This window comes from Pseudoalteromonas sp. PS1M3, assembly GCF_016865405.1.
Classification (GTDB): domain Bacteria; phylum Pseudomonadota; class Gammaproteobacteria; order Enterobacterales; family Alteromonadaceae; genus Pseudoalteromonas; species Pseudoalteromonas marina.
The window spans coordinates 230686-288356 of sequence record NZ_AP022625.1 but is presented as its reverse complement, the minus strand read 5'-3'; the positions used below and the strand labels follow the sequence as shown (position 1 = coordinate 288356).

At 40.6% G+C, this 57671-nt stretch carries 52 protein-coding genes and 2 pseudogenes (2 of these 54 only partly in view); 29 read left to right on the top strand and 25 right to left on the bottom strand.

Annotated elements, in window-relative coordinates; genetic code table 11:
* A protein-coding gene (locus tag PS1M3_RS18055; protein WP_203987973.1) for a TonB-dependent receptor crosses the window boundary here: on the top strand, positions 1-1682 show its 3' portion. It extends 1312 nt beyond the left edge of the window; the window shows 1682 of its 2994 coding nt (coding positions 1313-2994); its start codon lies beyond the left edge, outside the window; the stop codon is at positions 1680-1682.
* A gap of 54 nt (positions 1683-1736) precedes the next feature.
* Here the strand turns inward: PS1M3_RS18055 and PS1M3_RS18050 are convergent.
* A pseudogene (locus PS1M3_RS18050) lies at positions 1737-2198 on the bottom strand (peptidase); the annotation flags it as partial.
* 53 nt (positions 2199-2251) lie between these two features.
* Positions 2252-2551, bottom strand: coding sequence for a hypothetical protein (locus tag PS1M3_RS18045; RefSeq protein WP_203987970.1), 300 nt, complete (start codon positions 2549-2551; stop codon positions 2252-2254).
* Between the two features lie 203 nt (positions 2552-2754).
* Here PS1M3_RS18045 and PS1M3_RS18040 point away from each other — a divergent pair, with 203 nt between their 5' ends.
* Positions 2755-4416 (top strand): asparagine synthase-related protein, encoded by a 1662-nt coding sequence (locus tag PS1M3_RS18040; RefSeq protein ID WP_203987967.1) that lies wholly within the window; start codon positions 2755-2757, stop codon positions 4414-4416.
* Between the two features lie 54 nt (positions 4417-4470).
* On the opposite strand, the gene PS1M3_RS18035 is transcribed toward PS1M3_RS18040, so the two are convergent.
* Together PS1M3_RS18035 and PS1M3_RS18030 are read right to left on the bottom strand one after the other, a co-directional pair.
* The gene (locus PS1M3_RS18035) at positions 4471-4797 is read right to left on the bottom strand and encodes a nuclear transport factor 2 family protein (RefSeq protein ID WP_203987957.1); all 327 of its coding nucleotides are present in this window, start codon (positions 4795-4797) and stop codon (positions 4471-4473) included.
* Positions 4798-4943: 146 nt separating this feature from the next.
* Positions 4944-5246: a hypothetical protein gene (locus tag PS1M3_RS18030; protein ID WP_008127797.1), complete on the bottom strand. Its 303-nt coding sequence runs from the start codon at positions 5244-5246 to the stop codon at positions 4944-4946.
* Positions 5247-5472: 226 nt separating this feature from the next.
* On the opposite strand from PS1M3_RS18030, the gene PS1M3_RS18025 reads away from it, so the two are divergent.
* The gene (locus PS1M3_RS18025; RefSeq protein ID WP_008127790.1) at positions 5473-6504 is read left to right on the top strand and encodes a LacI family DNA-binding transcriptional regulator; all 1032 of its coding nucleotides are present in this window, start codon (positions 5473-5475) and stop codon (positions 6502-6504) included.
* A 51-nt stretch (positions 6505-6555) separates the two neighbouring features.
* Here PS1M3_RS18025 and gtfA read toward each other — a convergent pair whose 3' ends face one another.
* On the bottom strand, positions 6556-8025 hold the full coding sequence (gene gtfA, locus PS1M3_RS18020; protein ID WP_203987955.1) for a sucrose phosphorylase: 1470 nt from the start codon (positions 8023-8025) through the stop codon (positions 6556-6558).
* A gap of 176 nt (positions 8026-8201) precedes the next feature.
* On the opposite strand from gtfA, the gene PS1M3_RS18015 reads away from it, so the two are divergent.
* The 3 genes from PS1M3_RS18015 to PS1M3_RS18005 all read left to right on the top strand — a co-directional run bounded on the left by PS1M3_RS18015 (position 8202) and on the right by PS1M3_RS18005 (position 13070).
* Positions 8202-9431 carry a sugar MFS transporter gene (locus PS1M3_RS18015; RefSeq protein WP_006792636.1) on the top strand — a complete coding sequence of 410 codons (1230 nt, stop codon included), beginning with the start codon at positions 8202-8204 and terminating at the stop codon, positions 9429-9431.
* A gap of 167 nt (positions 9432-9598) precedes the next feature.
* On the top strand, positions 9599-11995 hold the full coding sequence (locus PS1M3_RS18010; RefSeq protein WP_008127784.1) for a TonB-dependent siderophore receptor: 2397 nt from the start codon (positions 9599-9601) through the stop codon (positions 11993-11995).
* A 127-nt stretch (positions 11996-12122) separates the two neighbouring features.
* Positions 12123-13070, top strand: a complete 948-nt coding sequence (locus PS1M3_RS18005) for a carbohydrate kinase (protein ID WP_203987953.1) — start codon at positions 12123-12125, stop codon at positions 13068-13070.
* 95 nt (positions 13071-13165) lie between these two features.
* Here the strand turns inward: PS1M3_RS18005 and PS1M3_RS18000 are convergent, their stop codons facing one another.
* The 4 genes from PS1M3_RS18000 to PS1M3_RS17985 form a co-directional block, all read right to left on the bottom strand.
* Complete coding sequence (locus PS1M3_RS18000) at positions 13166-13570, bottom strand: hypothetical protein (RefSeq protein ID WP_006792633.1); 405 nt, start codon at positions 13568-13570, stop codon at positions 13166-13168.
* A 168-nt stretch (positions 13571-13738) separates the two neighbouring features.
* On the bottom strand, positions 13739-14119 hold the full coding sequence (locus PS1M3_RS17995) for an STAS/SEC14 domain-containing protein (RefSeq protein ID WP_008128571.1): 381 nt from the start codon (positions 14117-14119) through the stop codon (positions 13739-13741).
* 103 nt (positions 14120-14222) lie between these two features.
* Positions 14223-14915 carry a cupin domain-containing protein gene (locus PS1M3_RS17990; protein WP_203987952.1) on the bottom strand — a complete coding sequence of 231 codons (693 nt, stop codon included), beginning with the start codon at positions 14913-14915 and terminating at the stop codon, positions 14223-14225.
* 77 nt (positions 14916-14992) lie between these two features.
* Positions 14993-15616 (bottom strand): glutathione S-transferase family protein, encoded by a 624-nt coding sequence (locus PS1M3_RS17985; RefSeq protein WP_008128566.1) that lies wholly within the window; start codon positions 15614-15616, stop codon positions 14993-14995.
* A gap of 204 nt (positions 15617-15820) precedes the next feature.
* Between PS1M3_RS17985 and PS1M3_RS17980 the strand changes: the two genes are divergently transcribed.
* Entirely contained in the window at positions 15821-16348 is a 528-nt protein-coding gene (locus PS1M3_RS17980; RefSeq protein WP_203987950.1) for a TetR/AcrR family transcriptional regulator, read from the top strand.
* A gap of 66 nt (positions 16349-16414) precedes the next feature.
* Here the strand turns inward: PS1M3_RS17980 and PS1M3_RS17975 are convergent, their stop codons facing one another.
* From PS1M3_RS17975 to PS1M3_RS17955, 5 genes and pseudogenes are all read right to left on the bottom strand, one after another.
* Entirely contained in the window at positions 16415-17881 is a 1467-nt protein-coding gene (locus PS1M3_RS17975) for a carbon starvation protein A (RefSeq protein ID WP_010556845.1), read from the bottom strand.
* Positions 17882-18182: 301 nt separating this feature from the next.
* A complete protein-coding gene (locus PS1M3_RS17970; protein WP_203987948.1) occupies positions 18183-19100 on the bottom strand; it encodes a carbohydrate kinase in 918 nt (305 codons plus the stop codon).
* A 2-nt stretch (positions 19101-19102) separates the two neighbouring features.
* Positions 19103-20623, bottom strand: a complete 1521-nt coding sequence (locus tag PS1M3_RS17965; protein ID WP_138739549.1) for a mannitol dehydrogenase family protein — start codon at positions 20621-20623, stop codon at positions 19103-19105.
* A gap of 40 nt (positions 20624-20663) precedes the next feature.
* A pseudogene (locus PS1M3_RS17960) lies at positions 20664-22384 on the bottom strand (cytosine permease).
* 134 nt (positions 22385-22518) lie between these two features.
* Positions 22519-23187 carry an HAD family phosphatase gene (locus PS1M3_RS17955; RefSeq protein ID WP_008128555.1) on the bottom strand — a complete coding sequence of 223 codons (669 nt, stop codon included), beginning with the start codon at positions 23185-23187 and terminating at the stop codon, positions 22519-22521.
* A 364-nt stretch (positions 23188-23551) separates the two neighbouring features.
* Between PS1M3_RS17955 and PS1M3_RS17950 the strand changes: the two genes are divergently transcribed.
* From PS1M3_RS17950 to PS1M3_RS17905, 10 genes are all read left to right on the top strand, one after another.
* On the top strand, positions 23552-25084 hold the full coding sequence (locus PS1M3_RS17950) for a catalase (protein WP_203987946.1): 1533 nt from the start codon (positions 23552-23554) through the stop codon (positions 25082-25084).
* A gap of 96 nt (positions 25085-25180) precedes the next feature.
* Positions 25181-25642, top strand: a complete 462-nt coding sequence (locus PS1M3_RS17945; RefSeq protein WP_371816618.1) for an ankyrin repeat domain-containing protein — start codon at positions 25181-25183, stop codon at positions 25640-25642.
* A 119-nt stretch (positions 25643-25761) separates the two neighbouring features.
* Positions 25762-26631, top strand: a complete 870-nt coding sequence (locus tag PS1M3_RS17940; protein WP_203987940.1) for an alpha/beta fold hydrolase — start codon at positions 25762-25764, stop codon at positions 26629-26631.
* 171 nt (positions 26632-26802) lie between these two features.
* Positions 26803-27456, top strand: a complete 654-nt coding sequence (locus PS1M3_RS17935) for a TetR/AcrR family transcriptional regulator (RefSeq protein WP_006792620.1) — start codon at positions 26803-26805, stop codon at positions 27454-27456.
* A 3-nt stretch (positions 27457-27459) separates the two neighbouring features.
* Positions 27460-27942 (top strand): putative 4-hydroxy-4-methyl-2-oxoglutarate aldolase, encoded by a 483-nt coding sequence (locus tag PS1M3_RS17930; RefSeq protein WP_203987936.1) that lies wholly within the window; start codon positions 27460-27462, stop codon positions 27940-27942.
* Between the two features lie 340 nt (positions 27943-28282).
* On the top strand, positions 28283-29491 hold the full coding sequence (locus PS1M3_RS17925) for an amidase family protein (RefSeq protein WP_203987933.1): 1209 nt from the start codon (positions 28283-28285) through the stop codon (positions 29489-29491).
* Positions 29488-31053 (top strand): gamma-glutamyltransferase family protein, encoded by a 1566-nt coding sequence (locus PS1M3_RS17920; RefSeq protein WP_203987931.1) that lies wholly within the window; start codon positions 29488-29490, stop codon positions 31051-31053. The genes PS1M3_RS17925 and PS1M3_RS17920 overlap by 4 nt, the downstream gene beginning before the upstream one ends.
* 11 nt (positions 31054-31064) lie before the next feature.
* Positions 31065-31889 carry a sulfite exporter TauE/SafE family protein gene (locus tag PS1M3_RS17915; protein ID WP_138739545.1) on the top strand — a complete coding sequence of 275 codons (825 nt, stop codon included), beginning with the start codon at positions 31065-31067 and terminating at the stop codon, positions 31887-31889.
* 3 nt (positions 31890-31892) lie between these two features.
* Positions 31893-33122, top strand: a complete 1230-nt coding sequence (locus PS1M3_RS17910) for an alanine--glyoxylate aminotransferase family protein (RefSeq protein ID WP_203987929.1) — start codon at positions 31893-31895, stop codon at positions 33120-33122.
* A gap of 15 nt (positions 33123-33137) precedes the next feature.
* A complete protein-coding gene (locus PS1M3_RS17905) occupies positions 33138-34424 on the top strand; it encodes an allantoate amidohydrolase (protein ID WP_203987926.1) in 1287 nt (428 codons plus the stop codon).
* A gap of 219 nt (positions 34425-34643) precedes the next feature.
* On the opposite strand, the gene PS1M3_RS17900 is transcribed toward PS1M3_RS17905, so the two are convergent.
* The 4 genes from PS1M3_RS17900 to PS1M3_RS17885 all read right to left on the bottom strand — a co-directional run bounded on the left by PS1M3_RS17900 (position 34644) and on the right by PS1M3_RS17885 (position 37036).
* Positions 34644-35090: a hypothetical protein gene (locus PS1M3_RS17900; protein ID WP_203987924.1), complete on the bottom strand. Its 447-nt coding sequence runs from the start codon at positions 35088-35090 to the stop codon at positions 34644-34646.
* 133 nt (positions 35091-35223) lie between these two features.
* Complete coding sequence (locus tag PS1M3_RS17895) at positions 35224-35610, bottom strand: hypothetical protein (RefSeq protein WP_239104520.1); 387 nt, start codon at positions 35608-35610, stop codon at positions 35224-35226.
* Positions 35611-35929: 319 nt separating this feature from the next.
* The gene (locus tag PS1M3_RS17890; RefSeq protein WP_033025257.1) at positions 35930-36181 is read right to left on the bottom strand and encodes a Rho-binding antiterminator; all 252 of its coding nucleotides are present in this window, start codon (positions 36179-36181) and stop codon (positions 35930-35932) included.
* Positions 36182-36196: 15 nt separating this feature from the next.
* Positions 36197-37036, bottom strand: a complete 840-nt coding sequence (locus PS1M3_RS17885; protein ID WP_203987919.1) for a DUF417 family protein — start codon at positions 37034-37036, stop codon at positions 36197-36199.
* 473 nt (positions 37037-37509) lie between these two features.
* Here PS1M3_RS17885 and xdhA point away from each other — a divergent pair, with 473 nt between their 5' ends.
* From xdhA to puuE, 8 genes are read left to right on the top strand one after another with little or no spacing between them, the layout of a single operon-like run.
* Complete coding sequence (gene xdhA / locus PS1M3_RS17880) at positions 37510-39018, top strand: xanthine dehydrogenase small subunit (RefSeq protein WP_203987916.1); 1509 nt, start codon at positions 37510-37512, stop codon at positions 39016-39018.
* The gene (gene xdhB, locus PS1M3_RS17875) at positions 39005-41344 is read left to right on the top strand and encodes a xanthine dehydrogenase molybdopterin binding subunit (protein WP_203987912.1); all 2340 of its coding nucleotides are present in this window, start codon (positions 39005-39007) and stop codon (positions 41342-41344) included. Before xdhA ends, xdhB begins: the two co-directional genes overlap by 14 nt.
* Positions 41337-42227, top strand: a complete 891-nt coding sequence (xdhC, locus tag PS1M3_RS17870) for a xanthine dehydrogenase accessory protein XdhC (protein ID WP_203987909.1) — start codon at positions 41337-41339, stop codon at positions 42225-42227. The genes xdhB and xdhC overlap by 8 nt, the downstream gene beginning before the upstream one ends.
* Entirely contained in the window at positions 42224-42724 is a 501-nt protein-coding gene (uraD, locus tag PS1M3_RS17865; RefSeq protein WP_203987907.1) for a 2-oxo-4-hydroxy-4-carboxy-5-ureidoimidazoline decarboxylase, read from the top strand. The genes xdhC and uraD overlap by 4 nt, the downstream gene beginning before the upstream one ends.
* Complete coding sequence (gene uraH, locus PS1M3_RS17860; protein WP_239104519.1) at positions 42721-43071, top strand: hydroxyisourate hydrolase; 351 nt, start codon at positions 42721-42723, stop codon at positions 43069-43071. Before uraD ends, uraH begins: the two co-directional genes overlap by 4 nt.
* A gap of 2 nt (positions 43072-43073) precedes the next feature.
* The gene (guaD, locus tag PS1M3_RS17855; RefSeq protein ID WP_203987904.1) at positions 43074-44438 is read left to right on the top strand and encodes a guanine deaminase; all 1365 of its coding nucleotides are present in this window, start codon (positions 43074-43076) and stop codon (positions 44436-44438) included.
* A 4-nt stretch (positions 44439-44442) separates the two neighbouring features.
* Positions 44443-45654, top strand: coding sequence for a urate hydroxylase PuuD (locus PS1M3_RS17850; RefSeq protein ID WP_203987901.1), 1212 nt, complete (start codon positions 44443-44445; stop codon positions 45652-45654).
* Position 45655: 1 nt separating this feature from the next.
* Positions 45656-46588 carry an allantoinase PuuE gene (puuE, locus tag PS1M3_RS17845; protein ID WP_203987898.1) on the top strand — a complete coding sequence of 311 codons (933 nt, stop codon included), beginning with the start codon at positions 45656-45658 and terminating at the stop codon, positions 46586-46588.
* Between the two features lie 85 nt (positions 46589-46673).
* Here puuE and PS1M3_RS17840 read toward each other — a convergent pair whose 3' ends face one another.
* Positions 46674-49175 carry a S8 family serine peptidase gene (locus tag PS1M3_RS17840; protein ID WP_203987895.1) on the bottom strand — a complete coding sequence of 834 codons (2502 nt, stop codon included), beginning with the start codon at positions 49173-49175 and terminating at the stop codon, positions 46674-46676.
* Positions 49176-49683: 508 nt separating this feature from the next.
* Between PS1M3_RS17840 and PS1M3_RS17835 the strand changes: the two genes are divergently transcribed.
* From PS1M3_RS17835 to PS1M3_RS17820, 4 genes are read left to right on the top strand one after another with little or no spacing between them, the layout of a single operon-like run.
* Positions 49684-51186 (top strand): curlin, encoded by a 1503-nt coding sequence (locus PS1M3_RS17835; protein ID WP_203987892.1) that lies wholly within the window; start codon positions 49684-49686, stop codon positions 51184-51186.
* Between the two features lie 43 nt (positions 51187-51229).
* Positions 51230-51625, top strand: coding sequence for a curli production assembly/transport protein CsgE (locus PS1M3_RS17830; RefSeq protein WP_006792600.1), 396 nt, complete (start codon positions 51230-51232; stop codon positions 51623-51625).
* Positions 51615-52040: a curli assembly protein CsgF gene (locus PS1M3_RS17825; RefSeq protein WP_006792599.1), complete on the top strand. Its 426-nt coding sequence runs from the start codon at positions 51615-51617 to the stop codon at positions 52038-52040. The genes PS1M3_RS17830 and PS1M3_RS17825 overlap by 11 nt, the downstream gene beginning before the upstream one ends.
* A complete protein-coding gene (locus PS1M3_RS17820) occupies positions 52040-52813 on the top strand; it encodes a CsgG/HfaB family protein (RefSeq protein ID WP_010556873.1) in 774 nt (257 codons plus the stop codon). The genes PS1M3_RS17825 and PS1M3_RS17820 overlap by 1 nt, the downstream gene beginning before the upstream one ends.
* Positions 52814-52893: 80 nt before the next feature.
* Here PS1M3_RS17820 and PS1M3_RS17815 read toward each other — a convergent pair whose 3' ends face one another.
* From PS1M3_RS17815 to PS1M3_RS17790, 6 genes are all read right to left on the bottom strand, one after another.
* Positions 52894-53583, bottom strand: coding sequence for a helix-turn-helix transcriptional regulator (locus PS1M3_RS17815; RefSeq protein WP_203987889.1), 690 nt, complete (start codon positions 53581-53583; stop codon positions 52894-52896).
* Between the two features lie 273 nt (positions 53584-53856).
* Positions 53857-54375, bottom strand: coding sequence for a hypothetical protein (locus tag PS1M3_RS17810; RefSeq protein ID WP_006792596.1), 519 nt, complete (start codon positions 54373-54375; stop codon positions 53857-53859).
* Between the two features lie 67 nt (positions 54376-54442).
* On the bottom strand, positions 54443-55999 hold the full coding sequence (locus tag PS1M3_RS17805; protein WP_138739531.1) for an EAL domain-containing protein: 1557 nt from the start codon (positions 55997-55999) through the stop codon (positions 54443-54445).
* Positions 56000-56129: 130 nt separating this feature from the next.
* Entirely contained in the window at positions 56130-56750 is a 621-nt protein-coding gene (locus PS1M3_RS17800; protein WP_138739530.1) for an SGNH/GDSL hydrolase family protein, read from the bottom strand.
* A complete protein-coding gene (locus PS1M3_RS17795) occupies positions 56750-57259 on the bottom strand; it encodes a DsrE family protein (protein ID WP_138739529.1) in 510 nt (169 codons plus the stop codon). Before PS1M3_RS17795 ends, PS1M3_RS17800 begins: the two co-directional genes overlap by 1 nt.
* A 66-nt stretch (positions 57260-57325) precedes the next feature.
* On the bottom strand, positions 57326-57671 hold the 3' portion of the coding sequence (locus tag PS1M3_RS17790; protein ID WP_039037509.1) for a flavodoxin family protein. 128 nt of this gene lie beyond the right edge of the window; the window shows 346 of its 474 coding nt (coding positions 129-474); the start codon falls outside the window, past its right edge — the gene reads right to left on this strand; the stop codon is at positions 57326-57328.

Sequence of the window (57671 nt, the reverse complement as noted above, 5' to 3'; positions counted from 1 at the left end):
TACCTGGTTTTAATGTAAATTGGAATAACGGCACGCAAGAAGTTGACCCAAACCAAATTGGCTCTAACTTTAGTATATTTACAAGAACACCCGGTGAATCAGAAGTATCTCAAGTACAACTAGACGGTAAACTATTTACTTACACTGACATTGGTTTAGAAACAGTAAAATTTGGTGCTGCATACACTAAGCAAACACTTAGTGGCTGGGGTGGCTCTAATAATGCCAATGCACCAGGCTTTAATAACGGTACATTTGCTGAGATATTCCCAGATAGTATGTTCGAGCGAGTTGATTTAAGTGGCTTTCTTGACGAGTTTTCATTTGGTCCTAACGGTGTAGCGCCAGGCTATGCTTACACTTATGATCTTGATGAAGCATTTGCTCGCCAAAGCGCTTTTTTAACTGAAGACGTAATAGGCAGTGATGTTTACCAAATAGGTACTTTTGATGGCTTCCCAACTAACAAAGTAGAAGAAGAAACAATCAGTGTTTACCTGTCTACAAATTGGGTATTTAACGTTAGCGACTACGACGTTTTTGTAAATTTAGGTCTTCGCTACGAAGAAACTGATATTGTAAGCCCAGCTAAAAGCCGTGTTGCTCAGCAAGTATATTGGGCAGGTGGTTCTGAATGGCTAACTGAATTTGCCAGTGGCGGCGAATTAGTTGAGGTTGATTACCAAGGTAATTACGATCTTCTTCTACCTATGATAGATGTAAAAGTCGACCTTTCTGATAACTTAGTGTCACGTGTATCTTGGGGCCAAACAATCACACGCCCTACCCTTGGCGATATGCTTGGTAACTTAAGCCTAACACCATCACCTAAGTTAAATTCAAGAAGCGGTAGCCGTGGTAACCCAAATTTACAACCGTTTAAATCAACAAACTTCGATCTTAGCCTTGAATATTACTACAGTGAAGGTAGCTACGCTGCAGTGGGTATGTTCTGGAAAGATGTAGATAATTGGATTGATAACACGCAAGTAACGACCACGTTTGAAGGCCTGCATGATGTTTATTTAGGTCAACGCTGGAACAATGCAGTAACCGCAATTGAAGGACGTGGCGAGCAGGCAACTGACTCTGCTATCTATAATGAGATTGTGGCAAATGGCGTAGGAATTGGCGAAAACAACCGTGTACTTCCTGACTCAGCAACTGATCCATTAATTGAGTGGACAATCAACTCACCAGAAAACGTAGGTTCTCGTAAAGTAAATGGTGTTGAGTTTGCGATACAGCACTTATTCGGCGAGTCAGGTTTTGGCGCTGGTTTTAATGCCACTATTGTTGACGGTGATGTAGAGTACGACAACTATTACCTTGCATCTCAAGCTGTATTAGCTGGCCTGAGTGATTCTGCCAATCTACAAGGTTTTTACGAAAAAGATGGCTTATCAGTTAAAATTACTGGTGCATGGCGTGATGAATACCTAATTGCGCAAGGCCTACCAGATTCGGGTGCTACGGCTCCTCCACAATATGCTGAAGAATATTTACAGTGGGACATTAGCGTTAACTACGAAGTTAATGAAAGCACTACCGTATTCTTTGAAGGCGTTAATTTAACAAACGAGACAGAGCGTTCGTTCAGTCGTTTTGAAAGTCAGTTCTTAAGCGCTGCACAATACGGACCGCGTTATGCATTTGGTTTTAGATACTCAATGGGTAACTAAACTTAAATAAATACCAAATAAAAACCGCTCTAAGAGCGGTTTTTTATTTTTGAGCTATGGAATGCGCTTAATCTGCTCTAATAGTATATTCGTTGTCCAATCAACGCCGTTATACGCAATATCTGGCTTGTAAAAATCACCTGCCCCTCGCGCTCTATTTACATATACTTTATTTGGCACTACAACTTTACCTAAGCCTGAAGGTAAATCGGCTAAACGTACCTCCATATACAGCGAGTCTGCGCTACTGGGTGCACCAAACAACGTGGTATTTTCAAAAAGCTTAAACTTATCTAGCGCATCTAAACAAGCGCTGGTGCATTGCGGCGGCACTATAACAAACACCTTGGTTTTAAAGTCACTCACTAAGATTTTTTGTGGTAGGTTATTTAGCGTATTAGTCTCTCGTTCTACATAAAATGGATCACCACTTTTAAGCGATAAAGTCATACCCGCAGCTGCAGTTTTAAATATTTCGGGTTGATCTTTTACTATGTCTAATATAGACATTACATGATACCAAACAGACTGCTGCAAATTTAACCTGAAGGTCAACAGACCCTAATCATTTAATGCTTGAGTAAACGAATCCATTCATCAGGGTTTGCTATAATAAAATCATAAGTATCTTCATTTTCTAATGTGATTGTTATTGCATCGCTTGTAAGTGCTAATATGCCTGCACCTGTACCTACCGATTTTTCAATTTTTACGATTGCGCTGCGTGTTAAAGTATAAGGCCCTAAACCAGCACTTTCATTGTATGGCTCAAAACGTACCTCACCTTGCGTTATATAAAATTTACCATCGGCTTTTGCCACACCGCTTTGGTACGTAGCAGTAGATGATTTGAGTATTTTATTGTTCATTCGGCTTTCCTGCTGATTGATTAATTTACTTTTATAGGATGTATGCACCTTAATAAGTTATATAGTTTTGTGTTTTGAGGCAATTAATTTGTACCTAAAAAGTCAAATTCAATTAGTACTGCGAATCTCTAGCAAAGTATTAATTAATCTTGGTACAAACCTTGATACCTAATTAATAACAAAACGACTTACAGGTACGGGTTATGGCGAAATTTTTTGGAATTTATTGTGCATCTGGGCTAACTCAACATCATGATTTTATTATTAATAAATTTAAAGCTGAAGATGCTAAAGTAAACAGTGGCACAATAAACGAAGTACATGAACAGGCTCTTTACTTAGCTAGTTTAGATTATGAAACCTTTGGCCCACATGCTTTTTTGCAAACAGATTCGCATATTGCAACACTGGTTGGTCACCCACTTTTAAGCGCGAACCGAAATAATGATTTAAACACCCTAAACTCACATTATACCAATGCAATGCTCACAGAATGTGAAGGTGTTTTTTGTATGGCACGGTATAACAAGGTTACGAATGTATTAAACTTAGTTACCGATTCCCTTGGGGTTCGCCCTTTTTATTATATGTATTATGAAGGTGCTTTTATTTTTAGTACCCAATATAGCTTACTCAAAAACTTAGGCTTACCACTTACCTGTAATCACGAAGGAATGATGGAATATGCAACACTTGGCTATTACCTATTTGAGCATACCCATTACAACGAAATTTCGTGTATTCGCCCAGGAACTCGCCTAGAAGCATCATCTAGCGGGGTTACTAAAACACAGTATTTTGACTGGAGCAGCCTCACTAAAAATAATGATAATTACGAAAAAACACTGCATAGCTTAAAGCAAGACCTATCTAACAATGTGAACAAATATATTGATAACGATAATCACGTGCTTACTACGCTATCGGGTGGATTAGACTCAAGGTTGATTGCGTGCTTACTTAAAAGGCAAAATGTAAACATCACCGCGCTTAATTTTTCACAGCATCAAACACAAGACTTATACTGCGCAACGGCGTTCGCAAAAAGCCAAAAAATTGAGCTTGATGTTATTCGTGTTAACGATACACAGGCAAAAACAATTGAAGACAGACTAGGCGAGCATTGGTTAAACGGCCAACATCCAGACCGCCCTAAAGTAACACGTCCTCGTTTAGCATGGTCTGGCAATGGAGGCAGTGTTGGGCTGGGTGTTATTTACTACTCAGATGAAGTTTACGAAGCGGCATTAACACAAGAACCTGAGCGCCTTGCTGACGCTTATTTATCGCAACAATTTGCTTATATCCCCAAATCAATAATCCATAACGCTGAAAAAATGCAAGCCAGACTAAAAGCTAATATCGTAACTTCATTAAAAGAGTTTGGAGATATTCCTCTTGAAAAAGCTTACTACCTGTTTTTATTACTTAATGATCAGCATCACCATTTAGCCATTCCATTCGATAAAGTGGACGAGTATCAAATGGATTTTTGCCTGCCCTTTTATTCCTGGAAAGTACTTCGACATGTTTTGTCGCAGCCAACGTCACAAGTAAGAAAGCATCGCTTTTATCATGATTTTTTACGCTATGCATTCCCCGAAGCCCTAGATTCGCCTTGGCAAGCATACCCTGGCCATGTTCCATGTTTATTACCAAAAGAAGGTATTGATCAGTGGCAAATTAAACGCCCCAAGCAGTTTAAACCCACTAAGGTGTACCATATTTTCACTCAGTTAATGACAAGCCAACATAAGCAATTAGTTAACCTAGCCTCGTTTAGTGCGGTTGCCTTACTACATGCTTCTGGCATTAAAAGCTATAACGATAAGCTAAAGGTTATTGAAAATATGCTTAAGTGGTAACATTAAAACACCTTGCTGTAGGCCTCTACTCAAGGTGTTTTAAGCAAGCTGTTGTTATTTAGTTGGTGGGAACCATATGCTAACAATTTTGCCATTACGCACTTCATACACCGCAACGGCGAACATATCATCTCGACCCTCACCAAGCCCAGTTAACCGCTCATAATCAACAACCACAGGCCCATTCACAATTCGATTTTCAAGAATCACTTTAAATGATTTTGGCGCTGTTTTTAAAAACTGATACGCTTTGACTAAGCTTTTTTGCCCAATAATGTCAGGAGCGCCTTCTTGGCTATTTTTAATTTTTATATCTGCCGAGTGACAGCTTGCAAATAGCGCTATATTTAGTGCGTTATAAGCCTCTAGTTGCGCTTGCACTACTTGTTCAGGATCGGTACTTGCCGAGCACGCTAACGCATCACTCGCATAAAAAGGCTAAACTGCGTAAGCATTGAGACAGCTTTCATAACAATAAACATCCTTGAAAATAAACTGGGTAGTAAAAAAGCTAGTTGGGAAAATGACTACGAAAACTTAAAAAATACAATACTAGCAAGCAAAACAAACACAACATAAAATATAAACAGCTTACCAGCTTGGCGATGCTTAATAGCAAGCCTACACACTCTTTTATCGGTCGCACCTTTTAAGTGATTTAAACCATCCCCTGAGACGAACATTATGGGAATCATTAAAAATTTTGGCTGCCCAAGCGCTTGCCATATTTCAGGCTCAAACATTTTAACTGCTTGATAATATTTATATTCAGCAATTACTGCGCGAGCCATAAATAATGCCCATAGCAAAATAACAATTGTTATAATCATTTGCTTAGCTCCTCAATACTCTAAAAGTAAGTATTCAATCAAGCCTAAATTAAAAACACGAACTTTAATTAATAATTTTTGTGTAAAACACGTCCAAACATAATAACGCAACCTCCTTATTAACCAAATCAATACATATATTAACGATAAAACCCAAATTTTTTATTATGTTAAACAGCTCAATATGTTAATTTGTGTAATGTAGTTTTACGGCAAAGAGTAGTTAATGAGTAAACAAATTCGATGGACCCTAAAAAGTATTGCCAAAGAGTTAGGTGTGTCTAATGCAACGGTATCTAATGCATTTAATCGACCAGATCAGCTCTCTGAAAAACGCCGAGAAGCGATACTCAAAGCCTGTAAAGAGCTTGGTTACTTTGGCCCAAATAAAGCAGCGCAATCATTAAGAAGCGGTACATTTAACATTGTCGCTTTGGTGCTACCCGACAGCGTTGAATACATGGTATCAGACCCAGTTGCCAGCAGCTTTATGCGAGGCGTGACTTCTGTACTCGAAAAAAACAATATTAACGTTTTATTGTTCTCTGGTAGTAACAATAACCTCAATAGTGTTGTTGATTTTGTAGATGGTTTTATTTGCTACGGTCGCCCTCGTAACCACGCATTAGTAGAACAACTTAAAACTACGCCAAAACACGTCGTCACAGTCGATTTTGACATTAACCGCAATGCGTCGGTTAACATTAATAACGAACAAGCTAGCTACGAAATTGCCAAGCATGTTTTGCACAATATAAACGATAAGGTCGCCATTCTAGGGCTAAGACTTCTCGATGAAAACGTATTATGCCGCGTTTATGAACATCACGAGTTTCAAACCGGAGAGTCAATTTCTCATCAGCGTTTACGTGGCTATCAACGTGCATTAGTTGAGGCAAATATTAGTGTTGCTGACGACCGCATTTGGAACATACCTGAAAGCAGCGAGCGCTTTGCTAATATAGCTGCAAAAGAAGTACTATCAGCTTCACCTCGCCCTAACGTTATTATCTGTATGAGTGATTTAATTGCACTCGCCACAATGCGAGAGGCAATCAAGCAAGGTATAAAAATTGGAAAAGACCTACGTATTGTTGGATTTGATGGGATTGATGAAGCAGCACGGTTCGTGCCTAGGTTAAGTACTATTCATCAAAACAGTGAAGAAAAAGGCGTAATTGCTGCAAACTTATTTATTTCTAAAGAAAACAAAATACAAGAAGTCAGCTACGAACTCGACATTGGTGCCAGCAGTTAATAAAAAAGCCAAGCTAACTAGCTTGGCTTTTTGTTAAGCAAAACTCTATTCTTACAATAAAGAATCCAAACTTATCGATGTTTCTTCTTCACCATTTACTTGCGTTATAAGGGCGGTTCTTGCTTCAAAATCTACACTTAATGAAATAGATTGCTCACCAAGTTGCCACGTTAAACAACACATACTGCCTTCACCTTGCGCTGAAAACTCCCCAGAAAACGCTGGGTGTTCATTTCGGATTTTAATCAGTTCAATTAAACCTTTTACAACGGGCTTATCAAGTGATTCGCTTATTTTATCTGCATTTAAATATGGGCGGTTAATATCACGGCCAACATTTGTTTTAGCTAAAAGCTCCATGTCGTTTTCGCATGCAAATAAACCACCGTAGTAAACTTGTGGAACACCTGGTGCAAAAAACTGAATGGCGCGAGACAATAAATAATCAAAATCTTTAGCCCCCAATGCGTTGTAATAAGTACAGTTAACTTGGTACAAATCAACATTACTGGCTGCAGCCCCAGTTGCTTGTCGGCTTTCGTTATTACTATTTGCATGCATTGTTTCAACAAGGTTATCAATTTGCTCAGCGTTTAATAAACCTGGTTTGTCGCCCATTGGCCCAGCATCAATAATACCAATGCCATCATGTGTATCGAGTACAGTTAAACAGTTACGTGGTGATATTTTTAGCCACTTTAAAAGTGCATCAACGTCGTTATTAAACAAGCTATGTAAAATAAGCGGCGGCAGTGCAAAGTCATAAACCATGTTAACGCGTTTAGCCACTTCAACCTGAGTTTGATAATGGCTGTGTATTTCAGCAATTGTTTCCATACCTAATTCATTTGCTTGCTTAGATAAGTTATCTAAGTAACCAAACGTTTCATCTAGCATAAAACAGTTAGTACCCGCTTGCTTAATAGCGTAACCCGCTGCATCTAAGCGAATAATATTTACATTGTTAGCAGAGAACTTGGTGAGTACATTATTTAAATACGCAACGCCAGCCTCTACCTTTACATTAATGTCAATTTGATTATCGGTAAATGTAGTCCAAAAATCATACGTTTCGCCATCACCACATTTCATTGGTGTAAAACAACTGCCAGGACGAGGACGATAAATTGCTTTTTGCTCCGCGTCGCTCATGCCATTTGGAAATACGTCTTCTTTGGTTAAAAACAAATCCCAAAATTCAGAGGCTTTACCTTTAGCAAGCACATCCTGAAACTGAAAAGATTGCGCCGAAACATGGTTAACAATTAAGTCGGCCATTAAATCATGGTTGTTACCAAGCGCTTTAATGTCTTCCCAAGAACCTATTCTTGAATCTACTTCACTATGGTCTATTGGGTCAAAGCCAGCATCACTGCCGTCAATTGGGTTATAAAATGGCAACAAATGCACACCGCCAAATACGCCTTTTAAAGATCCATTTAAAAGTGTAGTGAGTGCATTAATGTCTTGGCCAGTGATTCGATCAGCATATGTGATCAATTGAACTTTGTTTTGCATCATTGTGTGATTACCATGTTGAATCTTAATCGATTAAGATATATCTTTAACTAGAGAGTGAGAATTTACAAGTAATTTTTAAAAATTTTACATACAAATATCGTTGCATGAATAATACTTCACTAAGTAACTAACTGACTTAGCGCGTATTAGTCTGCATTTAACGAGGATTAAATAAAATGACAAAACCACACACACAAGTAAGCAGCGATCCGTTGCGACAAATACGCTGGCTCACATACATGATGTTTTTTATGTTTGCCATGACCTCTGATGCGGTCGGCATGATCATCCCTGAGCTTATAAAAGACTTTGGCTTGAGTATGACCCAAGCCAGTGCCTTTCATTATGCGCCAATGGCTTTAATTGCTTTTAGTGGACTATTTTTAGGCTTTTTAGCCGACAGCCTTGGACGAAAGCAAACCATTATGCTGGGGTTACTCATTTTTTCTGCGAGTTGTTTTTTATTTGCAGTAAGTTCTAGTTTTAATTTTTTCTTGGTACTTCTTTGCTGTATTGGTTTGGCAATCGGTTTATTTAAAACAGGTGCATTAGCTTTATTGGGTGATATTTCACACAGTAACGAAGAACACACCAAAACAATGAACAAGGTAGAAGGCTTTTTTGGAATAGGTGCTATTGTTGGTCCTGCACTGGTAGGTGTTTTACTCGTTCAAAATGTAAGTTGGACATACCTTTACATTATTGCTGGTGTTATGTGTTTGATCCTTGCGCTTCTGGCGTGGCGTGCAGATTATCCGCCAGTTGTAAAAACAACCGAAAAACCCGCTTCACTTGCCACCACCATGAAAATGATTAAAAACCCTTATGCACTGGGCTTTTCAATGGCTATCGCACTATACGTAGCAACCGAGGTGGCTATTTATGTATGGATGCCAACACTACTACAAGACTACACAGGTTCATGGCCATTACTTGCAACCTACGCACTAACCATATTCTTTATACTTCGCGCAGCGGGTCGTTTTATAGCGGTATGGTTACTTAATCGCTTTAGTTGGCAAGGTGTAATGACCTACCTGAGCCTTGGCATAGCACTATGTTATGTAGGCACATTAATTGGCGGTGTAGATTGGGCCGTTGGATTGCTTCCGCTTTCAGGTTTATTTATGTCAATGGTTTACCCTACTTTAAACTCTAAGGGCATTTCCTGTTTCCCTGTTCAACAACATGGTGCTGTAGCCGGCGTTATATTATTTTTTACCGCATTGTCAGCAGCATTAGCCCCGCTTTTGATGGGCATGATCAGTGATTACTTTGGTCATGTGCGTTACGGTTTTTACTTAGCAACTGGTTTTGCAGTTATTCTATTTTTGGCTATGCTATTTAATTATTTACGTGACCCATCAGCATCAGCTTTAGAGCAAAATAACGTAGTTACTAATTAATTTGATAATTATTTAACAAAAAAATTACCCTATAAATCAATGGGTGAGTAAAAAAAGAGCAAATTAATAATAAAATAATTTGCATCTTGTAAAAATTTTGTTATTTTTACTTAATCGATTAAGTAAAAATAAATAACCATTTAGGTTCAACATAACGAGGCGTTCACATGACAACACACAACACTCCTTTATATTTAATCAGTGCATTAGCACTTGCAGTAAGCCAAGGCATTAATGCTCAAGAAGCAGAAACAACTCAGCCAGAAGCATCACAAAACAAAGGACTTGAAACAATCGTTGTAACCGGTGTTCCACGCCGTACAACAATTATGGCTTCAAGCGTATCTGTAAGCAGTGTTTCGCTTGAACAAGTTCAAGTTTCAACACCTCGATCTACCGCTGAAGCATTTAGAATAATTCCGGGTATCCGTTCAGAATCTACTGGCGGTGAAGGTAATGCAAACATTGCAGTTCGTGGTCTACCGGTTGCATCAGGTGGCGCTAAATTTTTACAGTTACAAGAAGACGGTTTACCTGTACTGCAATACGGTGACATCGCTTTTGGTAATGCTGACATTTTTATGCGCCTTGACAACACGGTACAAACGGTTGAGTCAATTCGTGGTGGTTCAGCGTCTACAGCAGCAAGTAATGCACCGGGCGGTATCATCAACTTTATCTCTAAAAACGGCGAAAACGAATCGGGCAGCGTTGCAACCACTGTTGGCCTAGATTTTGACAGTGTACGTACTGATTTTGAATACGGTACTTATTTAACCGACAGCGTTCGCTTTCATGTAGGTGGCTTTGTACGCCAAGGTGAAGGCCCACGTGAAACAGGTTATACGTCAAATAAAGGTGGTCAAATAAAAGCTAATTTGACTAAAGATTTCGAAAACGGCTATGTGCGTCTTTACTACAAACACTTAGACGACAAAAGCGTTGGCTACCTTCCAATGCCAATGTACTCAAATGGTGATTCAGTTCCTGGGTTTGATTCTCAGTCAGATACACCTCATTCAGCACTGTTCACTAAAACAGTTCGCTTAAATGGTCAAAACCAAATTAGCAATGGTGACATTCGCGATGGTATGAACCCAAATGTTGATTCTATTGGCTTTGAAGCTGTATTCGACCTAGACAACGACTGGCGTATTGAAAACCGTTTTCGTAAATCGTCAGTTGGCGGAAACTTTAATTCTATTATTCCAGCTGAAGTAGGCGATGCATCGGCAATGGCTGCAAGCATTGGCGGAGCAGGCGCAACACTGAGCAATGCAAACACAGGTGACGCATTCAATGGCGATTTAGCTATGCGTATCCATACGTTTGACGTAACAATGAATGACTTTGACTCTATTGTTAACGACTTTAAACTAACAAAATCGTTTGACGATGACACAAGCCTTACGTTTGGTTACTACGCATCAACGCAAAACATAGCGATGTCGTGGTTGTGGAACTCTTACGTTATGGAGCTTAAAGGTGACAACGCAGCACTGTTAAATGTAACGGCTGCCGACGGCACTGAGTTTTCAGAAAATGGTTTATACGCATACGGCACGCCATTTTGGGGTAACTGTTGTCAGCGCGACTACGACACTGAATACGACACACGTGCACCCTATGTTGCTTTCTCAACTAAACTTGGTGACTTAAGCATTGATGCAAGTGCGCGTTACGACAGCGGTGAAGCACGCGGTAACTACGCAGGAGCAGTAACATCTACTGTTGATATGAACCGTGATGGTGTTATTTCAGTACCCGAGCAGAATGTTGTCGGTATTGATCATGCTAACTCAAGCCCAGTAAATTATGACTGGAGCTACTCGTCTTACTCAATTGGTGCCAACTACCAAATAGACCCTAGCCTTGCAACATTTGCGCGTATCAGTAAAGGCGGACGTGCAAACGCTGATCGTCTTTTATTTGGTAAAGTACGCTCAGATGGCTCAGTAGCTGATGAAGATGCAGTTGATGAAGTAAATCAATTTGAGTTTGGTGTTAAAAAACGTTTTGACTCGCTATCGGTATTTGCAACAGCGTTCTACGCAGAAACTGAAGAGCAAAACTTTGAAGCAACATCACAAAAGTTCTTCGACCGTGAATACGAAGCCAAAGGTATTGAGATTGAATCAACGTACTTCATGGATGCGTGGGATTTTCGTGGTAACTTGACGTGGACTGATGCTGAAATTGCTAAAGATGCACTATCTCCTGACGTTGTAGGTAACACACCACGCCGTCAAGCGGATTTAATTTACTCACTAATGGCTCGTTATAGCTATGAAAAAGGGGCGGCAGGTCTAAGCTTTATTGGTACAACTGACGCTTACGCTCAAGACAATAACGACCTTAAGTTCGATGGTTACACACAGGTAAATGGCTTTGTGAGCTACGACCTATCTGAAAACCTTAGCCTAGCACTTAATGTTAATAACCTATTTGATACAGTAGGTATTACAGAAGCAGAGGAAGGCTCTGTACCAGCAAACGATATTATACGCGCACGTACAATTAATGGCCGTACAACATCACTAACGCTTAAATACGCGTTTAACTAACCGAGTCTGAGTGTGTTAAGCGCTGAAATGCAGTTTTATTTCAGCGCTTTATTCCTCGCTTAACTCACACTTTATTACTCTCCCTTACATTTAACCTAGCCTTGCTAGGTTTTTTAGGATTTATAACATGACCAAATTACTTAGCCTTGGCGAGCTGCTTATTGATATGTTGCCACAAGACTCACACAACACAGCGTATTTACCTATTCCTGGCGGCGCACCTGCAAACGTAGCAGTCGGTTATGCAAAGTTGGGTGGAAACGCAGCTTTTTGTGGTGGTATGGGTGATGATTACTTTGCAAAACAACTTACTGACGCGTTAAAGCAATATAATGTCGGCACCGAGTATTTATTCACTATAGAAAATGCGCAAACAGCGATGGTTATTGTCAGCTTAGATGAAACTGGCGAACGCAGCTTTAATTTTTACCGCCATAACACCGCCGACCTACTCCTTACTCCTGAACATTTACAGCAAATTCAGTGGGATGAAATAAGTACCCTACACTTTTGCTCAAATACGCTAACAAGTATTGCCATTGCAAACACAACATTAAGCGCTTTAAAACAAGCAAAAAGTCATAATAAACTTGTTAGCTTTGACGTAAATTTACGATACAGCCTTTGGCATAATATTCGTGATATTGAGCCTAATGTGCGTGCCTGCTACGCCCATTGCGACATTATAAAACTGTCACGTGATGAGTTAAATTTTTTAGCAGAACACACCAGTCAATCAGGTGATGAATATTTACAATCGCTATTAGAGTTAGGTGTTAGTTTAATTTTCTTAACCGATGGACCCGAGCCTGCCACTGTTTACCATAAAAAGTTTAACGTAAGTGAAGCTGCACCGATTATTAATGCAATAGATACAACCAGTGCCGGAGACGCGTTTATTGCAGGTGTGTTATATCATTTAAATCATTACAACGAGACGCTATTACCAATCGACAAACTCAATAATAAACAAGTAATTAAAGACGCATTAAGTTTTGGCCTTCGTTGTGGCTCAAAAGCCTGTTTATCAAAGGGTGCTTTTCCTGCATTGCCCGTTTTAGACGATGTACTTTGAGCTAACACACCCTGCAACATTTTAAAAATTAATCTAAAAAAGCCCCTGTAGATAAATACCTACAGGGGCTTTTTTAACTATTGTTAATCTGAGTGCTATAAAGCAAGCTCTTCTTTAGCGCGCGTTAAGTTATGCGATACCATATCGTTGTTAGATAGTTGTTTTGCTTCGTATAGGTCAGCAAGGCCGGCCGTTTCGTTTTTAGCTTTTAGGCGCGCTACACCACGATTGCTTAATGCAAATGATGTAAGCTGACGAACTTTAAATTTAGGGGCATCGGCATCTTGTAATAGTGCAATTGCTTTAGTACAAATTTGTTCTGCTTCAGCGTAGTTTTTTGACTTAACATTAAGTGCACAGCTATTAAAAGATTGCTCAAGTGGCTGCGGCGCGGTTTGCGCTTCAATAACCATTAATTTGTAATCACTTTGATCAGCCATTGCAGCAGCTGAACATGTTAATAGTGAGCCAAGAGCGATAGTTTTGATAAGTGTTTTCATGGTCATAATCCTGTTAAGTTAAGTCGTGCTTGTTGCCGACAACTGAACTTTAGAGGATCCCTATAAAACCGACAAACGATAAAAAAAACTAATAAGTGAAGAAATCTAACCTATAGACTTTAGTCTAATAACACTAGCCTAAACCCAAAATAATAGGCCCATTTAAAACTAGTGTTCAAGCCAATCAATTGCCGCAGTGGCATTTTCAAAGTAAGCCATTTCACCACAAATAATACGATTCCCAATGTTTGCAGCGGTTGCTTGCCATGTTTTATTACCGTAAATAGCTACTTTACTTAGCGCTTTATTATGCTTTATCCCTAAATTCAAATCGTCAAATATCGATTTAAAACCCACGCCCTTTAACTCAATGCCATCTATAAATAAATTAATAATCGGGTTGTTTACCTTTAAAAGCGCGGCTTCAATTTTAGGGGTGATTGCATTGTAATCAGCGTGCTTTAAATTACCCACGGCTTTTAACGTTATAAAAATTTCGCGTCCAGCGCCTTCTATATCAAGTGTTAAACTAGGAGTTAAATTTACCATTACATTTGCTCATTCTTATAGTAAGTTTTGAGCATAAAGCACTTTATATTAATCAATGATGAAGCAAATCAGCAAAACCGTATTTAAGCTGAGCTTAAGTTAGTTAAGCTTGCTGCACTCTCGCAATTTGGTTATCTACATCGTTTAAATGCCCTTCTTTAACCCATAACTTCGCACCCAGCTTGCCTGCTTTTGCTAAAACATTAGAATTTACAGGCGTACGCAACCAGCTACTTTTTTCAAGCAAATCTTGCCCTTCTGTTACGGCGCCTTCAATTACTAACAACTCAGCTCCGCACTCAGCATCTAAAACAAACTGCGCATTAGGCGCTAAATGAATTAAGCTAACTTCCTCAAACTCATCTTTGTATAAAGGTGTTACCGCAACCCCTTGTTGTGTTGAGTGTTCAACGCTTCCCATAAAGTGAGTTTGCAACCGAACGTGTGTTCTATCCTGTGGCTGAAACTGCCAAAGCTTAACAAAAATAATACATCCCTCTTTTGAACCCGGCTTATGTTGTGATTGCGGCGGGTTTCTAATGTACGAGCCAGCAGGAAAATCGCCATATTCATCCTGAAAAACACCTTCTAACACAACAAACTCTTCCCCGCCGGTATGAACATGTGGCGAAAACTCACTACCTGGTGCATAACGAACAATACTCGTTGCACGCGCAACCTCATCGCCTATGCGATCAAGAGGTCGCCTATCAACGCCTGCCATAGGCGATTTTACCCACGGTAATGTATTACTGTTCACCACTATACGCTGACTAAAATCGGCTGCTATTTTCATGCTTGCCCCTTAAATTTTTGTTTTGCCAATGAAACTCAATATACCGAGTTTAATTGGCCTATTGAACCCACTTTTACTTATAAGCCCGCTACGCTTGGTCGAGCTGCAACTGCTTTTTGCCACGCTAGCAAATGAGTTAAATGACTCGGTAGCGCAATGTTGGCAAACCCAGCAAACACTAATCCAGCATAAAGAGTTATATCGGCAATGCTAAAATTATCGCCCGCAACAAACCTTGATTTAGCAAGTATATCGTTAAAATAATTTAAGTTAGTACGCGCCTTTTCACCTTGCTTTTCGCCCCATGCAATATTTTGATATGTTTCAAGCTCTGGGCCTAATCCATCAGTAGCATGATGAAAATACGTTGCAACAGCATCAAGTACCATAGACTCAGCACGTTTTTGCATCATATTTATTACTGCGCGCTCTTTTGCCGAAATGCCCATCAATGATGGTCCTGTAAAAGCAGCATCAATATATTCAGTAATTGCTGTGCATTCTGATATAAATGTTCCGTCATCAAGCTCTAATACTGGCACACCAGCTAATGGGTTTTTAGCTATAAAAGCCTCTGTCCGGTGTTCACCATTAAGCAAGTCAACCGCAATAAATTCAACTTCAGTTGTCGCATTTTTTTCTGCTAGCGCAATACGAATGCGAAGCGGGTTTGGAAAGTTTTCTACATCATAAATTTTCATTGAGTGTGACCTTTTTTAATTTACCTACCTACTGATAGGTATTTATATTCTTTATACCAAACTAAGTCAAACTTTAAAATAACTACATAAGCAGAGTAGTTGCTAACCGCATGAAACTTAATATTTTATTTATAAAAATAATAAGGCTTGAAAATAACTACCTACTGGTCGATAATTTTATGGTCAACAATAGGATGAAGATGTATGAGCAAAAAAGAGGCCCTACTCAAAGCGGCAGAGAATAAAGTACGCCTAGGCGGATACAGCAATTTTAGCTTTAGAGAACTTGCTAATGAAGTAAGTATAAAAAGTGCCAGTGTACATTATCACTTCCCTACTAAAGCCGACTTGGGCGCAGAGCTTGCACATCAATATACGGATGCGTTTTTGCTTTCATTAGGGGAGCCCGCTGAGTTAAAAGCGCAAGGTAAAAACCCTATCGACTTTTATACGTCGCTATTTAGAGGCGCATTGGTGACCGATAAAAAAATGTGCTTATGCGGTTTACTTGGCGCCGAGAGTGACAGCTTACCTGAAAAAGTACGTGAAGAAGTAAAGCGCTTTTTCACTCAAAATTTAACCTGGCTAAGCGCAGCGCATTCGGTCAACGGTGAAATAAACCCACAAAAAGCAGCTATTCAAACGGTAAGTATGCTTCAGGGTGCGATGATGATCAGTAAAACACTCGACGATCACAGCTACTTTGATTTAGCAACGCGAGACAGTATTTAACCAGACGATTTGACGAATAAAAAGCGAGCTTAATTAGCTCGCTTTTTAGTTTTACACGGAAATTATTTAAACTGCTGGGCTCGCTTTATGCTTAGCATGCACAATGGCAAGTATGATCAGACCAATCACCGCGACCCCTGCACCTATGGGTTTACCTAAATCGCTCGATAAGTTAAAACCAATTGCAGCTGTTGTGATATACGACAAGGTCACAGCCGTTGCAATAACCGCAGGTATACTCGCAATCCAATGAAAGGTGCCACGGTCAAACAAATACTTAGTAGCAAGCCATAGTACACTGGTAGAAAGCAACATATTTGAAAACGCAAAGTAACGCCAAATTAATGAAAAATCCAACTTGGTCATAAAGTAAGCAATAGTTAGAATAGGTAAAGCCAACAACAGACGATTACGTATACTTTGCGGAATATTAAAGGCATCAACTACCGTTAAGCGCAGTGAACGAAATGCGGTGTCGCCTGAGGTAATAGGGAAAACAGCAACCGCAATAATTGCCATAATACCGCCAAATACACCTAAGTAACTATTTGCAATATGGTTTACAACTAAGCCTGGACCACCTTGATCAAGCATTGCTTTTAAACCAGCATAACCTTCAGGGAAAGCCGCAATACCAGCCAATGCCCAAACACAACCAACAATGCCTTCACACATCATGGCACCGTAGTACACCGGGCGTACATATTTTTCGTTTGTTAAGCAACGAGCAATAATAGGTGCTTGCGTTGAATGAAAACCACTAATAGCACCACAGGTAATGGTTATGAATAATAGGGGCCAAGTTGGTAACCCGTCGGGGTTTGGTGCTAAAAAGTCATGCGCGTGATCGGCTTCAAAATACGCCAAAAAGTCGCCAGCAACCGGTAAATGTGGCGCGTTAATAAGTAACGACACGGCAACAGCGACTGTCATAACAATCATTAACAAACCAAAAATAGGGTAAAAACGTGTAATGATCTTATCAATTGGTAGCAGCGTCGCTAAAAAGTAATAAGCCAAAATAGCCAATACCCAAAAAGTATTATTGGCTAAAAATGTACCTTCAAATAAATTTAAGTTACTAAGTAAACCCGCTGGGCTCATTATGAATACTACACCAACAAAAAATAACAGCATTGCGGTGAAAATAAGCATAAAGCCTTTAAATACAACATTGTAATAGTGACCAGCTATTTCAGGTAAGCTTTTACCGTCTTCTTTTATACTCATTACACCTGAGAAAAAGTCGTGAACAGCGCCACCTAATACATTTCCTAACACAATCCATACGAGCGCAACCGGACCATATAAAGCGCCCAGTATAGGGCCAAAAATTGGACCCACACCCGCAATATTTAAAAATTGAATTAAAAAAGCACGAACAGGGTGAATAGCCACGTAATCAACACCTTCACTAAAGCGTTTTTGTGGTGTATCAACCGTTGAATCCATGCCTGCTTGTTTTTCTACAAATGGGCTATAAAACTTATATCCCAGAATTAATATGGTGAGGCAAATAAAAAAGATAATCATAAAGCACGTTTCTCTTTTGTATGGGTATTTAGAAGCGCAGTGTGTATCGCTTCGCATAAATGTGACTTAATAACTTTGGAACAATATCAAAGCTATTTATTACAAACAATTAGACGTTTAGCTAATACCTTAGTCGCAATCGTTCATGATTTGTTCACTTTATGAAGTAATTTGATAACTCGTTTAGAAACCTGACGAATACCGCTGTCTAAACGTTCAAAATGTATGTTTACCACACTATTTTTAGGCAAAAAAAAGCGGCTAAGCATATTGCTTAAGCCGCTTTCAACACACAATTTTTTTAAAGAGGACGCATAAATTCGTTAATTTTTTCATGAGTCAATGTAGGTGTAGCACCTGCACTTTCTGCAACCATAGCCCCTATCGCACAGGCAAAATCAACCGCATACTGAGCACAATCGCTGCTACATAACTGATATATCAATGAACCTAAGAATGAATCCCCAGCGCCCACTGTGTCTACAACACTAATTAAATAGCCTGAATTATAATAATTTTGGCCCTTAACAGTTAACAGTGCGCCGTGACTGCCTTTGGTTACACATAAATATTCAGTGTTAGTTTGCTCTGCAATAAATGCTAGGTTTTGCTCAAGCGAATGGAACTTACACCCCATTGCTTTGGCAATTTCGTAAAGCTCTTCATCGTTTAACTTGATAAAATCTGCTTTATTCATTAAATCTACTAGCGTGTCTAATGTGTAATGCGGGGCGCGTAAATTTACGTCAAACACTTTAAAGTTAGCTACATCAACTAGCTGGTTTAGCGTAGCAAGTGAAGCTTCACTGCGGCCAATTAGGCTGCCAAATACAAATACATCACTGGCTTTTACTTTTTCAATAAGTGAATCAGTAAGAGTAATGTTGTCCCATGCCGTATCAGCGACTATTTCGTAGCTGGCTGAACCGTTTTTGTCTAAAGTAACTTGTACGGTGCTGGTCTTTTTGTCGTTATTAACGGCAATATAATCGCAACTAACGCCTTTTGCTTTAATTTCGCCAAGAAGCTCAGTACCTAATTCATCGTTACCTACTGCGCTTATCATGTCGGCTTTAATACCTAATGAGTTAATGCGCACACACATGTTTAATGGTGCACCACCTAAGCGTTTACCTGTTGCAAAACAATCCCATAGCACTTCGCCAAAACAACTTACGCTTACGTCTTTACCTTGTTTAGAATCAATTAAAATGCTCATTATTAGTTACCTTTAGGCTCAAGCACGTTTTTCATAATTGCTTTTATTTTGCTTGCTGGTGCGTATAACGCGTCTACATTGTTTTTGTAGTGAGACGTAAAGGCGCTTTGCGTGTTTAAATCGCCAAATAAGCTTGTTAGCGATAAAAATGCAAGGTTATCAGTCGTCGTTTTAGCAGCAGCTTCATGAAGCTCGCTTTGCATTGCATCAATGACTTCAAGCGTATTGCCTTGCTCATCTTCCCCTTTGTCGCTATAAAAACACCATGCAGCAATAACGAGTGTAGCTAGTGATACATCTCGCCCTTGCGCTAGGTTTTCGTTAATAGTGGCAATTAAAAACTTAGGTAGTTTAGCTGCACTCTCCGAACAAATACGCGATAAGCTGTCTTTAATATTAGGGTTTGCAAAACGCTCAATAAGTGTGTCTTTGTAGATTTCAAGATCAATGCCTTCTAATTGCTCTAGGTTAGGCGTTACTTCTTTATCCATAAACGCACGTAAGTACTTTGCAAATAAGGGATCTGATACTGTTTCGTCAATTGTGCCATAGCCATGTACAGATCCCAGTAAACCCAGTACTGAGTGGCCTGCATTTAATAAGCGAATTTTCATGGTTTCAAAAGGGGTTACATCTTTTACAAATTGAGCACCAGCGTTATCCCAATTTGGCCGCCCGTCACAAAATGAATCTTCAATTACCCATTGTGTAAACGATTCACACGTTATTGGCCATTCATCGCTAACACCGTAAGCATCAACAACGTATTCAATATCACTTTGTTTAGATACTGGCGTAATTCGGTCTACCATAGCATTGGGAAACATTACATTAGCAGCAATCCATTCACTTAATGCTGCATCTTGCTCTGCGGCAAAAGCGAGTAACATTTTGCGCGTTACATTGCCATTATGTTGAATGTTATCGCAAGACTGTACTGTAAACGCATTAAGGCCTTGTTCTTTACGTAGCTTCAACGCAGCTGCTATATATCCAAATGCAGTAATAGGATCGTTTGGATTATTAATGTCATTAATTATGTCTGGGTTTGCATAATCAAACTCACCCGTTACTGGGTTAAAGTTGTATCCGCCTTCAGTAATAGTTAAAGACACAATTTTAGTATCAGGGTGTGCGAGCTTATTAATAACAGCTTGTTTGTTTTCAGGCGCAAACAAAAAATCAATCATAGAACCTATAACGGTATTGTCTATTGTCCCATTTGGGTGTCTTACCGTTAATGTGTAAAGGTAGTCTTGCTGCTTTAATACATCGCGAAGTACACGATTTGCTTCAAGCAAGCCTACACCACAAATACCCCATTGCTCAGAACCTGGCGTTTTTAATAACTCATTAATATACATGGCTTGGTGAGCACGGTGAAAACCGCCAACGCCAATGTGAACTATACCTGCTTTTACTTTTCTGCGGTCGTAGCTAGGGGTGTCTACATGGCTTGGCATATATGCCAAGCTTTGTTGGTTTAGCCCTTTAACAAGGGCATTAGTGTGATGTTGTGTCATGGTGCGGCCTTACTAAAACAAAAATTAAAAAACGTGTAAATTACAATGCAGCATTGAGCGCTTTATGGCGTTTTAATGACCAATAAGCGGTAACAAAATAGATAACCGTACAGATGAAACACGCTATCTCAAACTGCAATTTGTTTGCGCTATATATGCTCATTGTGTCGCTAAAAAACATGACTTGGCTTGCAAATATACAAATAATGACAAGTGAAATAGTCGAAACCGCATTAAGCACTTTAGTAAACATGGAACCATCAACTACAGGTTTTGGAATGTCTTTCGCCTGCGCTGCTTGATACGCTTTAATATCACGTTGCTCTTGTTCCTCGGCAGCTATATGTTGTTTGTAGTCTTCACCAGCGCCATACTTTTTCGCTAACAGCGTGTAAACAACAATGGTAAAAAACCAGGTAGGTATAAATAAGTAATAAAACGACATAACATCTAGCGCATTTAAACCAAAGCCAAACACTAACGCTAACGCCCAAGACGCAATGGCCGGCACACTTCGAGTTCTGTTTTTGTATTTAGCCCAGTAGCGCGTTAAGCCAATTTTAGGAAATAATACATGCTCGGCAAATACAATCGCCCCAACAGGCACAACCAATAAGCCAGCGTAAGTAAGTAAAGGTAGCATTTGAGAAAATACGAACGGGAAACATGCAATAACTACGGTCACAATCCCTACAATAGCGGTTGTGCGCTCACGAGAGTGGTTTACAAAAATAGATTGCGCCGCAAGCCCCGCACGATAAAGGTTTGCGTTAGCAGTAGTCCAACCGGCAATAATTACAATAACAAACCCAGTCCAACCTAATGCGTGGTAAGCCACATCGCCCGGATCGAGTGATGAAATAGTTGTTTTAAGTAATACCGCAACACCTGCACCCATAATACCGGCAGAGAACCACGCTAAGTAATGACCAAAAAACATGCCTACGCCCGAGAACAAACCATAGCTTTTGCGCTTGGCGAATCTAAAAATCGCCATATCAATTAAACCAAAGTGAGTAATAGAGTTAGCAGCCCACGCAAAACCAATTACCTCTAGTGGCCAATTCCCTGCTCCCCTTCTGCATTCGTACCTGTCCATATGGATGAGTCGCCAATGGTCATAAAGTCACTAAAGCTGGTTAAAGTGGTTGACCCAATTACATGATTTGAAAGTTCAGGGAAAAGTGCAAACGAGCCCGCTATAAAAATAACAAATAGCCAAGGTGCACAAATTTTAGAAAAGTCAGCTACAGTAGAAAAACCATACATAGCCACAAATACAACAATAGAGCCAACGGCTAAAACAATACCCACAAACGCTAAACTATTTGGGTACCAATCTAACTGTGCGGGAATATCAAATAAAAATCGAACCGCAGTGGACGATACCGTAATCATCGCCGCCGATATAACACTAAAAATAATGACGTTAGCCTAGTTATAGAGCTTAGTCATTGAGTTACCAGCAATTTTGTTCAAATAATTATATAAACTTAAACGCGTCTCTACTGCAATTGGCGCTGTAATTAGCCACCAAGAACACATTGCTAATAAATTACCAATTAATAGACCTAGTAAAATGTCGATGGTTGATGCACCCAGTGCAACAAATGTTGCACCAATAACAAACTCAGTGGCTGCAACATGCTCACCCGCGTATAATCCGGCAAAATGCTTCCAACCATGAAGCTTATTATTAGCAACGGGAAGTTGCTCTTCGTTCACATCTTTAAATGTGTGTGTGTGTGGACTCGTTGCCATGGTACTTCCTATTGTTTTAACACGATAATAATCACAAAAACGTGCATTTAGTTGTGTGTGCGGCTAAGCACACAACCTCGAAAATTCTTAAACAACGTCATTCATGTCAGTGTGGGACTAAATCAACGCTGTTTTTATATTTTTAGGGTTGGATACATTTCATAAAACGCTTTCCAAGCTGTTAAATGAGCAACCTCGGGGTATGCCTTGTGAACAAAATTAACAGCTCCTTGCATATGCCCTCCACCGCTGTAATGAAGTACTTGCATGTTTGCGGCAAGCGCCGCACTCACGCCCGCTATAGAGTCTTCTATTACCAAGCAATGGGCTGGGTTAACCCCCATTTTTTTAGCGGCGTGTAAAAATAAATCCGGCGCAGGTTTGCCATTTTTTACTTCACTTGAAGTAAACACCTCATCAAAATAATGACTCAATTTAACGACGCTTAATGCCTTTTCTGTTCGTGCAGGGCTACTACTAGTTGCTATACAGCTAGGTGTAGCTAAATTAGCCAATACCTCTTTAATGCCATTTGTGGGCATTAGGGCTGTTTCAAACTCATGTAAAAGTGCATTTCTATAATCAGCTTCAAATCGCTCTGGCAATTCAACATTAAAAGCATCAGCTATCTTTTGAGTAACCGCTTTAAAATTGCACCCTAAAAAATGTTCTTGTACATAAGCACGGTCAATAAACACCGCTTTATCAACAAGCATATCGATGAGCACTTGCGCACTTAAAACTTCGCTGTCAATTACAACGCCATCACAGTCAAAAATAACCAATTCAATTTTAGGGTTCATTTTTTTACCTTATTGCATTTAGTTTTATGCAAACACAACCTTGAGCATAAACCCATATAGTGAGCATATTCTCTTTATTATTATGATATGTCAACACGGTGTGAACTTAAAAACTCGCTACATAGTTCAAATAATCAACACCTCAATACAAAAGCTGTTGATTTACATTAGTTTTGATTTTAGCTGTCACGACTAAAATCGCATGCCGTATTCACAGCAAGTGTATTTACTGCAGATGCCAATCTACTTTTGTGATTATTACAATCTAAACAATCAATTTTACCGAAATAAATTTAACCCATACACTCGTTAACAGTTAAACAGCCAGCAACACTGCCGGCACTTTTAAATAATGAGGTCGACAATGAAAACTCAAATAAACACAACAAAAACTAAATTAACTTTAAGCGCATTAGCCCTTGCAGTGGCATTACCTGCAAGTGCGGTTACCACTCTTACAAAGGACAACGGCGCAGCTGTTGGCGATAATCAAAACTCAATGACCGCCAGTGAGCGCGGCAGTGTATTGCTTGAAGACGTACACCTAATTCAAAAGCTGCAACGTTTTGCACGCGAGCGTATCCCTGAACGTGTAGTGCATGCGCGAGGAACTGGCGCACACGGCGTGTTTGTAGCCTCAAAAGAACTAGACGATTTAACAATTGCGGCGCCATTTGCAGAAGCAGGTAAAGAAACAGACGTATTTGTTCGTTTTTCATCAGTAATTCACTCAAAAGGTAGCCCTGAAACGCTGCGTGATCCTCGTGGTTTTGCTACAAAATTTTACACAGACCAAGGTAATTGGGATTTAGTAGGTAACAACTTACCTGTGTTCTTTATCCGTGACGCGATTAAATTCCCAGATATGGTTCACTCGTTAAAGCCATCTCCGGTAGATAACATTCAAGATCCTAACCGCTTATTTGAGTTTTTCTCGTACGAGCCAGGTTCTACTCACATGTTAACGTGGGTATACAGCGACTACGGTACACCAGCTAGCTTACGTAAAATGGATGGTTGGGGCGTACATGCATATAAAATGATTAATAAATCAGGCGATGTTAAATATGTTAAGTTTCATTGGGTGAGCCAACAAGGTATCGACAACCTAGATTCAAAAGAAGTAGCCGAAGTACAAGGAAAAGATTTTCAACACTTAACACGCGACCTGTACACCGAAATTGGTAAAGGCAACTTCCCTAAGTGGGACCTATACATTAAAACACTTGACCCATCGCAGTTAGACGACTTTGATTACAACCCATTAGATGCAACAAAAATGTGGTTAGACGTTAAAGAAACAAAAGTGGGTACAATGACCTTAAACCGTATGCCAACTAACTTCTTTCAATCTACAGAACAAGTTGCAATGGCACCGGCAAATGTAATCCCGGGTATTGAGCCATCTGAAGACAGACTATTACAAGGGCGTGTGTTTTCATACTCAGATACACAAATGTACCGCTTAGGTGCTAACCACCAACAATTGCCAATTAACCGCGCAAAAGTTGATGTGGTTAACTACAACCAAGACGGCGCAATGAACTACGGTAATACAACAAGTAATGTGAACTACCAACCAAGTCACGAAAACGTTGCAGAAAACCCAATTGCACGCAGAAGTAACACTGAACTTAAAGGTTTTGTACAACAAGCCGCGATTAAAAAGCAGCAAAACTTCGCACAAGCTGGCGTACTTTACCGTGGCTTTAGTAAGCAAGAGCGCACTAACTTAGTTGACAACTTAGCTGGCGATTTAGGCAAAGTGAAAGACAGCAAAGTAAAGCACAAAATGCTCAGCTACTTCTACAAAGCCGACAGCGAGTACGGTACACGTTTAACTAAAGCCGTAAATGGCGATATTAAAATGGTTAAACAATTAGCCGCTAAACTTTAATAATTTTACCCAACCAAGAGGAAGGATCGACTCTCCTTCCTCTTTTTTTAAAAGGTAAACCGTATGCGTAAATTCCTTATTATATTTACTTTAGTAATGAGCTTTATAAGCCTTGGTAATGAACAACAAAATACTGTGAATGAGCCAACAACCGCACAAGCACAATACGACAGCTTACTTGCATATTACTTTGCTGCCGCACGTACTGACGACACCGCCGTAATAACGCAGTTTGTTGATGCTGGCATTCCTATTAATAGTTACAACAACAAAGGTTACACCGCGCTAATGATTGCCACTTATCACGGTAATAAAAGCACGGTTAACACGCTTTTACAGTTAGGCGCTAATGCCTGCCTTGAAGATAAGCGTGGCAATACGGCCCTAATGGCCGCTATATTTAGAGGCGAATTTAGCATTGCTAAAACACTTGTCAGCCTTGATTGCGATAACGCCCATCAAAACAAAGCCGGCCAAACAGCAGAGCAATTTGCACAAACTTTTGGTCAACAAAAAGTACTCGACTTACTAGCGCAGGTGAATAGTGACGCAAAATAGCTTGTTTTTGATTTTTTGCCATTAGGACATGAACACGGGAAAAATAGTATTATTGCCTCTACTGGTCTAACCAGCTATTCTTTTCACCTGTGTACTTTATATGGAAAATAATAACTCTAATGGCCACACCACACTTTGATCACATCACTATTACCTGCAATAACAGGCAAACATTAAGCGCGCATGTATTTAAACCAGAAGGCACCATAAAAGGCGCAGTAATGATTGCACCTGCAACGGGGATTAAGCAGCAGTTTTATGCAAACTTTGCTACTTACTTGCAGCAAAATGGATTTGCCGTTATTACGTTTGACAACAGCGGGATAGGCCAATCACTTAAAGGCAGCATTAAAAATAGTAAAGCGAATTTGCAATCGTGGGGCGAGCAGGATATGCCCGCAGTGCTAGAACAACTTCAAAAAACATTTCCGAATACCCACTACCATTTGATAGGTCACAGTGCCGGCGGGCAGCTAGTAGGTTTAATGCACAATGCCACTCAACTCAGCTCACTGTTTAACTTTGCGTGTTCGTCGGGCAAGTTAACCAATATGCGCTTGGCGTATCAGGTTAAAGCACACTTTTTTATGAATGGGGTTATTCCGGTGAGTAATGCACTATTTGGCCATACTAAATCACAATGGTTTGGTATGGGCGAGCCTTTACCTATAGGCGTAGCTAAACAGTGGCAAAAATGGTGTAACGCACAAGGGTATGTTAAATCAGCATTTGGCAATACAGTATTTCAACATTTTTATAATGAACTAGTCATGCCTTCGCTTTGGATTAATGCCAGCGATGATGATATAGCAAATAACGATAATGTTGCTGATATGCTTTCTGTTTTTCCAAAACTTAACGCACAAACGCTACATTTAACGCCCAGTGAATATAACCTGAAAGATATTGGCCACATGAAGTTTTTTAGTAAAAGGTCTGCCGCTTTATGGCCTTTAGCACTAGACTGGCTAAACAAACATAGTATTTAACACCATGGTGTGTTTAGCTCCCTATACGCTAAACACACACCTGCTAACTCCATCTAACCTCTGTATACCTAAGCATATTTACGTGCTGTTAAATTTAAAGCCACTTTAGTAATTGACCTTTCGGTCAGTAAAGCTACAATCAATCAACACGTTAAACACGCACAATCAATAATGACTACACAAATAAAACCAAATAAAAAAGAAGTCACTCGGGAAAAAAACCAACTGCTTATATTAAATGCCGCCGAGCAATTATTTTCTCTTAATGGGTATGACGGCGCAAGCATGAGCATGGTTGCAAAAGAGGCTAACGTTCCAAAAGCTAACATACTGTATTACTTTAAAAGCAAAGATGGCCTTTACGAAGCGGTAATAGACAGAATAATAGCAAATTGGAACTTAGGCCTTGATAACGTCACCGCTGAAGACGACCCCGCAGCAGTGCTTTATAACTACATAAAAAGTAAAGTAATACTTGCCGTAAACCAACCTCTTCAATCTCGTTTATTTGCCAATGAAATTTTGCGTGGCGCCCCCTATTTACAAAACTACTTTAGAACAAATACACGGCCTTGGGTTAAACAAAAAATTGATGTGTTTCAATCCTGGATGGACGCAAAAAAAATAGACCAAGTGGATCCCCATCACCTTTTATTTACTATTTGGTCAACAACACAATACTACGCAGACTTTCAAGCAGAAGTACTGCTAGTTATGAATAAATTAGAATATGACGAAACCGACGTGGCACAAATAACACAATCAATTGCCCACATAATTTTAAAAGGTATTGGCTTAAAAATACCCGCCCCAAACGAGGCCTAACACATGGAAAACTTTACAACCCCTGACCTATTCGACGATCACCGCAACTCGGTTCAAGTAGCAGATAGTGGCTTGCGCCACTTTGGTAAAAAAACCACCTTTAGTGGCCAAGCAGTAACGGTAACCTGCCCAGAAGACAACTCGCTTGCCGCCGATGTTCTCCATCAAGATGGTAAAGGGAAAGTGTTAGTAATTGATGGGTTTGCTAGCAAACGTTTTGCTTTTATTGGCGACATTATGGCCGAACGCGCGCTACAAAATGGCTGGGAAGGTGTTGTAATAAATGGTTGTTGCCGCGATATAGAAATACTTGCAACAATGGATTTACCTGTAATGGCAATTGGTTCAACCCCTCGTAGCACACTTAAGCGCGGTTTTGGCGATCAAGACCAAGTTATTAATATGCTGGGTACCGCAATAGCACCAAACGATTGGCTGTATGGCGACGTTAATGGCCTAATAATTAGTAAAGCCCCCCTTATTTAATAAATTAGTGTAAATAATAACAACCAGTTTGGTGCAACAATGCACCAAGTTGGTTTGTTTTGCGCTTAAAAACACCCGCTTTAAAACTTCAAAATTATAAATCCCTCTCTGCAACGCCCAAAAACCTGACCAATCGGACAAGAATTTATTTTTGGCATTTGTTTTGCTTATACTAAGTTCGCTAAAACCACAACCACCGATGCAAAGTACAATTAGTGCTCAGTTAATAAAAATAAGATGTTACGTAGAGAGCTGAAAAAAATAACAACACTATTCTCTTTTACTCAATTTAAAATTAGTAAATAACCATTTGGTCAGTTTTATGTAGATGGGTTACAAAATGAACACGCAATTAAAAAATAAAAACACAGGTATATTTTGTGACCATGGACCCAGTAATTGGCAATCAAGTCAAACGGGCATACTAAGCAATAAGCGCCTAGCCGTAAAAGATGTATTTGCCGTTAAAAAGCAAACAAACAGTGCAGGTAATCCCTGCTGGTTTAAAACACATCCACCAGCCCAGCGAACAGCAAGTAGTGTTAACAAATTAATGGATGCAGGCTGTATTTTTAAAGGTTTTACCCATACCGACGAGCTTGCCTATAGCTTAGAAGGTAATAATACTCACTATGGCGCAGCACAAAACCCCAAAATAAAAGGGCATGCATGCGGTGGTTCTAGTATGGGATCAGCCGCCGCAGTAGCCGGCAATTTAGCTGACATCGGGTTGGGCACCGATACCGGAGGCTCTATTAGAATACCCGCAAGTTATTGCGGTTTATTTGGTATTAGGCCAAGCCATAACGTAATTGAAAAAGACGGCCTAATCCCGCTAGCACCGCCTTTTGATACTATTGGTTGGCTTACCCAAAGCGCAGAACTATTAGAAAAAGTAGGCAATGTACTGTTACCAAACCAAGCTATTAATAGTGTAAATACCTTGGTTATTTGTGAGCCCTTATTTGAGCTAGTCAGCCCAGCTTTACAAGCACCACTTAAACAATTGCTTAAAAAAACCAAACCTTATTTTAAACACCACAAAAATTTTGAACTACCTAACATCAGCTTATTAAGCGAACTCGCTGATAGTTTTAGAATATTGCAAGGACGTGCTATTGCTAAAGTGCACAAAGATTGGCTTCAGTTGCCGGAGCACCCTCCCCAGTTTGCTCCGGCAATTGCGGCCCGTTTTAAAATGGCATTGGCACTAACCGCCCAAGAAGAAAAAGAAGCACTTAACGTTCAAACCCAATGGCAAACATTAATTGCTAAAAACCTAAATTCAACTAGCTGCTTATTTTTGCCAACAACCCCAACAACCGCACCTAAATTGGGCGCCGACACAAGCGCCTTACGCATGCAAATAATCACCTTATCGGCTATTGCGGGCTTGAGCCGCTCGGCGCAAGTTCACTTACCATTGGCTAATCTAGCAAATGGCCATCCATATGGGTTTTCACTCATGATGAGCCACAATAACGATAAAAGCTTACTTGCCTGCGCAACACAACTAGCTGCATATTTTAAACAGGAAACTCTCACATGAACGCACACAACATTGCCTTTACGGCCCCGCACTTCTCAGCGACCGAGGCAGGCACCTCAATACTAAAACAAGGCGGCACAGCCACCGAGGCTATGGTTGCAGCAGCCGCTGCTATTAGCGTGGTTTACCCACATATGAACTCAATTGGTGGCGACAGTTTTTGGCTTATTGACAACCCAAACCAAAGCACACCCACCGCAATTGATGCATGCGGACGTGCACCAAACGACATCAGCGCCTACAGCAATGAGCAACAAATACCAGATCGTGGCGGTTTAAGCGCATTGACTCAAGCGGCTACACTTCGTGGCTGGCAAAAAGCCCTTGAATTAGATGAGCACGCAGCCCTTTCGCTAAGTACTATTTTAGCCCCAGCTATCAAACTTGCCCGCGAAGGGTTTACTGTTACCAAAAGTTTGCAAGCAGGCTGTGAAAAACTCGCGACGGTTACCAGTACAAACGATGCCTTTAAAGCACTATACATCCCAAATGGCAAACCGTTAAAAGCAGGCCAACATTTTAAAAACCCAAAACTTGCCGATACCTTTGAGCATTTAGCTAAACATGGCTTAAATGCTTTTTATGAAGGCGAACTTGCCGACTCGTTTGCAGCCGACTTAGCCAAAGCTGGCAGCATTATTACCCCAAATGATATTGCCAACACGCAAGCCGATGTAGTAAGCCCGCTAAATGCTAATTTGTCGGGTATTAATTGTTATAACTTACCTGCACCTACTCAAGGCGTACATTCGCTACAAATAATCGGTATCGTTAATAAGCTAAAACACAAAGCTAACACCGAGGCCGATTGGACCCACTTAATTGTAGAAGCTACCAAGCAAAGCTTTACGCACCGCCCAACGCTTTGGGCCGACCCTAAAGCGCTTGGGGATGATTATAAAAACGCATTAACTGATGAGCGTTTAACCGAGCTTGCCAACAATATTGATATGAATACCGCCAAAAAATGGCCGTTTGATGCTCAGCCCGGCGATACAGTTTGGATGGCAGCACGCGATAAAAACGGCCAACTAGTGAGCTTTATTCAAAGTATTTACTGGGAATTTGGTAGCGGCATACTCATGAGCGAAGGCGGGTTTGTATGGAATAACCGCGGTTTAAGCTTTAGCTTAAACACTAAAGATACCAATGCACTAGCGCCAAATAAACGCCCAGCGCATACCCTTAACCCAGCTATGGCTAAGTTTGACGATGGCAGACGCCTTGCCTACGGCACTATGGGTGGTGAAGGCCAACCACAAACTCAAGCAGCTGTATTTGCCGGATACGCGTGGCGAAATAAATCAATTAACCAAGCGGTAAGCGATCCGCGCTGGTTACTGGGCCGCACATGGGGCGACACCAGCACAAATTTAAAAATAGAACACAGCCTCGCTGCCCAAATAGACAATGAATTAAATAAACGTGGCCACGACTGGGTAAGTGTCGAAGACAACAACGAAATGATGGGTCACGCGGGTGCTATTTTAGATACACCTACAACCCTTGAAGCTGCAACGGATCCTCGCTCTGATGGCCGTGCAACTGTTTCATCAACGTAGTAGGAACACACATGACAGAAATAATGAATCAATGGCCAATTATTGCGGCCTTAATAGCAACCGGTATTTTTGCCGGAATTTTAGCAGGACTTTTTGGTGTAGGCGGCGGTATTGTTATCGTACCTGTGCTGTATTTTTTACTGCAAGGTTTTGGCGTAAGCCCTGAGTCGGCCATGATGATAGCCACCGCGACATCGCTTGCCACCATAGTGCCTACGTCTATTTCGTCTATTCGCTCGCACCATGCAAAGGGCAACATTGACCTTGCTTTAATTAAATACTGGGCGCCGTTTATTTTAGTAATGGCCATTGTAGGCAGCTACTTAGCGCACTCAATACGCGGTAATGCACTGGTACTTATGTTTGCTTGTATTGCTATTTTAGTCAGCCTTAACATGTTGTTTAGAGCCGGCGCACCAGCCCTTGTAAGTAAATTACCGGGTAAATTTGGCCAAGGCGTAATGGCAAGTATTGTTGGTGGCTTATCGGTAATGATAGGCATTGGCGGCGGCACAATTGGTGTGCCCATGCTTAACGCATTTAACGTACGTGCCCATGTTGCCGTTGGCACAGCAGCTGTATTTGGCTTATTGATTGCGCTACCGGGCGTAATTACCTTATTAAGTATTGGCACCACGCCAACCGATGCTCCCCTAGGTACGTGGGGGTTAGTTAACCTCCCTGCCTTTTTACTTATTATTCCACTCACTATTTTGTTTGCGCCTATTGGCGTAAAAATTGGTAGTAAGCTGGATCAAAAACAATTAAAACGCGCCTTTGCCGTTGTATTAATGATAACGGGCATTCGCATGCTTATTCAGACAATCGGAGCCTAAAACATGTTTAGCAAAACGCAAATTCAAACTTTAAACCCGCCGCAGCGTTTACTCATGGGGCCTGGGCCAATTAACGCAGATCCACGCGTCCTGCGTGCTATGTCGGCGCAGCTAATTGGCCAATACGACCCAGTAATGACCGGTTTTATGAATGAAACCATGGCGCGTTATCGCGAAATATTTAAAACCAAAAACGAATGGACCATGTTAGTTGACGGTACATCGCGCGCAGGAATAGAAGCCGTATTGTGCTCTATTTTACGCCCTGGCGATAAAGTACTGGTGCCCATTATGGGCCGCTTTGGCCACTTGCTTGCTGAAATAGCCGAGCGCGTAGGCGCAAAGGTACACACCATAGACGTACCCTGGGGCGAAGTATTTACCCCCGAACAAATAGAAAAAGCCATTGTTGATGTAAAACCCCATGTACTTGCCATGGTGCAAGGCGATACCTCTACAACCATGAACCAGCCGCTTGAATACATTGGTGATATTTGCCAAAAGCACGATGTATTATTTTACTGTGATGCGACCGCCTCAATTGTGGGTAACGATTTACCCGCCGATGAGTGGAAACTCGACGCGCTGTCGGTTGGTTTGCAAAAATGTTTAGGTGGCCCGTCTGGTTCTGCGCCATTAACACTAAGCGATAAATGCGCTAATTGGATCCAAAAGCGTAAAAAAGTAGAAGCGGGGATCCGCACCGCGGAGCATACCGACGGCACCGAGCCATTTGTACGCTCTAACTACTTTGATTTAGGCATGATCATGAATTACTGGGGCGAAGAGCGCCTTAACCATCATACCGAAGCCACCAGCATGCTGTACTGCGCATCAGAATGTGCTCGCATAGTCATTGAAGAAGGCGTAGATAACTGCGTAGCACGCCACAAATTACACGGCGATGCCATGCTAACAGGCATTCAAGCGCTGGGGTTAAACGTATTTGGCGACTTAAACCATAAAATGAACAACGTAGTGGGTGTTTATATACCCGAGGGCATTAATGCTGACCACGTACGCGCTCAAATGCTAACCGACTTTGGTATTGAAATTGGCACCTCGTTTGGGCCGCTGCATGGCAAAATTTGGCGTATTGGCACTATGGGCTACAACGCCCGTAAAGATGCCGTATTACAAACATTAGCAAGCCTAGATGCCTGCCTGCATGCCAACGGTTACAAAGGCCCTAAAGGCGAAGCCGCTATTGCCGCCCTTTCCCATTACAAATAATAAAAAGGATTTAGCATGACGATTGCAAGCCCACTCCATGAGCCATTATTAAACAGCGAGCTGGCTAATAAATTTGCTGCACGCGCCTTAATGCGTTGTAAAACACTTAGTAGCCTATCGCAAATGCAAGGCGGCATTCACCGTGTGTATTTATCTAAAGAGCACAAAGAGTGTAATAGCGTTACTGCCACGTGGATGGCTGAGGCAGGCATGCAATCGTGGCAAGACGAAGTAGGCAATTTATGGGGGCGCTTAGCATCATCAAACCCACACGCTAAACGTTTAATTATAGGGTCGCACCTTGACACCGTACCAAATGCCGGCGCATTTGATGGTATTTTAGGGGTATTACTTGGTATTGAAATAGCCGCCCTTGCACATGAATTAGAGCTAGATCTACCGTTTCATTTAGATGTTGTTGGTTTTTGTGATGAAGAAGGCACCCGCTTTGCCACCACATTAATTGGCTCAAAAGCACTAGCAAACGAGTTTGATCCGCAGTGGTTAAATATACAAGATACAAACGGCATTACTATGCGCCAAGCCATGCTGGATTTTGGCCTAAACCCAAATGATTACGCAAAAGCTGCGCTTAACAAAAACGAATTACTCGGTTATTGGGAAACCCACATAGAGCAAGGCCCTGTGCTTGAATCGGTAAATCAGGCGCTAGGCGTAGTAACCGCTATTGCTGGCGCCAAACGCGCTATGATCACTTTAACAGGTCAAAGCGGCCACGCGGGTACAACCCCAATGAACTTGAGGCAGGATTCACTAGCAGGCTGCGCTGAATTAGTAACCGAAATTGAAAAACTAGCAAACAATGCTAAAAATGGCGAAGTTGCCACCGTAGGACAAATACAATCGCGCCCCGGTGCAACAAATGTAATTGCAGGTAAAACAACCATAAGCCTAGATGCACGTGCACAGAGCGACGCCGATCTCGCTAACTTACTAAGCGCTATACAAAGTAGCGCTCAGTCTATAGCAAGCAAACGCAATTTAACGCTTGATTGGCAATGGACGCATGCAGCCGCTGCCGTAGCGTGCGACACCACTATTCAACATTTGTTTTCAAGCGCATGTAAACTCAACAACCAAGCATCGCCTTCACTTGCCTCTGGTGCAGGGCACGATGCAATGGCAATCGCTCCAATTTGCCCCGTTGGCATGCTATTTATACGCAGCCCTGGCGGCATAAGCCATCACCCAGCAGAAGCTGTTATTGATGAAGATGTAACAAAAGCACTCAGCGTAATGTACAGCGCGCTTGTACTTTATACACAAACGTTAAAAGAATAGTGAAACTAATAAGTAATACAGGGGTTAAAATGTAAGTATTGCTCTATTTAACAATTAACCTTGTGAGGTTTTACTCGCATATCTCCAAAATGAGTTACAGCTACAGCTACAGCTAAAGCAGTAATAGTAAATACCTGCTTTTTATATTCAATTGTAATATTACTGATGTTTAAACGGCGTATTTACGTCAATTATTTAATAATGTAACTAGGTGGTAGGTTAGCAATCAGATTGCGGCTGTGTTTCCATGTATTCTTCCACAATTTCTAGCTGCCCCTTCTCCGTTCTTTTTAGAAGCATATAATAGCCTTTATCGGTATAACATTTCTTTTCAGAATATCGGTGTGCCTTGATCTTATAGCCATTCCCTTCAGGCTTTATTGCTATGTTTTTGAATGTGCTTTTGTCATTTTTCATTTTTGCCAATGGCATTACACGTTGGACAAGCACCTTCCACTGTTCACCCGTAATTTCCATTTGACGCTCCTTACCATGCGGGTAAACGCGATAGGAATGAATTTTGGCATCGTTTGCATATAAAGAAGCAACTTTCACGTCAAAATTACTACCTAACTTCGTATATTCATCAAAAAAACTTTTCGCATTTTCCGATGCATGTGAAATGCTCGATATTAAAACTGCAACAGCGAGTATAACTTTTTTCAAATGTTGGCTCCTTACTAAGATTGATGATTGCTAACGCTCGCATATAATGCGGGGAATGCTTGGCTATAATTAGCAGAGAATGAGTCTCAAAAGAGCATTTAACGCCATTTTTAATGCGCTTGATATATGCTGACTATGCCTGCTGCGGTAATTTTAATTGCTTATAAACTTTCTTACACTTACTACAGGTGATATCTAATTCGAACTTATAGTTAACGCACTGAAAAAAGAAGCCATACACTTTACTTCCAATTTTTATAAACGTCAGAACAAACGCTGTTGCCACCATAAAACTAAATTCATAAGCGCCATTTTCGTAGAGTGCTGAATCTATACACAACTCAACAAATAAAAGTGCCACAACCTTATAGTGCTTGCCAATTACCGCAATAACAAATGTAAAAAAAGCTATAAAATAAGCAAAACCTTGTGACTCTTCAGCTAAAAAAGCCAAGAAACCTATTGGAATAGATAAACAAAGGCTAAGAAAAAGAAATCCCACCATATCGATTTTTGACATCCAAAAATCAGTTTTAAAACTATTTTTTGTTTTGCACTTACTACACTTTAACAACAACTACTCCAAATAAAGGATATGACGCTTGCCGTAAACGGCACACATAATATAGCTTAATAATCCCACCTAATAACTACAATGTAAACAGGCAATTAGGGGTTATAAAAGTGACTTTTCATAAGGTACAAAAGCCGTATTGATAAGGTTATTGGGTTGGGTTGCGAATTAGAGTAAAAGTTGCGGATTATATACATTGTTTGTTTTTAATAGGGCTTTACAGCGCTGCCTTTGCAGCATTATTAATAAAGCTATAGTGGAGTATTTAATTAACCTCAAAGTTTATATTATCAAAATACGGGTTGTGAGTGAGCGCTTTAATTACACTAATGCCGGTAAGTTCTATGAGCTTTAGCTCGCCACTTGCATTTATGGCAATGCACTCTTGTTTGAGTGCATTGCGTTTTATATCAGCTGCTACACCACATACACTATCACCATTTTTTAATACAAGCTCAATATTCAGCCTGTGCATACAAGCAATTTCGATGTAATCGTAATGGTTGCAACTGATCATAAGGTTCTCTTTACATTATTTAGCTGGTTTAAATAGTATTAAAGTGGCAATAACAATTAAGTTGCCTACATACCATAAATCTTTAATTACAAATTGGCCTAATCGATCTAATAACGCGCCTGAACTTAATGCGCCGGTGGCGGTAATTAAAAATGTTTGGGTCATTAAAAAAACACTTAAACATGCTAAACCACTCACTATAATGAGCTTTTTATTGTTAATTAAAATGCCCGCACCGAGTAACACTGCAAATAATACATCAAACCCGCCAATTATGTTTGATGCGCCTTGTACGCTAAATACCGTGTATAACCACGACATAAACGGTGAGGTTTCTACTAACCCCACAATGGCTTTAGCTTCAAACTCATAAAATTTCATGCCGCCAATCCACAGTAAAACCATCGCAACCGGTATAAAGTTTAAAAAAACATGTTGTTTGTCGGTGAGCTTATTTTTATAAAACAAAAATAAATACAAAGGAATAACAGCAAAGTATTTAATAATGCCTTGCCCACTGCCAATAATTGGAAAGCCTCCTAACTGCGCCATCCAACGGTTACTGGCCAATAAAGTAAGTAAAGGCACAATGCAAACAATTAACGCTAAAACAGCTACTGGCATAGGCTTTAGTAATTTTAAATGTGCGGCTAGAGTGGCGAGTGCTAATGCAATCATAGCGGTGCCTGTGAGCAAACCTAACGTATTTACACTGAGTAAGATATCAAGTTCATAAAAGCTAAAGGTCGCTGTAAGTGTGTTTGGGTTTGCACCTAAAGCAAGCGATACACCAAGTAATGCAAAGCTGAGTGTAAGTATGAAGGTGAGTGCGTTATTTGTGTGTGTTAGGTTCATTGTGTGCTCATTAAATTTGTCATGCCTAATAAAGACCTTGTTATTTATAAAAAGCATTCAACCTAGCCAATTAAATATTCACACATCTGTAACTTAAAAAGTTATGTAAACGCACTTTTCAAAAGCAAAAAGCTCACAAAAATAAACATATCCTTTTGGTCAGGTTTATACATAAAAGCTATTTAAATTTCACCCAAAAGCTAACAAAAAAATTTAATCACCTCATATAAAAAAGAATAAAAACAAAATAAACATCTGATATAAAATATAAAAATAAATACACCCCCTTGCTTTTAATGCTTGTTAAATTAACCAAACACAAAAAAGCTAACCGATCGGTCAGATATGGCATATTAACTGCAAAGTATTAATCATAATAAAACAGCTTTTTTCTTACTTGCGCAATAACAATACGAAAAAGCAAACAACAAACCTTATTAAAAACAGGGTGTTAAAAAGCTAAGGGGGTCTGTGTGATTCAGTTTCTATTAAATGACACGCCAATTGAAGAACAAGAATGCTCGCCAAGTCTCACCATTTTGGACTGGCTTCGCACCAAAAAAGGGAAAATGGGCACCAAAGAAGGGTGTGCTACAGGCGATTGCGGCGCGTGCACAATTTTAGTTGGCGAAGAAAAACTAAACTCAAACGGTAACCCAGTTTGGCACTACCAAACTATGAACAGCTGCCTGCTTTTATTAGGCAATGCACACGCAAAACACATAGTAACCGTAGAGGCTGTAACAACGGGGCTTTACCCAGCCCTTGATGACTTACACCCAGTACAACGCGCATTAGTAGAGTGCCATGGTTCGCAATGCGGTTTTTGCACCCCAGGTATAATAATGAGTATGTTGGCGCTTTATATTAATAACCCGAGTTACCCAGGTAAAAAAGCCGCTATTCATGCTTTAGGTGGCAACTTGTGCCGTTGTACTGGCTACAGCCCTATTTTACTAGCGGTAGAAAAAGCCTACAGCTATGAGCGTAAAAATGAGCCTTACTCAGCCATGGCAGCTCAGTTTAAAGCCTCACTTAATACGCAACATGATGACGATGTTCCATTTTTAAAAAATGGCCCTTGCAAATTCTACTTGCCACAAAATGCTAAGCAGCTTGTTGAACTAAAAGCGCTTTACCCGCATGCACACTTGGTTGCTGGTGGCACCGATTTTGCCATTGAGCTTAGCCAAAACATGCTGTTGCCCGATATTATTATATCGCTTAGCCAAACCTGTGAGCTGTGCACTTTAAGCGATAACAACGGCGAGCTACATATTGGTGCAGCACTCCCTTACAGCCAGTTTGTATATACTTTTTACAATTACTACCCAGAGTCTAAAGAGCTATTTGAACGCCTAGGCTCTAACCAAGTACGTAACAGTGGCACCTTAGGTGGCAGCATAGGAAATGCCTCTCCAATTGGCGACCCAGCTCCTTTACTCATTGCACTTAATGCCACTATGGATTTATTAAGCGCAGCAGGCACACGCACTATAAACGTGGCCGACTACTTTGTTGATTACAAAAAAACAGTCATTAATAGCGATGAAGTAATTAGCAAAATTACAGTGCCAAAACGCCCAGACTCGTTAAAGCTTGCGTGTCATAAAATTTCAAAACGCTTTGAAGATGACATATCTACTGTGTGTTTAGTACTGGCTATAGAGCAAACGCAAGGCGTAATTAGCAATGCCCGCTGCGCCATGGGCGGTATGGCAGCAATACCCAAACGCGCCGCGCACATAGAGCAAAAACTTAATGCTCAGCCCTTACAAGTAAGTACGTTTATAGATGCCGCAGCCGCTATAAGTGACGACTTTTCCCCAATGAGCGATGTACGCAGCAGCGCACATTATCGCACTTCGGTAAGCAAAAACTTGCTACAGCGTATTGATATTGAGTTTTGCGGTGCACAGCCTAGTAGTAATAAAAATAATAACAACATTGCCATTACGAGGATCTCACATGCGTCACTTTGAAATGGATAAACTAAAAGCCCAAGGCGGAAGCGTTGGCCAATCTAAGTACCACGAAAGTGCAATAAAACAAGTATGTGGCAGTGCAAACTACGCCGACGATAACCCAGAGCCTCATGGCTGCTTACACGCCTACCCTGTACTTGCGCCCATTACCAGCGGCTTTATTAAATCAATTGATACAAGCAAAGCGCTTGAAGTGGCAGGTGTTAAGCGTATTTTATCGGCTGATGATGTACCCGGTAAGCTTGATATTGGCCCAATATTCCCAGGTGATGTGCTATTAACCAATCACGAAATTCAATACCACGGGCAACCTGTGCTGGTAGTCGTTGCCGACAGCTACGAAATGGCGCGCCGCGCTGCTCGCTTAGTGGTTATAGAATGCGAGCAAACCACCCCAATACTTGATATTAAAGAAGCCATAAAAAAAGAGCACTGGGTAAGGCCGCCCCATTCACTTAACCGCGGTAATAGCGAACAAGCCATAAATAAAGCAGCCCACCAACTTAAAGGTGAAATACACATAGGCGGGCAAGAACACTTTTACCTTGAGGGGCAAATAGCACTCGCTCAGCCCGACAACGACGGCGGGATTCATGTGCAATGTTCTACGCAGCATCCAACAGAAGTGCAGCACTTAGTTGCCAAAATTTTAAAAAAGCCATTTAACTTTGTTAACGTAGAAACCCGCCGTATGGGCGGTGCTTTTGGTGGTAAGGAAACCCAAGGCGCACCGTGGGCTTGCCTTGCAGCGCTTGCGGTTTATCACCTTGGCTGCGCCGTTAAAATGCGCCTAGCGCGCAGCGACGACTTTAAACTTACCGGTAAGCGTCACCCATTTTATAACCAATACCATGTAGGGTTTGACGAAAATGGCCTAATTGAAGGCGCTGATGTAACTGTAAATGGGTTTTGTGGTTATTCGCCTGACTTATCCGATGCCATTGTAGACCGTGCAATGTTTCATGCCGATAACGCGTATTACTATCCAGCTGCCACCATTAAAGGGAATCGCTGTAAAGTTAATACCGTAAGCCACACCGCGTTTAGAGGATTTGGTGGCCCGCAAGGCATGATCATGGGCGAGCTGATAATGGACGATATAGCCGCTAAATTGGGTAAAGATCCGCTTGAGATCCGAAAACTTAATTTATACAAAAAAGGCCGCGACACCACGCCGTACCATCAAACAGTAGAGCAGCATATTTTAAAAGATATGATAACCCAGCTGGAAGAGTCGGGTGATTACTGGGCGCGAAAAAAGGCGATTAAAGCCTTTAACGCATCATCCCCTATTATAAAAAAAGGCCTTGCGATGACGCCGGTTAAATACGGTATATCGTTTACCGTACAGCACTTAAACCAAGCGGGTGCGTTAGTGCATGTATATAGCGATGGATCAATTCATTTAAACCATGGCGGCACCGAAATGGGCCAAGGATTAAACACTAAAATAGCGCAAATTGTCGCCCATGGGTTTGGCGTTGATTTTGACGCAGTAAGCATAAGCGCGACCCGTACCGACAAAGTACCAAACACCTCGCCAACCGCCGCATCAAGCGGGACTGACTTAAACGGCATGGCGGCGCTAAACGCGGTAAATACTATAAAAGAGCGCTTAATTAACTTTATCAGCGAGCACTTTGAAGTAGACAGCCAAAGTATTGTATTTAAAGATAACCTTATTACCTTTAGTAAAGGCGAAATTAGCTTTAGCGAACTTGCAAACCTTGCTTACATGAATCGTATATCGCTTTCATCAACCGGTTATTACGCCACCCCTAAAATTCATTACGATAGAGCGAAAGGCGAAGGTCGGCCATTTTTTTACTACGCGCACGGCGTAGCACTGAGTGAAGTAGAAATCGATACGCTAACAGGCGAAAACACCGTAACCCGCGTGGATATACTGCACGATGTGGGCAGTTCAATAAACCCTGCACTTGATATAGGCCAAATTGAAGGGGCTTTTGTGCAAGGTATGGGCTGGCTCACCACCGAAGACTTACAATGGAATGATAAAGGCCAGCTTGCCAGCTTTGGCCCTGCTAACTATAAAATTCCTGCAATTGGCGATACCCCAGCCGAATTTAACGTCAATTTATATAACTCGGCCAACCCAGAAACCACCGTTTTTAGATCAAAAGCAGTTGGCGAGCCGCCGTTTATGTTGGCCTTTAGTGTGTGGAGTGCGATTCGTAACGCCATAAGCAGTGTGGCTGATTACAAATACACCGCCCCACTTGATACGCCTGCTACACCTGAACGTGTATTAAATGCAATTGAGCAAACCGCTAGCTGGTTTAAGGAGCAGCAACATGGCTAATTTAAATGAGTCGTTTCAGGGTTTTCATACGCAAAATTGGGCACAAGCTATAAACGAGCACGAACAAAGCGGCACTAACTATGTTATTGCGACAGTGCTTGGAACTAATGGCTCAACCCCACGGGGCACAGGCTCTAAAATGGTAATAAGCGGCGAGCATATTTACGACACCCTTGGCGGTGGTCATCTTGAATACGTAGTAATAGAAAAAGCACGTGAGCTACTTGCCAAAGGCGAGGCCGCTCAAGTGATAGAGCAATTTAACCTAGGCGCAAATTTAGGCCAATGTTGCGGCGGAGCTGCCACAGTAATGCTTGAGTGCATGCAAAGTGAGCGCTTTACGCTTGATATTTATGGCGCAGGCCATGTAGCACAAACGCTTATTGGTATATTGGCACAGCTGCCTATGCGTATACGTTGGATAGATAGCCGCGCCGATGTATTCCCACAGAACATTCCTAATAACGTAGTAAAAGTGGTTGATGAAGAGCCAACAGAGCAAGTAAAACGCGCGCCCAAAGCTAATAATTACTTAATATTAACCCATAACCACCAGCTCGATTTTGCACTCACACAAGCCATTATTAAACGCGCTGATGCCAATTGGCTTGGCGTTATTGGCTCAGATACCAAAGCAAAACGCTTTAAACAACGCTTAGCTCATCGCGATTTTACCACCGAGCAAATAAAGCAAATGACCTGCCCTGTTGGGCTTGAAAATATAACGGGCAAGCTCCCTATGGAAGTGGCTATTTCAATTAGCGGGCAATTAATTGGCCTTTATCAAGCTATGCAAACCCATCCACCCAAACGCCAAGGCCTGCAATGGCGTGCACTTAAAAATGCCTTAATTAGCACCACGCACGAGGAAGAAAACGCATGAGTAGCTTAAAAATTAACGACCTAAATACAGCTCAAGCGCATCAAGCCTTAGAGCACTGCTGCGCCGCTCCTAACTGGGTAAGCGGTATGCTAAATATCATGCCATTTGAAAATAAAGATCACCTCTTTCACAGCGCGCAAACCGTATGGGATAACCTGGGTGAGAGCGATTATTTAGCCGCTTTTGAAGGCCACCCACAAATTGGCGATTTATCAACATTAAGTAAAAAGTACGCCGCTACAGCGCAAAAAGCGGGGCACGAACAATCGGGTATGAGCAAAGCAAACGAGCAAACCCTAAAAAAAATGATTGCGCTGAATAAACAATACCTCAGTAAATTTGGCTTTATATTTATTGTGTGTGCCAGCGGTAAAAGTGCTGAGCAAATGCTTGAACTTATTGAGCAGCGTATACACAACACCCGCAGCACAGAGCTTTATATAGCCGCAGGCGAACAAGCAAAAATAACAAAAATAAGATTGGAATCCCTGATATGAATAAAAGTATGAACAAAAGCCCTATCACTACCCATATTTTAGATACCAGCACAGGTAAACCGGCTGAAAATGTAGCTGTACAATTGTTTGTATACGCTAATAACGAGTGGGAATTAATTGCCCAAGGTAACACAAATAGCGACGGGCGTATTACCGACTGGCTCAACACAGACGTAGAATTTGCAACCTATAAGTTGGTATTTGATTTAGATAGTTACTATGAAAACCAGCCTACCCCAGCGTTTTACCCAGAAGCGCAAATAACCTTTAGATTACAAGATCAAAAACATCATCATATTCCGTTATTGCTTAGCCCATTTGGCTACTCAACGTACAGAGGTAGCTAACAATGAGCACGCAAAACAATAATAAATTAACCGTAATTTGTGCCAACCTACTCGACTTTGTTGACGACCCGGCCATAGCCGGCGACACCGCCCATCGCTATTTTGAAAAAGGCGCGTTAGTTATTCAAAACGGCAAAGTCGTTAACCTTGGTTACGAGCAAGACATACTGCCAAGCTTAGATAAATCAACCACTATTATTCGCCACGATGGCAAATTGGTAATGCCCGGCATGATAGACACACACATACATTTGCCGCAAACCGAAATGGTCGGCGCGTATGGCGAGCAGCTTTTAAGCTGGCTTACCGAATATGCCTTCCCAACCGAAAAGAAGTTTGCCAGTGAAGTGTACTCAAGTGAGGTTTCAAACCGCTTTTTAGATGAGTTATTACGTAACGGCACCACCACCGCATTAGTATTTGGCACGGTGCATCCACAATCGGTTGATGCATTTTTTAACGAGTCTCAAAAACGTAATTTACGCATGATTGCCGGTAAGGTAATGATGGACCGTAATTGCCCTGACGATTTATCAGATTGTGCGCAAACCAGTTACGATCAATCAAAAGCACTCATAGAAAAATGGCACAATGTTGATAGGTTAAGCTATGCGGTAACGCCACGTTTTGCGCCTACATCAACCCCTGAGCAACTACAAAAATGCGCTCAATTATTAGAAGAATACCCCGACACTTACCTACATACGCACTTATCTGAAAACAAAGACGAGTGTGAATGGGTAAAAGGGTTATTCCCAGAGGCTGGTGACTACTTAAGTGTTTACGAGCAAGCTAAAATGGTGCGTAAACGTTCGGTATTTGCTCATAGTATTCATTTATCTGAACGTGAACTTTGCTGCCTTGCCGATAACAACGCAGCTATATCTCATTGCCCTACTTCTAACTTATTTTTAGGATCGGGCTTATTAAATTTAAAAGCCTGTGAAGAGCACGGTATTAACGTAGGTATGGGCACCGATGTTGGCGCAGGCACAAGTTTTTCTATGCTACAAACCGGTAATGAAGCGTACAAAATTCAGCAGCTTCAAGGTCAAAAATTCTCAGCTTTTAAGGGCCTATACTTAGCAACGCTTGGCGGCGCACGGGCGCTGGATTTAGAAGGCACCATAGGTAATTTTGCAATCGGTTGTGAAGCCGACTTTATAGTAATAGATTACGCAGCCACCTCGTTTTTAAAGTTCAGAATTGGCCACGCAAAAACCCTACACGAGCAACTTTTTGCCATGATGATGCTAGGCGATGATCGCTGTATTGAGCAAACCTACATTATGGGTAAAAGCGTGTATAAGCGCGATGATAAAAAACAGTTTATAGCCACCCACACACCGCAGTTAGAAGAGGCTTAACCTAATGGAAAACTATTTATTTGAGCTTGTTCATTTAGTGCTTCGTTATTTTCATGTCATTGCAGGCATTGCGTGGATTGGGGCGTCGTTTTATTTTGCGTGGCTTGATAATAACTTACAAACCCCGCCTCAGTGGAAACAAGACAAAGGCATAAAAGGCGATTTATGGGCCGTGCATGGCGGTGGCTTTTACGAAGTGGCTAAGTATCAAAATGGCCCTGAAGAAATGCCACACACCCTGCACTGGTTTAAATGGGAAGCCTACACAACGTGGATCACGGGTATTTTATTATTTAGCCTACTTTATTATGTTGGCGCCGATGTTTACCTAATCGATAACAGTAAAAGTGAGCTCAGTAAATTTGCCGCTATTGGCGCATCGCTTGGCTTTATTGGCTTAGGTTATGGTGTTTATCGTTTGTTGTGTAAAACCCCACTTGTTGAAAACGGCAAAGCGTTTATTGCTGTGGTTATTGGCCTATTGGCCCTTTGGACTTACGGGGTTGACCAGCTATTTAGTGACCGTGCGGTTTATATTCATGTAGGTGCGCTTATTGGCACGTGTATGGTTGGCAATGTGTATCACATTATTATGCCAGGGCAGCGCTACATGGTAAGCGAGGTAGAAGCTGGCCGTATTCCTGATTCCGCACCGGGTTTAAAAGCAAAGCTGTGCTCTATTCATAATAACTACGCCACGTTACCAGTGGTATTTATTATGCTGAGCAACCACTTTCCTTATACCTACAGCCACAGTTTTGGCTGGCTTATATTAATTACGTTATTTGGCATTGGCATGTGGATACGCCATTACTTTAACTTAAAGCACCAAGGCGTAAATAAACCCTCGGTACTTATAAGTGGTATTGCCGCCTTTTTTGCCTTAATGCTTGCCATAGCGCCTTGGCCTAGCAGCCCAACAAATACAGGCGAAAACGCACCCTTACAAGCAAGCATTACCGACACTCAAGCGTGGGATATAATCAGCAAGCACTGTACACAGTGCCACAGTGAAACACCTACATCAAAGCTTTTTCAAACAGCGCCACTTGGCTTTAAGCTCGACTCTATCAATGATGTAAAAAAAGCCAGCACGCTTATTCATACCCGCGCGGTTATAACCAAAGACATGCCATTGGCTAATATGACCAAAATGACTGATGCTGAACGCGAAACGCTAGGCTCTTGGCTCACAGCGCTTAAAAAGGAGCAATAACATGAGCGAGCAATTTAAACACTACCCGCGCGATTTAATTGGTTATGGCTCACAGGTGCCCCATGCAAATTGGCCCAATAAAGCCCGCATTGCTGTACAAGTGGTATTAAATTACGAAGAAGGCGGCGAAAACTGTGTATTACATGGTGATTCAGCGGCCGAAACATTTTTATCCGAAATAGTCAGTGCCCCACATGTAGAAGACCGCCATATAAGCATGGAGTCTATTTACGAATATGGCTCGCGCGCGGGGGTATGGCGTTTACTTAAACTCTTTAAAAAATACGATATACCGGTCACCATTTTTGCTGTGGCAATGGCCCTTGAGCGCCATCCCGATGTAGCTAAAGCTTTTGTTGATGCAGGGCACGAAATAGCAAGCCATGGCCTGCGTTGGATTAATTATCAACATATAGATAAGCAAACCGAGCGCGAGCATATGCAAAAAGCCATTGAGATCATTCAAACGCTTACCGGTAAAAAGCCTACAGGCTGGTACACCGGGCGCACAAGCCCAAATACTGCTGCCCTTGTGGTAGAGCATGGCTCGTTTTTATATGACGCTGACGATTACAGCGACGATTTACCCTTTTACAGTATTAAAGAAGGTAAACCACAGTTAATAGTGCCTTACACCCTTGATGTAAACGACATGCGCTTTGCTGCAGTGCAAGGCTTTAATGCCGGCGATCAATTTTATAATTATTTAAAAGATGCATTCGACACGCTTTATGAAGAAGGCGATCCACAAGGTGAAAACGCCCCAAAAATGATGTCGATAGGGCTGCATTGTCGCTTAATTGGCCGCCCTGGGCGCATTAAAGCCCTCGCACGTTTTTTAAAATATGCCCGCTCGCATGAGCAGGTATGGTTTGCCACGCGCGAGCAAATTGCGGAGCATTGGCTTAAAACCCATCCATACAAACAATTATAATTATGACGGCGCTTCTAAAATAATGGCATTGTAAAACAAAAAAGCCCAGCATAGCTGGGCTTTGGTTACTCTAAGGGGTTATTACTTAATTAAATGTGACTGTTACGATGTTAGAACAAACGTTTTCAGAAACACATAATTGGTAATCGTAGCTAGAAAGTGAAGCACCACGCTCGTAATCACGGTAGCGGCCATTATCCGACGTAGTATCAATTAGCTCACCATTACGGTAAACGTTCATCGATTCAGCTCCTACTGTGCCCCAGCTAAGATCTACACGCATAGTACCCAAGCGTGATTTATTAGCGCGTTTTAATGTAAGCTCAATATCTACATCGCTGACAACAACCGTTTGCATTGACGTGCTAGTATTACCTTCGCTGTCTGTTACGGTTAATTCAACGTTGTAGCTGCCAGAGCCTGCGTACACATGAGTTGGATTTTGATCAGACGATGTTGCCCCATCACCAAAGTTCCAGCTCCACTGTGTAATATCGTTGTTGGCATCAGTACTTGCATCTGTAAACATGGCCGTTAAGCCTTCTATTTCAGTGTCAAAGCTCGCTTGTGGTGGCTGTGGAGTAACTTCTCCAATCGCACTAAATGTAAGAGACCAACCATTGATGTTACCAACATCAGCACCCGCTGTATCTACAACGTGTAACGTCCAATCACCAGTTGCAACTTCACTGTTGAAGGCGCCTGATGTGAATGTTTTAACAATATCATCGTCACTACCACCTTGATTACTTTGTAACGTAACTTCAGAACCTTGAGCCGATGTTAACGTTAATACCAAGTCACCAGACCACGTGTGAGTAATGTTTACATCGGCAGAAGTGCCAAAAATAGTTAAATCATCAGCAACAGTAATTACAGAGCTTGCACCTTGTGGATCGTTATCTGGAATAGATACGTTATCATCACTGCTATATGTAAAATCGTTTAAGCCTGCAGGCTGTAGCATTAATGACACAGTTTGTGTTTTTAACTGCTGATCTGTACTTGCCTCAACCGTAAAATCATAATTACCCCAAGGCGTGTCATCAAACGTATTTACAGTTAAAACAACCTCATCATCTGGGCGTGCCGTAGAAGCACTTAATGTTGCCCCCTCTAAACCAGCGCTAAGAGAAAGCGCTACATCGCCATCCCACTGCGCAATCGAACCAATCTCAAACGTGTAGGTAACTGTATCGCCAACGGTTGCTTGCTGAGTACTAGGAGTAACCGATAGCTTAAAACCAGGTGTAGGATCGGCATCTAATAATGCCTGGTTTGCATTTAAACGCGTACCTGCAACAGTTTTACCCGTTAAAGCAGTATTGGCATCGCCGCTGCTCATTAGCAGCTCTTTTAACTCTACTGTTGTTAAATCTGGGTTTACTGAAAGAACAAGAGCAGCCACACCTGCAACATGTGGTGTTGCCATTGAAGTGCCAGAATAAGTAGCGTAACCGCCACCTGGAATAGTTGAAAGAATAGCGCTACCCGGCGCGCCCATATCAACACTTTCTAGGCCCCACTGCGAAAAACCAGACATGTTATCACTGCTATCGGTACTTGCGATCGATAGCACGCTGTCGTTTTCGTAGTTAGATGGGTAGTGCGGGTTTACATCGTTATCTACTGCGTCATTCCCTGCAGCAGCTACAAATAAAATGTCTGCATCTTCACTGGCCGTTATCGCATCGGCTAAAGCTTGGCTATAACCGCCTCCGCCCCAGCTATTATTTAAAACGCGTAAGTTAACACCTGAGTTTTTAAGACCAACCATGTAGTCAATACATTTAATGGCATCAGACGTTGAACCACTACCTGAAGCATCTAAAAATTTACAACCAGCGATAGATACATCATGGTTTACACCCACAATGCCTTCGTTATTGTTGCCACTTGCACCAATGGTTCCTGAAACATGCGTACCATGCCCTTGGTCGTCCATCGGGTCGCCTGAGTTAGTAATTGCATTGATGCCATAAACATCATCAACATAACCGTTACCGTCGTTATCAATTCCATCGCCAGCTATCTCACCAGGGTTAACCCAAGCATTAGCTACAAGATCGGGATGACTATAATCAACACCGGTATCAATTACACCAACAACCACATCCCTACTACCCGTAGAAATTGACCATGCTTCAGGTGCATCAATATCGGCGTCAGCTACACCGCCAGTTTGACCATCGTTATTTAAACCCCACAAGTCACCAAAACGCGGATCATTTGGCGTAGTGGCAATGCTTACACGATAGTCTGGCTCAACATACTCAATAGCCTGATGAGTTTTAAGGCGTTTAATCGCCTCTTTAGTACTCATACCCGTTACTTTAAATTTAGCTAAGCGGCCTGAAAGTAAAGACTTATAGTTATCATCAACCTCATCGCTGTTCATGTCAGAGATTTTGGCCCTTACTAACGACCGAGCTTGCTTACGCATTTTAGCTGACACATTTTTTTTATATTTAACAATGAGCGAATCACTGCTTGCAGTAACTGATTGTTTAATACTTGTTTCCGGTAGTTGCGCAGCAGCTAAACAAGGAACAAGCGCTAGTGTAATAATAGATAATTTTGTTTTCATTGTTCTATCCATAGTTGATTAAGCTTAAAAAAATTTTAAGCAAGTTTACTGACAACATTGAATAAGAAAGATCACATGGCATGTACCCAGCAAACTAACAAATCAAAAATTACTCAAGTCTTTAAATTGGAAACAATAAAAAATCAACATTTTTGACCAGTGGCGCAGCTAAAAAAACACTAAAAGCAGTCTTTTTTATGAGCCAAATTCTTATAATCGGACACTTAAATAGATCAACAATTTTTACTGGTTTTTTAATAAAACAGTGAAAATAAAAATATAAGCACCATAACCAATTGTATTAAAACAATAAAAAAATTGGTAAAAAAAGATGATTTAAGAATTAACAATTCAAGAATACAGTGAATGTGCACTTAAAAAACGCAACACAACATTGAATAACATTTAGATCACAACTTTATACCGGCACGGCATGCTGGAAACGCGAATACTCTATATAAACAAAATAACGTAGGGCATTCGGTATTTTTATTTCAAGGAGAAAATAATGAAGTTAAATAAATCACTTTTAAGCTGTGCAGTGGCAATTGCAATGGGCACAAGCTTCTCTACCTTTGCAGATACAGCAACTAAATCTGGCTCAGTATCTGATTTAAGCACAAAAGTGTCTGTGCAAAGCACGAGCAATTCAATGGTACTTGCGCAAACCCAAGTAGGTAACACAGCATTACTGCTGCAAGATGGTGATGGCAATGCAATGCAGGTTACCACCATTGGTAATGACAATACGACCGAGGTATCGCAATTCCAAACAGGTAACTTTGTAGAAGTAACCACCGTTGGCGATAACAACGTACAAATATACTCTCAGGACGGTTTGTACAATGGTGCTTTAACTACAGTCACCGGCAACAATAATCAGCTTTATGTTTCACAAGAGGGCGAAGGTTTATTTTTTAACAATGAAGCAATTAACTCTATTGTGGGTGATGACAACATTGTTGATATTGAACAAGGTACAGGTGGTCATTGGTTTTACAACATGGACATGCAAGGCAGTGGCAATGAGCTAAGCGCATTACAAACTGGTGAATGGCATGAAGCTGTAATTACAAGCGCTACAGGCGACGATAATGCAGTAATGGTAGAGCAAGATGGCTTTTATAATACGTTCAGAGTGACCTCGCTACAAGGTAACGATAACGAGTTAGACATTGAGCAAGTTGGCGACCAAAATGCTGTAACACTTACAGATCTTTACGGTGACAATAATGAGTTTGGTGTTGAGCAAGAAGGTGCAGACAACACCGTTAATTTCACAGCTATTGTAGGTAATGATAACGAAGTAGGTATAGACCAAGAAGGCTTAGCTAATAATGTTGATTCAGCTTTATTTGAAGGCGAAAACAACGAAGTAATGGCGATGCAAAATGGTGACTTTAATACAACAACTGCTGAGTTAATTGGTAACGACAACGAGCTTACAGCCATTCAAAATGGTAGCGAAAATGAAGCATACATGGGCGTATTAGGCTCAGATAATGAATTTACAATTAGCCAATTTGGCGATGTTAACTCAGCTCATTTAGTAAACTTTAATGGCCTAGGAAATGATGTAAACCTTACCCAACTTGGTGAAGAAAACATCGCCGTTGTTGAATCATCTTACCCTGACGTTTCACTTACATCTAATGAAAACGACATCGAAATTACACAAGATGGCTTGCAAAATGAAACCATGGTTACACTTGCAGGTATTCTTGATAGTAACTTTAACCAAATTGATATTGCGCAAAATGGCGACTTTAACCTTATCGATATGATGGTAGAAGGCAGTGGCCACAGCATAGATATTTCTCAAGAAGGTGAAAATAACTGGGTTGTTGGTACTGAGCAATCACCGTTTTTAGTAGGTGGTGAAAACGTTACATTCAATGTAACTCAACTTGGCAATGACAACATTGTTGAGGGTGGTGTTATTGGTGTTAATAGTACTGTAACGGTTACTCAAATTGGCGACGGTAATACAGCCACAATTACACAAATGTAATTAATAACAATGAAGGGGAGCTTCAACTCCCCTATTTTAAACTATGAAAATAAATAAAAAAATCACTCTCCTGCTCTTACTCGCTTTGTATTTGGCCCCTCCAGGTGTTGCTGCAGATGAACTTGAAATTGATGGGCTGTTACTTGATAGAAGCATTAGCCGATTTGGGCATCAATTTTACTATGAATTTTCAAATTACTGGCGAGACTTACCTTCAACGGCTGGTTTTAACATTGAAATCAAAGAAACAGTAATACCTAAAGCTGGAACAAAGCTTACCTTAGTGATGAACAATCAAACTATATATGCAACCTATTTAGGGCGCAGATTAGAGCCATTAGATGCACGCGTTGAACAAGCGGTCTATACGGTGATTGATGCAATGGCTCGCTCAAACATGGCTACATCTTCTAAAGATATGGCTTTAAATGGATGGTAAAATGAAAAAAATAATATTTACAATAATAACAACATTATCCTTTTGCGCATCAGCAACTGAAATGGTTTATACCCCAATAAACCCAAGTTTTGGCGGTAACCCACTTAATGCCAATATGCTATTGAGTAAAGCACAAGCCCAAAATAAGCATAAAGCGCCTTCAATCGAAAAAGGCTATGCTGAACAATTTCAGGACTCACTTGAACGTACTTATTTAAACCGTATGGTACGTGAAATAACAGACATGGCCTTTGGGGAAGATATAGAAGACAGTATTTTTGACCAAGACTCAATTTTTATGAGTGGCGATTATCAAATTGAAGTCATCACCAGCACCGCTGATACCATTACAGTCAAAATAACAAATATTATTGATGACACCGTCGTGATTATTGAAGTACCGAGGTTTGGATAATGAAAAAAATAATAACAGTAGCAATACTATTACTGCTAAGCGGTTGCTCAACATTAGGCAAATTAATTCCACCGTCACAACAAAATGCAATGAGCCTTGAGCCAACAGAAATATTCAGCGATCTAAAAAACTTACCAAAGCCAGCAGGCAGTATACCGGTTTCAGTTTACTCATTTAGAGATCAAACAGGTCAATACAAACCCCAAACAAATGTAAGCTCTTTTTCTACTGCCGTAACACAAGGCGCTAATTCTATTTTAGTACAAGCGCTTCATGAATCAGACTGGTTTACACCGGTTGAACGAGAAGGTCTGCAAAATATATTAACGGAAAGAAAAATTATTCGGGCAGCCCAATCAGAAAACCCAAACAGTGTTGAACTTCCTCCATTAACCACCGCTAAAATAATTTTAGAAGGCGGTATTATTAGCTACGATACCAACGTAAAAACCGGTGGTTTAGGGATGGAATACTTTGGTATTGGCGCCTCTGAGCTTTATAGAGAAGATGCTATTTCAATATATTTACGCGCCGTAGACGTACGAACAGGCCAAGTGCTATTGAGCGTTGCCACCAGCAAAAAAGTACTAAGCCAAGAAATGAGAGCAGGCTTTTTTAGATATGTAAGCTACAAGCGCCTTGCCGAAGCCGAAGGTGGCTTTAGCGACAACGAACCCATGAGTATATGTGTTACTCAAGCAATAGAAAAAGCACTGACCGACCTAGTTACAAAGGGCATTGATAAAGGCTTATGGGCTCAAAAAGCAGCTTAATATTTTATTTAAAAAAACTAAAAAGGCTACATTACGTAGCCTTTTTTATGTGGTTTATGTTGTTATTTAGCCGCAATAAGCTACTTACTCATAGGTAATAATACCGCTACATAACGCTGGGCCCAGTTTGCAAGCTCTATTCTATTTCGTGAATTTGTTTTTTTGAAGGCACTATACAAATGAGTTTTTACGGTGTGATCACTTATATTAAGTTTATCCGCGATCGTATTATTACTCGCGCCTTGAGCAATTAAATGAATAACCGACTTTTCGCGTTTGGTCAGGTGAGCATAATCGTCTTGCTTTAAAGTAATATCGTCTTTTAAAGAGTTAAAAGAAGAAGCAACTAATAAAATATCACTAAATGCTTTAGAAATTACTTTTCGGGTAAACCACAGTTCATCGGATGTGACCCTAACTAACCCCTTAAAAATAACTTCTGGCGCATCCGATTTATAAAAAACACCATTAACATGATTTAATAGTAAGTTTTTTTCGCAAACAGCCTCTTGCTCAACATTAAATAAAACAACCTTATGCTTTTTTGCTAAACAAAGTAAATCAGCAGGTAATAAATCAAGCCAGTTATTTTTAGCACCATCAATTAAATATAAATCAAACTTGTCGCGCGTGTCAGGTTTAGGCAATGCATCATCCATTTTTATATCACCAAAAATAGCCTGCATAGTTTTTAATATAATTGTGTAACTTTCACAGTGAAAAGAAGATTGAAAGGTGGTTTTAACAAATACGGTGTGCGGTTTTAGCATAGATTTCATCCTTGAAACTTTGATACTAGATTAACTAAAATATCCGAGGTTTACAATGCGATTTTAGTATTAAGAATAAAGAGAAAAAAGCAGCGAAAAAATAATACATATAAATAACAATAGCTTAAAAATTAATTTATACTATACCTCATATATTATACTGCTCTGATCTGTTGAGCATTACCTATTAGCTTTATCTCAATACTCAGTACTGAAAAATTATACTGAGCCGTTATTTAAATTTTCCATAAATAACGACCACACTTTAAAACGTTATATTTTTGCCTTTAATTTATTGAGCGCATCAACGGAGAAACCACGGTCGTAAAAATATAATATTTTCCCTGTGCTATCTATAAGAATAACGCGCGAATTGTTAGGACTTTGGTTACCAGTAAACTTTTGCACCGCTTCACCGTCTTTATAAATAGTAATAACACCACCCCATAACTCTTTAGGAATCCCTTTGCGCATACCATTATCAATAAACGTGCTAAACATTCGCGGTGCCATGCCGGCAATGGTAGGTAACTCATAGGTAGGGAGTGTTACACCTGCCATATCTAAACCGATTAACCAGCGATCAATATCAAACTGGCTATCTTGTTTATAGCCTATAAGCAGCAAGGTTTTTTCAGTGTTAAAATCACTCGGAATAACAAATTCTTTCTTCTCTAAGCTTTCGCCAGTAATCGTTGGAAATTGCTTTCCGACAACTTGCTGATTAGGGTATTGCGATGCGCAGCCAGTTATTAAGAGTAACAAAAGCATTGTAAATATTGATCTAATCATTCTAATTAGCCTGTTTTTATAATAAATTTAACTGCTTATACGCTTTAAAAAAGATCGTCGATCTTTTTTAAAGCGTTTGCTGTGCTATATACCGTTTAAATTTATCGACCTTCATTGGCCGGCCGTATTTCCAACCTTGCCCATAATGTACACCCGCGCTTTTTAACATAGCTTCTTGCTCAGTTGTTTCTATTCCTTCAGCTACACAGGTGTAATTAAACTTACGCACTAACTCCATTATATTAGGGATCATAGACGCCTTTAAACCTTGCGTGGCTATATCTTGTACAAAAGTTCGGTCTATTTTTAACTGGTGGAAACTTAAATTTTGTAAATTTCTTAAATTAGAATAGCCAGTACCAAAATCATCCAGCGACAAATTAAATCCAGAATCAACCAGCGTTCTAAAATGAGCATGTGCAATGCTAGTATCGAGGTACTCGTCTTCGGTTATTTCTAGGCAAATAATAAAGCGTGAATTAATAAGTGCAGGTTCTTGTGTCAACAGCGATACATTTCCAAGCTCTACATCGCAAGGAAATATATTAATAGACACCTTAAAACCCGTTGGTAAATCGTCCAACTCTGTAAGCTCTTTAAGTACTTTCGCTACCATTGCTTGAGTAAACGACCACGTTAAATTATTTTTTCGTATCACCGGAATAAACTCATCGGGGTAAAGTGGCCCGTATTTGTCTTCAAAGCGAGCTAGCACCTCACAACCAATTACTTTACCTGTGTGCAAACAAATAATAGGTTGGTAAGTCCAATAAAATGAGCCCTTTGTTAAGCCTTTACGCACTCTATTATTAGTAGAGCGACGAGCGGCAATTTGATAATCCACTATTAGCGCGCTCGACACACCCGTTAGGCAGGTTAATATAAGAGAAATAATCAGCAAAAATTGATTGTCAGCGAAAAACTCACTCCATGGCGTTCTAACCGCAACGCAATATCCAGTATTTTTATCGCTGCACATAAGTGCGGTTTCAAACGGTATTTGTTTGTGGTTTGCAAGCTCTTTACTCAAGCCGCTTTTACCTGCCAAATGAAATGAATCAGAACCTGTTTTATACGTTATTTCCCAGTACGGTGCTGCAATGTTACTGCGACTAATGGCTGCAGTATCCATAATTAAATTATAGTTACCCTGCCTAACTATCACGACCTGCATTATTCGTTCTTCAAAAAGTAAAATTTTTAACTTAGGCTCAAACCGAACTCTGATGTTATTGTCGTTTTTACTTTCAAGATTGTTACGAATATAGTCGGGGGTTCTATCGTTTATTGGGTTTTTTAGTACACCCGAACCTGTGGTACAAACAAGCTGATTATTTTTAAAAAAGCCAATATCTACAACATACTTGGCATCAAAAAGTGCACGTCGCATTTCAAGTAAGTTTTCGTCGCTACACTCAGAGAAGTTTAATGCATTTAAAGGAAAAAGAATTTGGCGTCGCTCGCTTACAGCTGCGTCTATGTGGTTAACAATTTGCTTTGCATCTTTATGTATTGCAGCCGCTAATTTTTGCCCTGCAAAATACAGTAAAACGAGGCTACCTACCACAAAAACCAAAACACCGGTTAAAACTGCAATTAATGACTTTTGTTGGTATTTTTTCATTATGTCCTTATTGCCTATAAAGCATTCACTATCAGTGTGTTCTCCATCATTGCATAATCAGCCTTAAATGCAAATAAGCTCACAATATTCATAGTAAATAGCGTACTTATAATTTAAGCGTTAGCGTTAATTAAGCATCAACTTCATTTATTAAATTACACACTAAACCCGCTATTTTAGCATGGCTATTGGCTTCTATATGTACCCCATCAATGGGTGAAACAGAAACGATTTTTTGTAAATCATAAAAGTTGGCATTTTTAATACACGCTACATTTTCAAACTCTTTACTCAAAGCTAGGTTTTTACTCGGTGCGCCCTCGTAAACATGTTTATATTGCCCTACACAACTAACATAGGGTGGGCTCAATATTATGAGCTTGGGTTGTTTATTCCCATCGTAAAACCCTTCAATACCGTCTATTAAATTAGCCAAACCGTTCCCTATTTGCTCAGGCGTTAATTTAAAGCGCTTTTTTAAATCGTTAGTACCAAGGGCTATCACTATAGCAGTCAAAGAGTGCGCTTCTAAAAGCGGTTTTAAATAACTTACCCCCGATAAGTCCCCATTAAATGGTGGATTATTCACAAGCGTACGATTAGGCTGCCCTGCTTCTATAATAGCAAATTGGTCACCTAGCCTTTCTGCTAATACCGACGGCCACCTTACTTTTTCCTCAAAACGCTTTCCCGTTGCGGGGTTTAACCCCCACGTATTTGAGTCACCAAAACATAAAATAGATTTTTTCATTAAAATGGATTCAAAGTGTAACCTTGCTGCTGAAGTTGAGCATGCGCGGTCATAGCAGATAAAGACATGGTAACGCCTTGTATAAGCTGTTTAGGCGTTACTTTAAAGTGAGTAGCCGACTGCCCGCAAACAAATACCTGCGTGTTATTTGCCAATAATTGTTTTATTAAGCTCGCGTTTTTATTATCAACGTTAAAGCGTTTTTTATATTCATCGTTCGATAGCACATCTACACTTGCACCACCATGTACAACTAATGCTAACTTAATGTTCTCTGGTTTAATGCCATGTGCAACATGCATATTTATAAAGCGGGCAAGTGAGTTCATCGCATTATTTTGCTCGCCTTTTTTAGCGCCATCGGCCACATCAAACGCTATTTTAAATTGAGTCGAATCATTAATCGCTGCATGCTCTGGTACTTTATAGTAATAACCAAAACCGTTAATAGGTTGCTCATTAGCGAAAGATAATGGGCTTAACAACAAAAGTAATAGTAAATATTTCATAAACAATCCTTTGGCTTTTTTAGTGTATAAATAAAGTACCAGATGCTTTGTACAAAAGGCAGTTATTCACGATAAAGTGTGCGAACTTTTATGGTGATGCGTTAAAAAACGCATGCCTAAATAACTAAATGTGTTTTTAAACATCGCAACAAAAGCATCTGGCGCCTCACTCGACGACGCATTAGACAGCAACGAAAAATCTTTACTGCGCAGTAAACGCAACTTTGGTTTTAAATGTTCGTCATCCATGTAATCGGTAATTCTGTCTATGAATGTTTTCATTTGTGTTGTGGTGCTATACCAATACACTGGCGAAGCAAATACCCAATGGTCGTAATTTAAAAGTGATTCAAAAAGCGAGAAAAATTCATCATCAGTATATTTTTTACTGTAACTGTAAGGCGGTATTTTA

What these genes read in the sequence shown, in the direction of transcription:
- PS1M3_RS18045 (WP_203987970.1), bottom strand. Translation starts at nt 2,551, where the DNA reads ATGAACAATAAAATACTCAAATCATCTACTGCTACGTACCAAAGCGGT.
- PS1M3_RS18040 (WP_203987967.1), top strand. Translation starts at nt 2,755, where the DNA reads ATGGCGAAATTTTTTGGAATTTATTGTGCATCTGGGCTAACTCAACAT.
- PS1M3_RS18030 (WP_008127797.1), bottom strand. Translation starts at nt 5,246, where the DNA reads ATGATTATAACAATTGTTATTTTGCTATGGGCATTATTTATGGCTCGC.
- PS1M3_RS18025 (WP_008127790.1), top strand. Translation starts at nt 5,473, where the DNA reads ATGAGTAAACAAATTCGATGGACCCTAAAAAGTATTGCCAAAGAGTTA.
- gtfA (WP_203987955.1), bottom strand. Translation starts at nt 8,025, where the DNA reads ATGATGCAAAACAAAGTTCAATTGATCACATATGCTGATCGAATCACT.
- PS1M3_RS18015 (WP_006792636.1), top strand. Translation starts at nt 8,202, where the DNA reads ATGACAAAACCACACACACAAGTAAGCAGCGATCCGTTGCGACAAATA.
- PS1M3_RS18010 (WP_008127784.1), top strand. Translation starts at nt 9,599, where the DNA reads ATGACAACACACAACACTCCTTTATATTTAATCAGTGCATTAGCACTT.
- PS1M3_RS18005 (WP_203987953.1), top strand. Translation starts at nt 12,123, where the DNA reads ATGACCAAATTACTTAGCCTTGGCGAGCTGCTTATTGATATGTTGCCA.
- PS1M3_RS18000 (WP_006792633.1), bottom strand. Translation starts at nt 13,570, where the DNA reads ATGAAAACACTTATCAAAACTATCGCTCTTGGCTCACTATTAACATGT.
- PS1M3_RS17995 (WP_008128571.1), bottom strand. Translation starts at nt 14,119, where the DNA reads ATGGTAAATTTAACTCCTAGTTTAACACTTGATATAGAAGGCGCTGGA.
- PS1M3_RS17990 (WP_203987952.1), bottom strand. Translation starts at nt 14,915, where the DNA reads ATGAAAATAGCAGCCGATTTTAGTCAGCGTATAGTGGTGAACAGTAAT.
- PS1M3_RS17985 (WP_008128566.1), bottom strand. Translation starts at nt 15,616, where the DNA reads ATGAAAATTTATGATGTAGAAAACTTTCCAAACCCGCTTCGCATTCGT.
- PS1M3_RS17980 (WP_203987950.1), top strand. Translation starts at nt 15,821, where the DNA reads ATGAGCAAAAAAGAGGCCCTACTCAAAGCGGCAGAGAATAAAGTACGC.
- PS1M3_RS17975 (WP_010556845.1), bottom strand. Translation starts at nt 17,881, where the DNA reads ATGATTATCTTTTTTATTTGCCTCACCATATTAATTCTGGGATATAAG.
- PS1M3_RS17970 (WP_203987948.1), bottom strand. Translation starts at nt 19,100, where the DNA reads ATGAGCATTTTAATTGATTCTAAACAAGGTAAAGACGTAAGCGTAAGT.
- PS1M3_RS17965 (WP_138739549.1), bottom strand. Translation starts at nt 20,623, where the DNA reads ATGACACAACATCACACTAATGCCCTTGTTAAAGGGCTAAACCAACAA.
- PS1M3_RS17955 (WP_008128555.1), bottom strand. Translation starts at nt 23,187, where the DNA reads ATGAACCCTAAAATTGAATTGGTTATTTTTGACTGTGATGGCGTTGTA.
- PS1M3_RS17950 (WP_203987946.1), top strand. Translation starts at nt 23,552, where the DNA reads ATGAAAACTCAAATAAACACAACAAAAACTAAATTAACTTTAAGCGCA.
- PS1M3_RS17945 (WP_371816618.1), top strand. Translation starts at nt 25,181, where the DNA reads ATGAGCTTTATAAGCCTTGGTAATGAACAACAAAATACTGTGAATGAG.
- PS1M3_RS17940 (WP_203987940.1), top strand. Translation starts at nt 25,762, where the DNA reads ATGGCCACACCACACTTTGATCACATCACTATTACCTGCAATAACAGG.
- PS1M3_RS17935 (WP_006792620.1), top strand. Translation starts at nt 26,803, where the DNA reads ATGACTACACAAATAAAACCAAATAAAAAAGAAGTCACTCGGGAAAAA.
- PS1M3_RS17930 (WP_203987936.1), top strand. Translation starts at nt 27,460, where the DNA reads ATGGAAAACTTTACAACCCCTGACCTATTCGACGATCACCGCAACTCG.
- PS1M3_RS17925 (WP_203987933.1), top strand. Translation starts at nt 28,283, where the DNA reads ATGAACACGCAATTAAAAAATAAAAACACAGGTATATTTTGTGACCAT.
- PS1M3_RS17920 (WP_203987931.1), top strand. Translation starts at nt 29,488, where the DNA reads ATGAACGCACACAACATTGCCTTTACGGCCCCGCACTTCTCAGCGACC.
- PS1M3_RS17915 (WP_138739545.1), top strand. Translation starts at nt 31,065, where the DNA reads ATGACAGAAATAATGAATCAATGGCCAATTATTGCGGCCTTAATAGCA.
- PS1M3_RS17910 (WP_203987929.1), top strand. Translation starts at nt 31,893, where the DNA reads ATGTTTAGCAAAACGCAAATTCAAACTTTAAACCCGCCGCAGCGTTTA.
- PS1M3_RS17905 (WP_203987926.1), top strand. Translation starts at nt 33,138, where the DNA reads ATGACGATTGCAAGCCCACTCCATGAGCCATTATTAAACAGCGAGCTG.
- PS1M3_RS17895 (WP_239104520.1), bottom strand. Translation starts at nt 35,610, where the DNA reads ATGTCAAAAATCGATATGGTGGGATTTCTTTTTCTTAGCCTTTGTTTA.
- PS1M3_RS17890 (WP_033025257.1), bottom strand. Translation starts at nt 36,181, where the DNA reads ATGATCAGTTGCAACCATTACGATTACATCGAAATTGCTTGTATGCAC.
- PS1M3_RS17885 (WP_203987919.1), bottom strand. Translation starts at nt 37,036, where the DNA reads ATGAACCTAACACACACAAATAACGCACTCACCTTCATACTTACACTC.
- xdhB (WP_203987912.1), top strand. Translation starts at nt 39,005, where the DNA reads ATGCGTCACTTTGAAATGGATAAACTAAAAGCCCAAGGCGGAAGCGTT.
- xdhC (WP_203987909.1), top strand. Translation starts at nt 41,337, where the DNA reads ATGGCTAATTTAAATGAGTCGTTTCAGGGTTTTCATACGCAAAATTGG.
- uraD (WP_203987907.1), top strand. Translation starts at nt 42,224, where the DNA reads ATGAGTAGCTTAAAAATTAACGACCTAAATACAGCTCAAGCGCATCAA.
- uraH (WP_239104519.1), top strand. Translation starts at nt 42,721, where the DNA reads ATGAATAAAAGTATGAACAAAAGCCCTATCACTACCCATATTTTAGAT.
- guaD (WP_203987904.1), top strand. Translation starts at nt 43,074, where the DNA reads ATGAGCACGCAAAACAATAATAAATTAACCGTAATTTGTGCCAACCTA.
- PS1M3_RS17850 (WP_203987901.1), top strand. Translation starts at nt 44,443, where the DNA reads ATGGAAAACTATTTATTTGAGCTTGTTCATTTAGTGCTTCGTTATTTT.
- puuE (WP_203987898.1), top strand. Translation starts at nt 45,656, where the DNA reads ATGAGCGAGCAATTTAAACACTACCCGCGCGATTTAATTGGTTATGGC.
- PS1M3_RS17840 (WP_203987895.1), bottom strand. Translation starts at nt 49,175, where the DNA reads ATGAAAACAAAATTATCTATTATTACACTAGCGCTTGTTCCTTGTTTA.
- PS1M3_RS17835 (WP_203987892.1), top strand. Translation starts at nt 49,684, where the DNA reads ATGAAGTTAAATAAATCACTTTTAAGCTGTGCAGTGGCAATTGCAATG.
- PS1M3_RS17830 (WP_006792600.1), top strand. Translation starts at nt 51,230, where the DNA reads ATGAAAATAAATAAAAAAATCACTCTCCTGCTCTTACTCGCTTTGTAT.
- PS1M3_RS17825 (WP_006792599.1), top strand. Translation starts at nt 51,615, where the DNA reads ATGGATGGTAAAATGAAAAAAATAATATTTACAATAATAACAACATTA.
- PS1M3_RS17820 (WP_010556873.1), top strand. Translation starts at nt 52,040, where the DNA reads ATGAAAAAAATAATAACAGTAGCAATACTATTACTGCTAAGCGGTTGC.
- PS1M3_RS17815 (WP_203987889.1), bottom strand. Translation starts at nt 53,583, where the DNA reads ATGCTAAAACCGCACACCGTATTTGTTAAAACCACCTTTCAATCTTCT.
- PS1M3_RS17810 (WP_006792596.1), bottom strand. Translation starts at nt 54,375, where the DNA reads ATGATTAGATCAATATTTACAATGCTTTTGTTACTCTTAATAACTGGC.
- PS1M3_RS17805 (WP_138739531.1), bottom strand. Translation starts at nt 55,999, where the DNA reads ATGAAAAAATACCAACAAAAGTCATTAATTGCAGTTTTAACCGGTGTT.
- PS1M3_RS17800 (WP_138739530.1), bottom strand. Translation starts at nt 56,750, where the DNA reads ATGAAAAAATCTATTTTATGTTTTGGTGACTCAAATACGTGGGGGTTA.
- PS1M3_RS17795 (WP_138739529.1), bottom strand. Translation starts at nt 57,259, where the DNA reads ATGAAATATTTACTATTACTTTTGTTGTTAAGCCCATTATCTTTCGCT.